At 39.8% G+C, this 57671-nt stretch carries 62 protein-coding genes (1 of these 62 running past the window's edge); 27 read left to right on the top strand and 35 right to left on the bottom strand.

Annotation, left to right across the window (positions count from 1 at the left end; all coding sequences use genetic code 11):
- From flgE to ACLKML_RS08215, 9 genes are all read right to left on the bottom strand, one after another.
- On the bottom strand, positions 1-1004 hold the 5' portion of the coding sequence (gene flgE / locus ACLKML_RS08175) for a flagellar hook protein FlgE (RefSeq protein WP_413284907.1). The gene continues 301 nt to the left of window position 1, outside the view; 1004 of the gene's 1305 nt are visible here — the first part of the coding sequence; its start codon is at positions 1002-1004; its stop codon lies off the left edge, out of view.
- Between the two features lie 29 nt (positions 1005-1033).
- Positions 1034-1738, bottom strand: a complete 705-nt coding sequence (locus ACLKML_RS08180) for a flagellar hook assembly protein FlgD (protein WP_413284908.1) — start codon at positions 1736-1738, stop codon at positions 1034-1036.
- A 12-nt stretch (positions 1739-1750) separates the two neighbouring features.
- Positions 1751-2167, bottom strand: coding sequence for a flagellar basal body rod protein FlgC (gene flgC, locus ACLKML_RS08185; protein ID WP_317715506.1), 417 nt, complete (start codon positions 2165-2167; stop codon positions 1751-1753).
- Positions 2168-2171: 4 nt separating this feature from the next.
- Positions 2172-2567 (bottom strand): flagellar basal body rod protein FlgB, encoded by a 396-nt coding sequence (flgB, locus tag ACLKML_RS08190; RefSeq protein WP_413284909.1) that lies wholly within the window; start codon positions 2565-2567, stop codon positions 2172-2174.
- Between the two features lie 300 nt (positions 2568-2867).
- Positions 2868-3419 carry a phosphodiesterase gene (gene yfcE, locus ACLKML_RS08195; protein ID WP_413284910.1) on the bottom strand — a complete coding sequence of 184 codons (552 nt, stop codon included), beginning with the start codon at positions 3417-3419 and terminating at the stop codon, positions 2868-2870.
- A gap of 125 nt (positions 3420-3544) precedes the next feature.
- Positions 3545-3949, bottom strand: coding sequence for a CBS domain-containing protein (locus ACLKML_RS08200; protein WP_413284911.1), 405 nt, complete (start codon positions 3947-3949; stop codon positions 3545-3547).
- Positions 3946-4296, bottom strand: a complete 351-nt coding sequence (locus ACLKML_RS08205; protein ID WP_413284912.1) for a P-II family nitrogen regulator — start codon at positions 4294-4296, stop codon at positions 3946-3948. Before ACLKML_RS08205 ends, ACLKML_RS08200 begins: the two co-directional genes overlap by 4 nt.
- 11 nt (positions 4297-4307) lie before the next feature.
- Positions 4308-5081, bottom strand: coding sequence for a DUF1538 domain-containing protein (locus ACLKML_RS08210; protein ID WP_413284913.1), 774 nt, complete (start codon positions 5079-5081; stop codon positions 4308-4310).
- On the bottom strand, positions 5078-5812 hold the full coding sequence (locus tag ACLKML_RS08215; protein WP_413284914.1) for a DUF1538 family protein: 735 nt from the start codon (positions 5810-5812) through the stop codon (positions 5078-5080). Before ACLKML_RS08215 ends, ACLKML_RS08210 begins: the two co-directional genes overlap by 4 nt.
- 154 nt (positions 5813-5966) lie before the next feature.
- Here ACLKML_RS08215 and ACLKML_RS08220 point away from each other — a divergent pair, with 154 nt between their 5' ends.
- The 5 genes from ACLKML_RS08220 (at position 5967) to ACLKML_RS08240 (ending at position 10842) form a co-directional block, all read left to right on the top strand.
- The gene (locus ACLKML_RS08220; RefSeq protein ID WP_413284915.1) at positions 5967-6875 is read left to right on the top strand and encodes a TIGR01777 family oxidoreductase; all 909 of its coding nucleotides are present in this window, start codon (positions 5967-5969) and stop codon (positions 6873-6875) included.
- A 69-nt stretch (positions 6876-6944) separates the two neighbouring features.
- Complete coding sequence (locus ACLKML_RS08225; protein ID WP_413284916.1) at positions 6945-7772, top strand: SDR family oxidoreductase; 828 nt, start codon at positions 6945-6947, stop codon at positions 7770-7772.
- Between the two features lie 353 nt (positions 7773-8125).
- Positions 8126-8980, top strand: coding sequence for a tetratricopeptide repeat protein (locus ACLKML_RS08230; RefSeq protein ID WP_413284917.1), 855 nt, complete (start codon positions 8126-8128; stop codon positions 8978-8980).
- A 479-nt stretch (positions 8981-9459) separates the two neighbouring features.
- On the top strand, positions 9460-10380 hold the full coding sequence (locus ACLKML_RS08235; RefSeq protein WP_413284918.1) for an SPFH domain-containing protein: 921 nt from the start codon (positions 9460-9462) through the stop codon (positions 10378-10380).
- Positions 10381-10389: 9 nt separating this feature from the next.
- Positions 10390-10842 (top strand): NfeD family protein, encoded by a 453-nt coding sequence (locus ACLKML_RS08240; RefSeq protein ID WP_413284919.1) that lies wholly within the window; start codon positions 10390-10392, stop codon positions 10840-10842.
- Positions 10843-10847: 5 nt separating this feature from the next.
- Here ACLKML_RS08240 and cueR read toward each other — a convergent pair whose 3' ends face one another.
- The 3 genes from cueR to zipA all read right to left on the bottom strand — a co-directional run bounded on the left by cueR (position 10848) and on the right by zipA (position 14504).
- Complete coding sequence (cueR, locus tag ACLKML_RS08245; protein ID WP_413284920.1) at positions 10848-11234, bottom strand: Cu(I)-responsive transcriptional regulator; 387 nt, start codon at positions 11232-11234, stop codon at positions 10848-10850.
- Between the two features lie 153 nt (positions 11235-11387).
- Complete coding sequence (gene ligA, locus ACLKML_RS08250; RefSeq protein WP_413284921.1) at positions 11388-13400, bottom strand: NAD-dependent DNA ligase LigA; 2013 nt, start codon at positions 13398-13400, stop codon at positions 11388-11390.
- A gap of 72 nt (positions 13401-13472) precedes the next feature.
- Positions 13473-14504 carry a cell division protein ZipA gene (gene zipA, locus ACLKML_RS08255; RefSeq protein WP_413284922.1) on the bottom strand — a complete coding sequence of 344 codons (1032 nt, stop codon included), beginning with the start codon at positions 14502-14504 and terminating at the stop codon, positions 13473-13475.
- A gap of 214 nt (positions 14505-14718) precedes the next feature.
- On the opposite strand from zipA, the gene cysZ reads away from it, so the two are divergent.
- From cysZ to crr, 5 genes are all read left to right on the top strand, one after another.
- Positions 14719-15447, top strand: coding sequence for a sulfate transporter CysZ (cysZ, locus tag ACLKML_RS08260; RefSeq protein WP_413284923.1), 729 nt, complete (start codon positions 14719-14721; stop codon positions 15445-15447).
- Between the two features lie 154 nt (positions 15448-15601).
- The gene (gene cysK, locus ACLKML_RS08265; protein ID WP_413284924.1) at positions 15602-16567 is read left to right on the top strand and encodes a cysteine synthase A; all 966 of its coding nucleotides are present in this window, start codon (positions 15602-15604) and stop codon (positions 16565-16567) included.
- 299 nt (positions 16568-16866) lie between these two features.
- On the top strand, positions 16867-17124 hold the full coding sequence (locus tag ACLKML_RS08270) for an HPr family phosphocarrier protein (protein ID WP_413284925.1): 258 nt from the start codon (positions 16867-16869) through the stop codon (positions 17122-17124).
- 150 nt (positions 17125-17274) lie between these two features.
- A complete protein-coding gene (gene ptsI / locus ACLKML_RS08275) occupies positions 17275-19002 on the top strand; it encodes a phosphoenolpyruvate-protein phosphotransferase PtsI (protein WP_413284926.1) in 1728 nt (575 codons plus the stop codon).
- A gap of 46 nt (positions 19003-19048) precedes the next feature.
- Positions 19049-19558, top strand: a complete 510-nt coding sequence (gene crr / locus ACLKML_RS08280) for a PTS glucose transporter subunit IIA (protein WP_317715521.1) — start codon at positions 19049-19051, stop codon at positions 19556-19558.
- 199 nt (positions 19559-19757) lie between these two features.
- On the opposite strand, the gene ACLKML_RS08285 is transcribed toward crr, so the two are convergent.
- The 4 genes from ACLKML_RS08285 to ACLKML_RS08300 all read right to left on the bottom strand — a co-directional run bounded on the left by ACLKML_RS08285 (position 19758) and on the right by ACLKML_RS08300 (position 24171).
- Positions 19758-20888, bottom strand: a complete 1131-nt coding sequence (locus ACLKML_RS08285; RefSeq protein ID WP_413284897.1) for a flagellin — start codon at positions 20886-20888, stop codon at positions 19758-19760.
- 385 nt (positions 20889-21273) lie between these two features.
- Positions 21274-22407 (bottom strand): flagellin, encoded by a 1134-nt coding sequence (locus ACLKML_RS08290; RefSeq protein WP_413284927.1) that lies wholly within the window; start codon positions 22405-22407, stop codon positions 21274-21276.
- A 209-nt stretch (positions 22408-22616) separates the two neighbouring features.
- Positions 22617-23516, bottom strand: coding sequence for a Dyp-type peroxidase (locus ACLKML_RS08295; RefSeq protein WP_413284928.1), 900 nt, complete (start codon positions 23514-23516; stop codon positions 22617-22619).
- 196 nt (positions 23517-23712) lie between these two features.
- A complete protein-coding gene (locus ACLKML_RS08300; RefSeq protein WP_413284929.1) occupies positions 23713-24171 on the bottom strand; it encodes a DUF2919 domain-containing protein in 459 nt (152 codons plus the stop codon).
- Positions 24172-24257: 86 nt separating this feature from the next.
- Between ACLKML_RS08300 and ACLKML_RS08305 the strand changes: the two genes are divergently transcribed.
- The gene (locus ACLKML_RS08305) at positions 24258-24605 is read left to right on the top strand and encodes a DUF2956 family protein (protein WP_413284930.1); all 348 of its coding nucleotides are present in this window, start codon (positions 24258-24260) and stop codon (positions 24603-24605) included.
- A gap of 123 nt (positions 24606-24728) precedes the next feature.
- Here the strand turns inward: ACLKML_RS08305 and ACLKML_RS08310 are convergent, their stop codons facing one another.
- Positions 24729-25013, bottom strand: coding sequence for a winged helix-turn-helix domain-containing protein (locus ACLKML_RS08310; protein WP_413284931.1), 285 nt, complete (start codon positions 25011-25013; stop codon positions 24729-24731).
- 242 nt (positions 25014-25255) lie between these two features.
- Between ACLKML_RS08310 and ACLKML_RS08315 the strand changes: the two genes are divergently transcribed.
- The 4 genes from ACLKML_RS08315 to ACLKML_RS08330 are packed head-to-tail and all read left to right on the top strand — an operon-like array spanning position 25256 to position 27633.
- Positions 25256-25603, top strand: a complete 348-nt coding sequence (locus ACLKML_RS08315) for an ArsC family reductase (RefSeq protein ID WP_413285856.1) — start codon at positions 25256-25258, stop codon at positions 25601-25603.
- A gap of 15 nt (positions 25604-25618) precedes the next feature.
- Positions 25619-26755 (top strand): succinyl-diaminopimelate desuccinylase, encoded by a 1137-nt coding sequence (gene dapE / locus ACLKML_RS08320; RefSeq protein ID WP_413284932.1) that lies wholly within the window; start codon positions 25619-25621, stop codon positions 26753-26755.
- A 4-nt stretch (positions 26756-26759) separates the two neighbouring features.
- Positions 26760-27449, top strand: a complete 690-nt coding sequence (locus tag ACLKML_RS08325; protein WP_413284933.1) for a M15 family metallopeptidase — start codon at positions 26760-26762, stop codon at positions 27447-27449.
- Positions 27445-27633, top strand: coding sequence for a DUF2897 family protein (locus ACLKML_RS08330; protein WP_413285857.1), 189 nt, complete (start codon positions 27445-27447; stop codon positions 27631-27633). Before ACLKML_RS08325 ends, ACLKML_RS08330 begins: the two co-directional genes overlap by 5 nt.
- 32 nt (positions 27634-27665) lie before the next feature.
- Here the strand turns inward: ACLKML_RS08330 and bamC are convergent, their stop codons facing one another.
- Together bamC and dapA are read right to left on the bottom strand one after the other, a co-directional pair.
- Complete coding sequence (gene bamC, locus ACLKML_RS08335; protein ID WP_413284934.1) at positions 27666-28688, bottom strand: outer membrane protein assembly factor BamC; 1023 nt, start codon at positions 28686-28688, stop codon at positions 27666-27668.
- A 57-nt stretch (positions 28689-28745) separates the two neighbouring features.
- On the bottom strand, positions 28746-29624 hold the full coding sequence (gene dapA, locus ACLKML_RS08340; RefSeq protein WP_413284935.1) for a 4-hydroxy-tetrahydrodipicolinate synthase: 879 nt from the start codon (positions 29622-29624) through the stop codon (positions 28746-28748).
- Positions 29625-29830: 206 nt separating this feature from the next.
- On the opposite strand from dapA, the gene ACLKML_RS08345 reads away from it, so the two are divergent.
- Together ACLKML_RS08345 and bcp are read left to right on the top strand one after the other, a co-directional pair.
- A complete protein-coding gene (locus ACLKML_RS08345; RefSeq protein WP_413284936.1) occupies positions 29831-30373 on the top strand; it encodes a glycine cleavage system protein R in 543 nt (180 codons plus the stop codon).
- 12 nt (positions 30374-30385) lie between these two features.
- Positions 30386-30853, top strand: a complete 468-nt coding sequence (bcp, locus tag ACLKML_RS08350; RefSeq protein ID WP_413284937.1) for a thioredoxin-dependent thiol peroxidase — start codon at positions 30386-30388, stop codon at positions 30851-30853.
- A 94-nt stretch (positions 30854-30947) separates the two neighbouring features.
- On the opposite strand, the gene ACLKML_RS08355 is transcribed toward bcp, so the two are convergent.
- Entirely contained in the window at positions 30948-32024 is a 1077-nt protein-coding gene (locus tag ACLKML_RS08355) for an AI-2E family transporter (RefSeq protein ID WP_413284938.1), read from the bottom strand.
- Complete coding sequence (locus ACLKML_RS08360) at positions 32024-32254, bottom strand: sulfurtransferase TusA family protein (RefSeq protein WP_413284939.1); 231 nt, start codon at positions 32252-32254, stop codon at positions 32024-32026. The genes ACLKML_RS08355 and ACLKML_RS08360 overlap by 1 nt, the downstream gene beginning before the upstream one ends.
- A gap of 250 nt (positions 32255-32504) precedes the next feature.
- On the opposite strand from ACLKML_RS08360, the gene ACLKML_RS08365 reads away from it, so the two are divergent.
- The 3 genes from ACLKML_RS08365 to ACLKML_RS08375 are packed head-to-tail and all read left to right on the top strand — an operon-like array spanning position 32505 to position 34788.
- A complete protein-coding gene (locus ACLKML_RS08365; protein WP_413284940.1) occupies positions 32505-33953 on the top strand; it encodes a M48 family metalloprotease in 1449 nt (482 codons plus the stop codon).
- A 24-nt stretch (positions 33954-33977) separates the two neighbouring features.
- Positions 33978-34328, top strand: a complete 351-nt coding sequence (arsC, locus tag ACLKML_RS08370; RefSeq protein ID WP_413284941.1) for an arsenate reductase (glutaredoxin) — start codon at positions 33978-33980, stop codon at positions 34326-34328.
- Between the two features lie 10 nt (positions 34329-34338).
- On the top strand, positions 34339-34788 hold the full coding sequence (locus tag ACLKML_RS08375; protein ID WP_413284942.1) for a DUF2069 domain-containing protein: 450 nt from the start codon (positions 34339-34341) through the stop codon (positions 34786-34788).
- A 70-nt stretch (positions 34789-34858) separates the two neighbouring features.
- Here the strand turns inward: ACLKML_RS08375 and ACLKML_RS08380 are convergent, their stop codons facing one another.
- Positions 34859-36100 carry a DUF2066 domain-containing protein gene (locus tag ACLKML_RS08380; RefSeq protein ID WP_413284943.1) on the bottom strand — a complete coding sequence of 414 codons (1242 nt, stop codon included), beginning with the start codon at positions 36098-36100 and terminating at the stop codon, positions 34859-34861.
- Positions 36101-36315: 215 nt separating this feature from the next.
- On the opposite strand from ACLKML_RS08380, the gene ACLKML_RS08385 reads away from it, so the two are divergent.
- A complete protein-coding gene (locus ACLKML_RS08385; protein WP_413284944.1) occupies positions 36316-37560 on the top strand; it encodes a uracil-xanthine permease family protein in 1245 nt (414 codons plus the stop codon).
- A gap of 222 nt (positions 37561-37782) precedes the next feature.
- Here ACLKML_RS08385 and trpB read toward each other — a convergent pair whose 3' ends face one another.
- Positions 37783-39003, bottom strand: a complete 1221-nt coding sequence (gene trpB, locus ACLKML_RS08390; RefSeq protein WP_413284945.1) for a tryptophan synthase subunit beta — start codon at positions 39001-39003, stop codon at positions 37783-37785.
- Positions 39004-39181: 178 nt separating this feature from the next.
- Positions 39182-39808, bottom strand: a complete 627-nt coding sequence (gene upp / locus ACLKML_RS08395) for a uracil phosphoribosyltransferase (RefSeq protein WP_413284946.1) — start codon at positions 39806-39808, stop codon at positions 39182-39184.
- A gap of 168 nt (positions 39809-39976) precedes the next feature.
- On the opposite strand from upp, the gene purM reads away from it, so the two are divergent.
- Both purM and purN read left to right on the top strand, forming a co-directional pair.
- Positions 39977-41017, top strand: a complete 1041-nt coding sequence (purM, locus tag ACLKML_RS08400) for a phosphoribosylformylglycinamidine cyclo-ligase (RefSeq protein ID WP_413284947.1) — start codon at positions 39977-39979, stop codon at positions 41015-41017.
- A gap of 17 nt (positions 41018-41034) precedes the next feature.
- Complete coding sequence (purN, locus tag ACLKML_RS08405; protein ID WP_413285858.1) at positions 41035-41673, top strand: phosphoribosylglycinamide formyltransferase; 639 nt, start codon at positions 41035-41037, stop codon at positions 41671-41673.
- Between the two features lie 46 nt (positions 41674-41719).
- Here the strand turns inward: purN and ACLKML_RS08410 are convergent, their stop codons facing one another.
- The 4 genes from ACLKML_RS08410 to dnaQ all read right to left on the bottom strand — a co-directional run bounded on the left by ACLKML_RS08410 (position 41720) and on the right by dnaQ (position 45429).
- Positions 41720-42538 (bottom strand): class II glutamine amidotransferase, encoded by an 819-nt coding sequence (locus ACLKML_RS08410; protein ID WP_413284948.1) that lies wholly within the window; start codon positions 42536-42538, stop codon positions 41720-41722.
- Between the two features lie 112 nt (positions 42539-42650).
- Positions 42651-43229 (bottom strand): D-sedoheptulose 7-phosphate isomerase, encoded by a 579-nt coding sequence (gene lpcA, locus ACLKML_RS08415; protein ID WP_413284949.1) that lies wholly within the window; start codon positions 43227-43229, stop codon positions 42651-42653.
- A 197-nt stretch (positions 43230-43426) separates the two neighbouring features.
- A complete protein-coding gene (locus ACLKML_RS08420; RefSeq protein ID WP_413284950.1) occupies positions 43427-44680 on the bottom strand; it encodes a TIGR03503 family protein in 1254 nt (417 codons plus the stop codon).
- An 8-nt stretch (positions 44681-44688) separates the two neighbouring features.
- Positions 44689-45429 carry a DNA polymerase III subunit epsilon gene (gene dnaQ, locus ACLKML_RS08425; protein WP_413284951.1) on the bottom strand — a complete coding sequence of 247 codons (741 nt, stop codon included), beginning with the start codon at positions 45427-45429 and terminating at the stop codon, positions 44689-44691.
- A 63-nt stretch (positions 45430-45492) separates the two neighbouring features.
- Here dnaQ and rnhA point away from each other — a divergent pair, with 63 nt between their 5' ends.
- Positions 45493-45981, top strand: coding sequence for a ribonuclease HI (rnhA, locus tag ACLKML_RS08430; RefSeq protein WP_413284952.1), 489 nt, complete (start codon positions 45493-45495; stop codon positions 45979-45981).
- A 72-nt stretch (positions 45982-46053) separates the two neighbouring features.
- Here the strand turns inward: rnhA and ACLKML_RS08435 are convergent, their stop codons facing one another.
- Positions 46054-46794 carry a class I SAM-dependent methyltransferase gene (locus ACLKML_RS08435; RefSeq protein ID WP_413284953.1) on the bottom strand — a complete coding sequence of 247 codons (741 nt, stop codon included), beginning with the start codon at positions 46792-46794 and terminating at the stop codon, positions 46054-46056.
- Positions 46795-46832: 38 nt separating this feature from the next.
- Here ACLKML_RS08435 and gloB point away from each other — a divergent pair, with 38 nt between their 5' ends.
- From gloB to ACLKML_RS08450, 3 genes are all read left to right on the top strand, one after another.
- Positions 46833-47591, top strand: coding sequence for a hydroxyacylglutathione hydrolase (gene gloB / locus ACLKML_RS08440; RefSeq protein ID WP_413284954.1), 759 nt, complete (start codon positions 46833-46835; stop codon positions 47589-47591).
- 71 nt (positions 47592-47662) lie between these two features.
- A complete protein-coding gene (locus tag ACLKML_RS08445; RefSeq protein WP_413284955.1) occupies positions 47663-49258 on the top strand; it encodes a LysM peptidoglycan-binding domain-containing protein in 1596 nt (531 codons plus the stop codon).
- Complete coding sequence (locus ACLKML_RS08450; protein WP_413285859.1) at positions 49258-49944, top strand: YIP1 family protein; 687 nt, start codon at positions 49258-49260, stop codon at positions 49942-49944. The genes ACLKML_RS08445 and ACLKML_RS08450 overlap by 1 nt, the downstream gene beginning before the upstream one ends.
- 8 nt (positions 49945-49952) lie before the next feature.
- On the opposite strand, the gene ACLKML_RS08455 is transcribed toward ACLKML_RS08450, so the two are convergent.
- The 6 genes from ACLKML_RS08455 to dnaE all read right to left on the bottom strand — a co-directional run bounded on the left by ACLKML_RS08455 (position 49953) and on the right by dnaE (position 57668).
- A complete protein-coding gene (locus ACLKML_RS08455) occupies positions 49953-50807 on the bottom strand; it encodes an endonuclease/exonuclease/phosphatase family protein (RefSeq protein WP_413284956.1) in 855 nt (284 codons plus the stop codon).
- A gap of 71 nt (positions 50808-50878) precedes the next feature.
- The gene (glnB, locus tag ACLKML_RS08460) at positions 50879-51217 is read right to left on the bottom strand and encodes a nitrogen regulatory protein P-II (RefSeq protein ID WP_413284957.1); all 339 of its coding nucleotides are present in this window, start codon (positions 51215-51217) and stop codon (positions 50879-50881) included.
- Positions 51218-51296: 79 nt separating this feature from the next.
- Entirely contained in the window at positions 51297-51608 is a 312-nt protein-coding gene (locus ACLKML_RS08465) for a c-type cytochrome (RefSeq protein ID WP_413284958.1), read from the bottom strand.
- A gap of 47 nt (positions 51609-51655) precedes the next feature.
- On the bottom strand, positions 51656-52969 hold the full coding sequence (gene tilS, locus ACLKML_RS08470; protein WP_413284959.1) for a tRNA lysidine(34) synthetase TilS: 1314 nt from the start codon (positions 52967-52969) through the stop codon (positions 51656-51658).
- Between the two features lie 110 nt (positions 52970-53079).
- The gene (gene accA / locus ACLKML_RS08475; RefSeq protein ID WP_413285860.1) at positions 53080-54039 is read right to left on the bottom strand and encodes an acetyl-CoA carboxylase carboxyl transferase subunit alpha; all 960 of its coding nucleotides are present in this window, start codon (positions 54037-54039) and stop codon (positions 53080-53082) included.
- 149 nt (positions 54040-54188) lie between these two features.
- Complete coding sequence (gene dnaE / locus ACLKML_RS08480) at positions 54189-57668, bottom strand: DNA polymerase III subunit alpha (protein WP_413284960.1); 3480 nt, start codon at positions 57666-57668, stop codon at positions 54189-54191.
- Positions 57669-57671: the final 3 nt, after the last annotated feature.

Genomic DNA, 57671 nt, shown 5'->3' on the forward strand with positions numbered 1-57671 from the left:
TACGTGCCTAAAATTGTGCCATTTTCATCAAAATCAAGCTTGGTAAGGAAACCGGTTGTTGCCCCATCTTCATCAAACTTCGTCAATTCAAACGGAGCAGCAAACTGGGTTGCGCCGTCCACTTTAAATGACATCAACTGCGTTGTATCCGCACCATTTAAATCAATAGCGTTTGGACCAACACCAAGTTGTTCGGTTACTATGTTGTTACCACTATTAATACTTGAAAGCGTACCATCGGTATTAAATTTCATAGTATGCCCAACATGGCCAGTCGCATTGGTTGCGTCACCACCGGTAATATTTAACGGTTTTTCGCCGTTTTTATCGGTAACGGTGTAGTAAGTCTGCCATGTATTCGGTTGAGTCATGTCTTTTAAATAGTAAGTCGACATTTTATACGACTGACCCATAGAATCATAAATAGTAGAAGAAGTTGAACGGTTAAATGTTTCTTTATCGGTAAAATCAAACAGAGCTGGATCTTTTAAGTCACCATTTGCCGGTAGATTAACGCCTACTTCTACATTTGCTGTCTGCTTAGGCTTACCAAACTCAGGCGGAACTTGCAGTGGCGTAGGTTCGTATGAGAGTACATCACCGCTATCTGGATCGACCTGATAACCTAATAAAAACTCTTCATTTGAGCTAACCATGTAGTTATCTTTATTTAAATGAAACGCGCCGTTTCTGGTCATTTCATTTTGTTGCGGCACCATGCGATCTTTTGATACTGCAAAAAAGCCTGTACCACCAATACGTAGATCCATCGGGTTGTTAGTATAAACACTCGATCCTTCATGGAATTGCTGGGCAACTTTACTGGGTTGAACCCCGCCACCAGGTGTGGTCTTAGAATTAGTAAATACTGAACTTGAATATACATCGCCAAATTCCGCTCGTGATTCTTTAAAACCGAACGTGTTGGCGTTAGCAATATTATTACTCGTTGTATTTAGATCTAATTGTGCAGCGGATAAACCGCTTAAAGCTACATATGACATTTCAATTTCCTCTTATCTAGCTAGCGCTGTTACGCTTTGCCAACTTCTAATACTTCAGCAAGTTTAACTGGCGATTCAAAGCCAGCCAGATTAAGCAGTACATTCCCATCACCTTTACCGAGAAGAACACTGTTCACGTTTGCATAAGTTGATACTTCAAACTCTGTACTTTGTCCATCCAATAGGCCGCCCGCTTTTACATTGTATTTGCCGGCCGGCATAGGAACGCCGTTTTCATCTTTACCGTCCCACTCAACACGACTATCACCGGCAGGTTTGGCACCCACATCTAATGTTCGTACTAATTGACCGAGCTCGTTTTCTACTCTGACAAATAAATTATCTACCGAGGCAGGAAGCTTGACCATTGCTGCCATGCCAGCGTTGTCCGCTTTAATGCCTGCGGCACCAGGAACCAACACATCTCGCCCAACTAATGTCGATGCTTGTAGTGCTTGATTGGAGGTCATTGATGAATTTAGGTTTTCGAACTGTCCATTCATCTGATTAATACCATCAACGGTCGCAAATGAAGCCATTTGCGCTATCATCTGGTCATTACTTACCGGCTTAAACGGATCTTGTTGAGCAAGTTGCTTAGTGAGTAAGGATAAGAAATCCTCTTGCTTGAGGTCTTGCTTACCGGTTGTCTCAGTTGGCTTATTTTGCTCTTGAAGGCTTTTAAGCTGGTCTACATAGGACAAGCCGGTCTGACCAACGTTGTTGATTGCCATTACGCTTTCTCCTTATTGACCCATCTGCAGCGTACGCAGCAGCATTTGTTTACTTGCATCTGCTACCTGAACATTCGTTTGATATGAACGAGATGCAGAAATCATGTTCGCCATTTCTTCCATAACGTTAACGTTAGGTTTATAAATATAACCTTCGTCGTTAGCTAATGGATGCTCTGGGTTGTATTCCGCTTGAAGAGGCTTATCACTCTCTACAATTCCTAAAACTTTAACTGGAACCGTATGGTCACGGTTATAACTCGCCTTGCTTAACTCGGCACCAAACACTGCATGACGTGCTTTATAGGTTTCTTTAGCAGAACCACTAATGCTATCTGCGTTAGCCAGGTTACTTGAGGTCGTATTTAGACGAACAGATTCAGCACTCATGGCAGAACCAGTTACATTGAATACATTAAATAAGCTCATCTAATTATTCCCCTTTGATTGCTTTAGTTAAGTTCTTAAACTTGCCGCCTAAGAAATCGAGTGACGCTTGGTGTCTGATTTGATTCTGCATAAATAAATTACGCTCCAAATCAACATCTACAGTGTTGCCATCACCGGTATCTGGCTGAGTAGGAATTCGGTATTTTACATCCCCATTAATGTTAGTAGAGGCAGCTATATGCCGCTCATTAGTACGATTAAGACCAAAGTTTGCCCCTGACGTTGCCGCCTGAAGTGCTTTTTGAAAGTCCATTCCTTTTGCTTTATAGCCAGGCGTGTTCGCTTGAGCAATGTTTGTAGAGATAATCTCTGCATTGCGCTCCCGAGTACCAACGGTGTGTTGGTGAATGCCTAACGCATCATTAAAAGAAATAGTCATACCGTACCTCTACTATCAAAAATGACTTACGATTATATAAAAGCAATCATCGTGCCAAAAAACTAAAACTATTTATTATTAAGTCCATTGACCGCTGGAACCGTTTTTTAGCCAGACCTAGCGTATAAATTGATTCAACATTTTGCATAAATTGATCCAACACTCGCATAAATTGATCTAACACTAGGCATAAATTGCTCCAACACTTGGATTTTGTTTTACTTGATACTCGAACAAAAAACGCCATTACTCAACATAGAGAATGACGTTGTTATTTTTATCCAAAGTTTAATAATCAATTTAACTTGGTAAAATCATCGTTTTTAAAATTTCATCTGAAAATGACAACACGTTAAAAACACCATTGCTATATAAACCGTAGCTTGCAACATAGTCACCTTTAGGAAAGGTGGCGGAACCCGGATTAAAAATAAATTGGTCGCCGTTTTTTTCTGCCACCGGAATATGGCTGTGTCCATGTGCGATAACATCACCGACTTTTAATGCTAGGCGGTTGTCACTATTATAATGATGCCCATGCGTAAGAAATATTCGTACTCCACTTTCTAATATCACCCATGCATAAGACTCCATCATCGGAAAATCTAATAGCATTTGATCCACTTCGCTGTCGCAATTACCTCGCACGGCTATTATTTCGCTCTTGTAGGCATTGAGTTGTATTGCCACTTCTGCTGGTTGATAACCGTCAGGAACCGGGTTTCTTGGCCCATGATTGAGTATATCCCCTAATAGAATGAGAAAATCACAACCGGACGCTTGATATTTTTCTAGTACCGCCTCTGTGGCGGGCAATGAACCATGCAAATCAGATGCAAAAAACAGTTTCATTTGGTCTCTCTATTCTTTTCTGTCATTCAACCCAACATATTTTAACTTTCAATCAGCGTTATCATTTTACGCATTTCATCATTTAAATAAATGTCATTGCACACATGTCACGCCGTTGTGCTTTATTAAACATCTAATGCCATCCCATTAACCACAATATTGTTGTAGCTAACCATGCCTATTACAACCCCATTCTCAATTACCGGAGCTCGACTAATACCAAAACGCTCAAATAGACGAGCGCAATATTTAACGTTCATATCAGGACTCACTGACAGAGCGGGTTTAGTCATTATTTCATATATATTGGTCCGATTGACTGAACGGTTTTGCGCAAGAACTTTTTTGGCTACGTCATTCATGAGCACAATACCATACTCATCATCTTCATGACGTTTATCCACCACAAGCGCTTTCACTACATGCTTTCTAGCCAATTGTATTCCTTCTTTGACCGTAGTAACGCCGTCGACCAAAACATAAGAATTAGCCATTACATCTCTAACTTTAACTGCCTTATGCTGATTCATAATTCGTCCTCAACGACCTTCGTTAATGTTTCAACCTGATGCGCAACCCCAACTGCGTCTTCAATATCAATTTGAATCGCAATACCTTGACCCGGCTCATCATCAAATTCGCCGACTGTGCTGATGCGTTCAAGTATTTGCCTAGATAAATGCTCTTCTACTACAAATAGCACAACATCTTTTTGTACTTCTAAGGTGAGACCAAAAAAAGTTGTTTTTTGATTTAGTCCTTCACCTCTCGCATTGTTGATAACTGTCGCACCTGTTGCACCAGCAGATCGAGCTGCATCTAACACCGCATCAGTTTTTGTATCTTCTACAAAAGCGAGTATCAATTTAAAGCGCATAAATATTCTCCTTAAAAAGCGGATCTTGCATTTAACCATTGCGTTATTTGGGCATATGCCATGACAGTAATAATGGGAAACAAACTTGCAAATGCAATTAAACCAAACCCATCTATAACCGGATTTCTACCCGGTACTGTTGAGGCTAATCCTAATCCCAGCGCTGTAATTAGAGGAACCGTCACTGTTGACGTGGTGACGCCACCTGAATCATAAGCTAATGGCACAATCATTTTGGGTGCAAAATGAGTCTGTATGATCACCATCACATAGCCGACCATGATGTAATAATGGATAGGATCACCAACAACAATTCGATAACTACCTAATGAAATACCAATGGCTACGCCTAGTGCCACTGCAATGCGCAAACCGTTAACACTGATGGTGCCACCCGATACTTGGTTAGCTTTAATTGCTACTGCAATCAATGATGGCTCGGCAATAGTGGTGCTAAAACCAATAGAAAAAGCGAATAAATAAACCCAATGATAATCAAGCCAACTTAGGCTAGCGACGATATTATCTTTATAGGAATGTAAAAACTCTGGTGCCGTCAATTGTGCAGCCATCGTTTCACCTAAAGGAAATAATGCCAACTCTAGACCTAATAAGAATAATGACAAACCTAAAATCACATAAAAAAAACCGAGAATAACTTTAGCTAAATTGGCGACAGGCTTTCTTAATACCGCTATTTTAAATCCAAAAATAATAGTGGCGATAGGGATCACATCGAGTACAGTTCCAATAAAAGTGTCGACAAATTGAGAGACACTGATCATGTCAAAATCATCCCATAAGCCATAACAAAAATCATAGGTAATAATGAGGCAAATGCTATCAAACCAAATCCATCTAACATCGGATTTCGGCCTTTAATCGAAGAGGCTAAACCGACCCCTAAAGCAGTAACTAAAGGCACTGTTATGGTTGATGTGGTGACGCCTCCAGAATCGTATGCAATACCAATGATAGTTTCAGGTGCAAACCAAGTAAGAATAATGACACACGCATATCCAGCAGAAATCATTATGTGAATTGGCCACCCTTTTAAGATTCGCATTACCCCTATAACGATGGCTAACCCAACAGAAAGAGCTACGGTGATTCTCAACCCGTTGGCATAATTATCCATAGCATCTAACGTGTGGGCTATTACTCCTCCCTCAGCGGCAACTTTCGCCGCTTCACGCGTAACCGCTGTCAAAGCAGGTTCGGCAATAGTGGTTCCAAAACCCAAACTAAACGAAAATAAGATCAGCCAAAAAAGACTGCCTTTGCGGGCAAAAGATTGAGCCATACTTTCCCCAATAGGGAATAAACTCATGTTCAAACCAAAGATAAAAAATGTCAGCCCAAGTACAATAAAAAGTAAACCAACAAGAATAGAAGGTAAATTAGGTAGAGGACCTTGCAGAACCACAAGTTGAAAGAAGGCAATCACGACAATAATTGGAAGGAGATCACGCAAGCTTCCAAGCATAGCTTTAAATAAAGCGATCAGTGCTTCCATGCTTCCTCCCGTTAGAATATTAACTTATTCTTATGTTGGGCAAAGAATAAAAACTCGTCCACAATTATCTCTTTTTTTTTACCAAAATGAGATATTTAGTCCGAATGGTGGGTAGCGTCTATAATAAAAACATACATTACTATGAGGGGGATACATGCGTATATTGCTAACTGGCGGTACCGGTTTTATTGGTTCAGAATTAATTAAGCACCTTTCTACACATCAAATAGTACTCTTAACTCGAGATCTCGTCAGTGCAAGAAACAAATTAAAGCATGCGGACGTGGGCAATATTACCTACATTGATAGCTTAGATGGCTACACTAATTTTAACCAAATTGACGCCATTATCAATTTGGCTGGTGAACCGATTGCAGGTAAACGATGGAGTGAGAAACAAAAAAAATCTATTTGTGACAGTCGCTGGTCCATCACCGAACAACTGGTCGAGCGCATTCATGCAAGCACGACACCACCCACTACATTTATCAGTGGTTCTGCGGTTGGCTATTATGGCGATCAACAGCACCATCCGTTCGATGAATCTTTGCATGTATATCACCAAGGGTTTACACATTATGTATGCGACACTTGGGAATCAATCGCTCAAAAAGCCCAATCAGAATCCACACGTGTTTGTATCGTTCGAACAGGGTTAGTTTTAGGGTTAGACGGCGGCGCACTTCCTATGATGTTGCCACCATTTAAACTTGGATTGGGAAGCCGTTTAGGACAAGGCATGCAATACATGCCATGGATACACCTGCACGATATGGTTAGAGCACTGGTATTTCTATTAACCACACCACATGCAAGTGGCTGTTTTAATTTCAGTGCCCCTCACCCTGTAACAAATCGAGAGTTTAGCCAAACGTTAGCTTCTTCGCTGCATCGACCGATGTTACTCGCCACCCCTAAATGGGTTCTAAAATTAGTGATGGGTGAGGCCAGTTGTCTTTTATTTGATAGTATTCGAGCTAAGCCCAAACACTTAACAGAGCTGGGTTTTAATTTTACTTACCCCAGATTAGAACCGGCCCTAAAATCTATTTTGCAACATTAATTTAAACAATTTAGCCAGTAAGCTGTTAACTTATAGGTCATTATTGCAATAAAGCGAACCCACACTATTATGTCAAAAACTATCCTTATTACTGGCTGTTCTACAGGTATCGGGTATGTTTGTGCCCATGCGCTAAACCAACAAGGCTTCAACGTGATAGCCTCATGTCGACAACCGCAAGATGTTGCACGACTACAGGAAGAAGGATTAACCTGCATACAATTGGATCTAAATGATCCCGCCAGTATATCCAAAGCGGTTACTGAGACCATGCTGTTATGTAATAACAACTTATACGCGCTTTTTAACAATGGCGCTTATGGCCAACCAGGTGCACTCGAAGATTTGCCAGTTCAGGCTCTTAAAGAACAATTTCAAAGTAACTTTTTTGGTTGGCATCAGCTTGTATGCGAAATATTGCCTTATATGCGGAAAAACGGCTACGGACGAATTATTCAAAATAGTTCCGTATTAGGATTTGCCGCAATGCAATATCGAGGCGCTTATAATGCATCAAAATTTGCCATAGAAGGATGGAGTGACACTTTACGTTTAGAATTACACGATACCGATATTAAGCTCAGCATTATCCAACCTGGACCAATCGAAACTCAGTTCAGGGCCAATGGATTACTAAAGCTTAAACAATGGATAGATGTCAATAATAGTGAGCACAAGCAAGCGTATCGTATTCAGTTAGATCGACTGGCTGATGCCTCTTCTAAAAATAAATTCGTATTACCAGCAGAATCTATCATTGCACCGCTACTACATGCTCTCAATTCGCCCAAACCTAGACTAAGGTATCGAGTGACGACACCAACCAAAGTATTTTCGGTTTTAAAACGTATCTTACCTTCGCGCTGGCTCGACTCACTGCTGATAAAATCGACTTAATGGAGGATAAACCCTCTATAAGCGTCAATATTCACACAATATCGTTTAATTTACTCGCTTTTTGATAGAACTGTCACATAGCTGTAATACAATGTATATACCATAGCTGTATTAGATCGTTCGTTCTATGTTTTTTAAGCGTTGCATTCGGTGAATATGATGACATTAAACCAACTCAATTGGATTGGTGTGGGTGTTGCGCTACTGTTTATATTTATTCTGTAGCTCTCGCAAAAGTTCAAACAAAAAACGCCTTTATTTGGCGTTTTTTTGTTTGATGCCACCGAACACTCTTGATATTAGTCGTACATACCCATATTTAAGAAGAAAGCATCATTAAATAAGGGAAAACCATGCAACCTGAGTATATAGTTGAATTAAATGAACAGAATTTTCGTCAAATTCTAGAGCAATCCGTTCAGCGCCCTGTTCTTATTCATTTCTGGGCATCAATGAGCCCTGAAAGCTCAGAAATCATACCTCAACTACAGACTCTCGCTCAGCAATACAAAGGTGCATTTACTCTCGCGTTGCTTAATTGCGAGCAGCAACAAGCGATTGCTGGTCAATTTGGTGTTCAAGCTTTGCCAACCATCGCACTGTTTGTCAATGGCCAACCAGTCGACGGTTTAGGTGGACCTCAATCTATTGAGGCAATCTCAGAGATGTTAAGTAAGCACTTGCCAAGTCAAGACGAACTCACTCTGCAAGAAGCGCAAGAAAAAATGCAGGCTGGTGAACACGATAATGCCTTGACCTTACTAAATTCTTTGGATGAAGAACTGAAAAATAAAGGAAATGTAAAACTGTTAACCGCAGATTGCTATCTACAAACCAACCAATTTGATTTGGCTAAACAGCTTCTTAGCCATATTCCACTAGAATACCAAGACAACTACTACAAAGGGCTGATCGCTAAATTAGAACTGCATGAACAAGCTGCAGATAGCCCAGAAATTCAATCTTTAGAAGAGAAACTAAAACAGGATCCAAATGCCGCTGAAGTTGCAATGGAACTGGCTTTGCAGTACCACGAAGTATCGCGTTCAGAAGAAGCGTTGCAATTGCTGTGGTCATTTTTAGTCAAAGACTTGAATACGTCAGATGGAGAAATGAAAAAGTCCTTTATGGATATATTAGCGGCATTAGGTCAAAGCAATAGTATTGCCGCTAAGTATCGCCGACAACTTTATTCATTACTTTACTAATAACCGTACTTTACTAACGACCGTAGTTCTGGCAATCATACTAGCTGATCGCCACATACCATTCACAGTCGACACTTTATTCATGTTCAATGTTTACACGCTGTCGACTGTAGGTTCTATCCTTATAGGTTCTATTTTTATACTTTCTATCTTTATAATTGCTAATGTTAGCGCTAAATACAGCATTGTAAAATAGCCGCTCTACCCTTGCTTTTCGCTCATTTAGACATTGTCACTAAAACAACAAAAATGAAGATTTTTAAAATCGAGTTAATTAACAAGCTATTCATCTCAGTTAATATAATTTGATATTCAGACAAAACATTGACAATAAACCCAATATTTCTTCAGGAACAATTTAAACTAAGTCTATTGGCTTTTTGATTCTCTTGATTGGTGCACCATCGTTCAATATTTCACTGCATCACGATAGCAAGTTACGCCAACACCATAAAAATAAACCTAGAAAAGGATATACCATGACTTTAGATGTACTTATTACAATAGGAATATTAATTGTTACCACGATTGTTTTTATTGCTGCTGGGGTAAAAACGGTTCCTCAAGGTAATAACTGGACCGTTGAACGTTTTGGCCGTTACACACAAACTCTCAAACCGGGCTTAAATTTAATTATTCCTTTTGTTGACAGTGTTGGCTCAAAAATAAGCATGATGGAGCGTGTATTAGACATTCCAGCTCAAGAAGTTATTTCTAAAGACAATGCCAGCGTTAATATCGATGCAGTCTGCTTTGTTCAGGTTATTGATGCGTCCAAAGCCGCTTACGAAGTTAACGATTTAGAGCACGCGATCCGCAACTTAACCTTAACCAATATTCGTACTGTGCTAGGTTCAATGGAACTTGACGAAATGCTCAGTCAACGAGATATGATTAACCTAAAACTTCTTTCAGTGGTCGATGAAGCCACTAACCCATGGGGAGTAAAAGTAACTCGGATTGAAATTAAAGATGTTCAACCTCCAGCCGATTTGACAGCAGCCATGAACGCCCAAATGAAAGCCGAGCGTAATAAACGAGCCGATGTGCTTGAAGCAGAAGGGATTCGTCAAGCCGAAATTCTTAAAGCCGAAGGTCATAAGCAATCGGCTATTCTGCGCGCGGAAGGAGAAAAACAAGCCGCTATCTTACAGGCTGAAGCGCGTGAGCGAGCAGCAGAAGCGGAAGCACAAGCCACCACTATGGTATCTGAAGCTATTACCAATGGTGATATGCAAGCGGTTAATTACTTTATTGCTCAAGGTTATACCGATGCAATTAAGTCCATCGGACAAGCAGAAAATGGTAAGATCATCATGTTGCCTTTAGAAGCAACCGGATTAATGGGCTCTGTGGCGGGTATCGCTGAGATGTTTAAACTTCAAAAAGATGACAAGTAAGGAGCCATTTTGCTAGAACTACTCAATCAAGTTAATCATTGGCATTGGTTAGCTTTGGGGCTCTTGTTGCTCTCTGGAGAATTACTCGGTACCGCTGGGTATTTTTTATGGTTAGGCTTATCCGCTATCCTTGTCGGCATAGTGTTATCTCTTCTGCCAATCAGCTGGCAATTACAGTGGATCTGCTTTGCGAGCTTTTCGTTGATAACGACATGGATTTGGTGGCGATACCAATACAAAAAAGATCTCCACGCTGAAAGCACGGGCTCGTTAAACCAAAAAGACAAGCAACTGCTTGGTAAAGTCACCAAACTTGAAGAAGATGTTATAAAGGGTAACTGTCGTATTAGGCTTGGTGACACGACTTGGTCAGCACGTAGTCAACAAGACATTAGTGCTGGAACATTAGTTAAAATTGTTGAAGTAGACGGTATTATTTTAACCATAGAGCCAACGGAATAATCCAGTTAGGATTTTAACCCATCGATTATTGGGCATACATTCCCTTCATCTCCAGGACATGCCTCAACCCAACGTTCGAGTTGATTTTTAATTTCAGTCAGCTCGATCAATTTTTGCTCTACTTCTTGCAGCTTTTGTTGGGTTTTCTGCTTAACTTCTGCGCTAGTAGCCTTGGGGTTCAGCGCTAAGCCGACTAACTCTTTACATTCATCCAAAGTAAAGCCGACTCTTTTCGCTCTGGCAATGATCTGTAACTCGTCGATATGAGATTGATTATATTGACGATAGCCATTATCAGCACGAAGAGGCGGAGAGATTAGCCCCTTTTGTTCATATAACCTGATTGACTTTGCAGATAAATTAGTAAGTTTACCGACCTGATTAATATGCATAAATGTTCACTATAAGTCTGAATAAAACAATAGAAACCAACAAGGGGGACCGCTCGTCATATCCCCCCTGTTCTTTTACCGTATACCAACTTGCCAGCTAGAACCAACGGTTCGCTTTACCGCCAACATTTAACCAATTAACTCTCGCCAATATTAAGCAAGAATATTCACCAGAGCTTGCTCATCAAGAATCTCAATACCTAATTCTTGTGCTTTAGTCAGTTTTGAACCCGCCGCTTCACCAGCAAATAGAATATCAGTTTTTTTCGAGACACTGCCGGTTACTTTAGCACCTAAAGCTTGTAAAGCGGCCTTAGCATCATTTCTATTCAATTGAGAAAATGAGCCAGTGATGACAACTACCTTACCAGCTAAAGGTTGAGGTACATCGTCAGATGCCTCTTCTATTTGGGGCCAATGAATTCCTTGTGCTAGTAGCTCGTTAATCACTCGTTCATTCTTCTGTTGTTCAAAGAAATGCACAATATGATTAGCAACAATATTACCAACATCAGATACTTCAATTAACTGCTCTAATGAAGCCGCCTGGATAGCAGGTAAGGATTTAAAATGAGTGGCTAAATTAGCGGCAGTCGCTTCACCAACTTCTCTTATACCGAGGGAATAGAGGAATCGAGCCAACGTCGTTTTCTTAGATTTTTCCAGTGCGTTGACCGCATTTTGCGCCGATTTAGGTCCCATTCTTTCCAGAACCGTTAACACGCCAGCAGATAATTTAAATAGATCAGCCGGTGAATCAACCATTTCTTTATCAACCAACTGCTCGATCACTTTATCTCCTAGACCATCCACATCGAGTGCCTTGCGTGAAACAAAATGCTTTAACGCTTCTTTACGTTGCGCTCGACAAACCAAACCTCCAGTACAACGAGCTACTGCCTCTCCTTCCACTCTTTCAATAGTAGAATTACAAACAGGACATGCATCCGGAAATACGATTTTCACTGCATTTTCAGGTCTTTTTTCTAAAACTACATTAGTAATTTGAGGGATAACGTCCCCTGCACGACGGATAATAACGGTATCACCAACCCTAACTCCAAGGCGTTCGATTTCGTCAGCATTATGCAACGTCGCGTTGCTAACCGTCACTCCACCAACAAACACTGGTTCCAATTTTGCGACCGGCGTAATGGCGCCTGTGCGTCCAACTTGAAACTCAACGGAATTGAGTTTAGTCAGCTCTTCTTGCGCTGGAAATTTATAAGCAATAGCCCACCTTGGCGCACGAGCCACAAAGCCGAGTTGTTGTTGAATAGCGATGCTATCTACTTTAATTACTACGCCATCAATCTCATAACCGAGTTCATCTCTACGCTGTAATATGGAACGATAATACGCTTTAACCGCCATCATATCGTCCAGCTTAGCGGTTTCTGGGCACATCGGTAGCCCCCATTTTTTCAATTGCAAAAAGCGTTGATAGTGGCTAACTGGAAGTTCACCGCCTTCAATTACACCAACGCTATACGCATAGAAACTCAATGAACGCTTAGCAGTAACACGCGAATCCAGTTGCCTTAAACTACCGGCAGCCGCATTTCTTGGATTAACAAAAGGTTTGGTGCCAAATTTTAGAGCATGCTGATTAAATTTTTCAAAGCTCGCTTTAGGCATAAACACTTCGCCGCGAACCTCAATTCTTGATGGCCAACCTTTGCCTTGAAGCACTAATGGAATTGCCGTGATTGTACGTACGTTTTCGGTAATATTTTCGCCAGTATTGCCATCTCCGCGCGTCGCAGCCTGAATCAATATGCCATTTTCATACAGTAAGCTAACGGCTAAACCATCTAGTTTAGGCTCACAACAAAATGCATCAATTTTGTCGCTAGTGACTCGATCATCCATTCTCTTCTTAAAGGCATCTAGCTCTTCATCACTAAAAGCATTATCAAGAGATAGCATCGGGATTTCGTGACTGACTTGAGAAAAACCATCTAATGGAATACCTCCCACTCGTTGACTCGGAGAATCTATAGAAACAAATTCAGGATGCTTTTCTTCCAGTTCTAACAGTTCTCGCATAAGACGATCATATTCGGCATCAGGCACCTGAGGATCATCCTCTACATAATATTTTACACCGTGAAAATGCAGTTCTTTTTTAAGTTGATTAAGTCTATCTTCGACCGACTGAGACATTTTTCCTGATCCCGTTTTATTTTTTAATACGATAAAAAAGGGCTCCATTCGGAGCCCTTTAAATTGTTTACTCTAGAGTTGGGCTGTGCGCGCTTTGAACGCTCTAATTTGATTTTTAAAACTGAGTAACTTATCTGGCGTCATCAAGTTACGTTGTTCATCTAACACATTCCCACCCATATCATCGGCTATTTGTTGCGCCGTTCTTAACATTAGTTTGAAATTTTGATCGACGTCGCCAAAGCCAGGTAACGTCATAAATAAAGAAATCCCCTTAGTAGAGAACGTTGCGGGATCATCGTGTTTTAACGTTCCAGGGTCCATCATATTCGCCACACTAAATAAGACCTTGCCGGTACCTGACATATCATTATGACGATGAAAAATATCCATATCACCGTAAAACAAACCGTTCTGCCGCATGCTATCAAATAATTTTGTACCAACAAATGGTTCATCACCTGAGCAGTGAACATTGATAACAATCACTTTCATCGCATCATCTTGCTCTTCAATGGGCGCGTCGATTTCATCAGAGGCTAATGTTGAATCAGAGGCTAATGTTGAATCAGGAGATAATGCTGCATCAGGAGATAATGTTGAATCACTGGTTAACGGCATATCCGTCGTTAATGAAGAATCAGTGGTTAATGAAGAATCTGCAATTACTGAAGCGTTTTTTGAAGTAACTCTAGGTGACTTCAAAATAATCTCCTCATCGCCATCTGAAAATATGACTTTATCCTTGGGAGAAGTATCAATATCATCATATAAAGTCACGTGCGGCAGATCACCCTCACTATCCTCTTGATTATTCAAGCGACCAAAAGTATCACCTTCATTATCAAGAGGGTCATCAACACCCAACGGATCATGAGAAAAATCTCTATTCACGCCAAAGCCTGGATCTTTTTTCTCTTTTTTAATAACAGTGACGTCATCACTAGAAACCGTTAATGATGCAGCCACATCATCACTACTCGTCATTGATTTTTCAGCAAACTTGCTTTTGCCTTCTTTTTTACTTGTCCAAAGCCCATGAATTAGTAGTGCCGCTATAGCTAGCGCACCCACTATAATGAGTACTAATCGCAATTCCTGCATGGTCTACTCTCTACTGTATCTAATGAAATACCCAACATCAGAAGTAAAATCTATCGGATAATCTCACTACTTTACCAAAAGTGTATGAAGTTTTTGAATAAATTAATATAGCTAGTGTAAACCAGCTTGTGATAACTAACACGCTTTTCTCATTTTGAAAGTTTTACAACCCTAGGTACAATACCTTTCTATCACTTCAGAAAGAGAAATAGAAATGAAACAAAGCGGCTTCGGTTATTTTTTCCAAGGAATTCAACTCGCATTAACTCCAGGTATTCGTCGATTTGTTATTTTACCACTCCTGACCAACATTATATTAGTCGGTGGGGCACTATTTTATTTATTCTCTCACCTTAATGATTGGATAACGGGCTGGATGTCTTACGTACCTGATTGGTTATCTTGGCTCTCTTATCTTTTATGGCCAATACTGACTATTACAATTCTTGGTACTTTTTCTTATTTATTTAGTACATTAGCCAACTTAATTGCTTCTCCATTTAATGGATTACTAGCCGAAAAGGTAGAAGAAAAACTAAGCGGTAAGCTTGATAGTGACCAAAATTTAGTAAGCATAATAAAAGATGCACCAAGAATTATTGCTAGAGAACTGCAAAAAATCGTTTATTTTGCGCCAAAAGCACTAGGTCTCTTCATCCTATTGCTCATTCCTGCTTTAGGACAAACGGTTGCACCCATTCTTTGGTTTATTTTCTCTGCTTGGGTTATGGCCATTCAGTATTGTGACTACCCGTTCGATAACCATAAAATTCCTTTTCACACCATGCGTCAAGATCTAAAGCAAAACCAAACTAAAGCATATGGCTTTGGTTTCTGCGTTGCGTTTTTTACCGCTATTCCTATTTTAAATCTTATTGTTATGCCAGTAGCAGTATGCGGTGCTACTGCTATTTGGGTAAACGAATTTAAACAAAAACACTGAATATAGAAACGAATAAACGCTTTGAAAAACAAACAGAAAATAGCGTTCTTTAATATGATATAACTTTTGGGTCTTTTTGCTTTTTTCAATAAGCATTATTATGCTCATCAACGACACAAAATATGTCATCGCGTGTAGAAAAGGACAATACAAAATGAGCAAAATTTTTGAAGATAACTCTCTAACTATCGGTAATACTCCCCTTGTTCGCCTAAATAAAGTAAGCGGTGGCAAAGTGTTAGCGAAAGTTGAATCTCGTAACCCAAGCTTCAGTGTTAAAGACCGTATCGGCGCTAACATGATCTGGGAAGCAGAAAAATCAGGTAAGCTAAAGCCAGGTATTGAGCTTGTTGAACCAACAAGTGGTAACACAGGGATCGCACTTGCCTTTGTTGCTGCTGCTCGTGGTTACAAGTTAACGCTAACTATGCCTGAATCTATGAGCCTTGAGCGTCGTAAACTTCTTAAAGCTCTAGGCGCAAACCTAGAATTAACTGAAGCTGCAAAAGGTATGAAAGGCGCGATTGCTAAAGCAGAAGAAATTGTTGCAAGCGATCCGGCAAAATATTTATTACTACAACAATTCAACAACCCAGCAAACCCAGCGGTTCACGAACAAACAACTGGTCCAGAACTTTGGGATGCAACCGATGGCGAAATCGATGTATTCGTTGCTGGTGTTGGTACTGGTGGCACAATCACTGGTACAGCTCGTTACCTGAAAGGCGAAAAAGGCAAAGCAATCACGGCGGTTGCTGTAGAACCAGCTGAATCACCAGTTATTGCGCAAGCATTAGCTGGAGACGCAATTCAACCCGCACCGCATAAGATCCAAGGTATAGGTGCAGGATTTATTCCTGAGAACCTTGATCTAACGCTACTAGACCGCGTAGAAGCCGTTACTTCAGACGAAGCAATTGAAATGGCGCGTCGCTTAATGGAAGAAGAAGGTATTCTAGCGGGTATCTCATCAGGCGCAGCAATTGTTGCAGCTAACCGTATTGCAGCGTTACCCGAGTTTGAAGGTAAAACCATTGTGGCGGTACTACCAAGCTCAGGTGAACGTTATTTAAGTACGGCTTTATTTGCAGGACTGTTTACTGAGAAAGAAAACGGTTAACATTTTTGTAAAAAAAGTGTGCTTAAATCAAAATTTTCACTAAAAAAGCCCCTTTCTGGGGCTTTTTTGTTGATCCTTACTATTCGTTTGGTACTATCAGGACATGTTTTATTTTGAAGCTAGAAATAAAACAATAAATACAGAAAATTAAGCAACGAGATAACATTTAATAACAAATATCTCGCTTTACTGGTCAACAATTTATAGCACGCTAATTATGTTCTATATTTTACAAGGCGACTAATAAGTCAAATTAAGCCAGTACTTAAACAATAAATAAATCGATTGGGGTATATCACATGTATCAAAAGCAAGTAGAAATCACAGCAGAAAATGGTCTTCACACTCGTCCAGCTGCACAATTCGTTAAAGAAGCAAAATCATTTGACGCAGACATCACAGTGACTTCTAACGGTAAAAGCGCTAGTGCAAAAAGTTTGTTCAAGCTACAAACTCTAGGCCTAGTAAAAGGTACGGTAGTTACTATCTCCGCTGAAGGTGCACAAGCTCAAGCAGCAGTAGACCACCTAGTAGCATTGATGGACAAGCTAGATTAATCGTCTCAAATTCTAAAAATCAAAGCCATTTTGCCTCTAAGTCCAACAAAGCAAAATGGCTTTGTTGGACTTAGAGGCAAAATTCTACTAAACATACAATAGTTACTCTTCTTTTACTCTCTATACTGTTGACCAATTTAAGGTAAAGCTATGATTTCAGGCATTTTAGCATCTCCAGGTATTGCTTTTGGTAAAGCACTACTACTTCAAGAAGATGAAATTGTTTTAAACACACACACAATTTCTGATGATCAAGTTGAAAGCGAAGTAAAACGTTTTTACGAAGCACGTGACAAATCTGCTCATCAACTTGGTATTGTCAAACAAAAAGCTCTAGAAACATTTGGCGAAGAAAAAGAAGCAATCTTCGAAGGCCATATCATGTTACTTGAAGATGAAGAGCTAGAAGAAGAAATCTTAACACTAGTTAAAAAAGATAAGATGCCTGTTGATAACGCAATTCATACCGTTATTGAAGAGCAAGCTACAGCACTTGAATCTTTAGATGATGAGTACCTTAAAGAGCGCGCAACTGATATTCGAGATATCGGTACTCGATTCGTTAAAAACGCACTTGGTATCAACATTGTTTCTCTTGCCGATATTGATGAAGAAGTTATTTTGGTTGCATACGATTTAACGCCATCTGAAACTGCACAAATCAACCTTGATTATGTACTTGGTTTTGCTTGTGATATTGGTGGTCGTACTTCGCATACTTCTATTATGGCTCGTTCACTGGAACTTCCAGCGATTGTTGGAACTAACGATGTGACCGCTAAAGTAAAAAATGGCGACATGTTAATCCTTGATGCGATTAATAACAAAATCATTGTTAATCCTTCAGAAGCAGAACTCGCTGAAGCTCAAACATTCCGCGATGCTTTTTTTGCTGAAAAAGAAGAACTGGCTAAATTAAAAGATTTACCAGCGATCACCACTGACGGCCACAGAGTGGAAGTGTGCGGTAATATCGGAACAGTAAAAGACTGCGCTGGTATTTTACGTAACGGTGGTGAAGGCGTTGGCTTGTACCGTACTGAATTTTTATTTATGGATCGTAGCTCTCTTCCAACGGAAGAAGAACAATATCACGCCTATAAAGAAGTGGCGGAGTCAATGCAAGGTGAGTCCGTTATCATTCGTACTATGGATATCGGCGGTGACAAAGATCTCCCTTACTTAGATCTTCCTCAAGAGATGAACCCGTTTCTAGGCTGGCGTGCTATTCGAATCAGCTTAGATCGCCGTGAAATCCTTCGAGATCAACTTCGCGGTATATTACGTGCTTCTGCTCACGGTAAGCTGCGTATTATGTTCCCTATGATTATTTCTGTTGAAGAAATTCGTGAACTTAAACAAGCAATTGAAACATATCAAGCAGAACTTCGTGCAGAAAATCTAGCATTTGATGAAGAAATTGAGATTGGCGTAATGGTTGAAACACCAGCCGCAGCGGCAATTGCACACCACTTAGCCAAAGAAGTTTCTTTCTTTAGTATTGGTACAAACGACTTAACTCAGTATACTCTAGCTGTAGACCGTGGTAATGAGCTAATTTCTCACTTATATAATCCACTATCACCTGCGGTATTAACCGTTATTAAACAGGTAATCGATGCTTCTCATAAAGAAGGCAAATGGACAGGTATGTGTGGTGAGTTAGCTGGTGATGAACGCGCAACTCTACTTCTTCTAGGTATGGGCCTAGACGAATTCAGTATGAGTGGCATTTCAATTCCAAGCGTTAAGAAAATAATCCGAAATGCAGATTATGCAGAAGTGAAAGCTATGGCTGATCAAGCTTTAGAAATGGCTACTGCAGCAGAAATTGAAGCTCATGTTGAAAAATTTATCGCAGAAAAATCCAACTGCTAATATAATTCGATAGAATAGAAAAAAATTAAACGTTTAGGAGCACAACATGGGTCTGTTTGACAAGCTTAAGAAGCTAGTATCTGATGATAGCGCTGATGCGGGGGCAATCGAAATCATCGCACCAATTTCTGGCGAAATAGTAAACATCGAAGATGTACCAGATGTAGTATTTGCAGAAAAAATTGTTGGCGACGGTATCGCTATCAAACCTTCTGGCGACAAGATGGTAGCACCAGTAAACGGGACAATTGGTAAAATTTTTGAAACTAACCATGCGTTCTCTATTGAATCTGATGACGGTGTTGAGCTATTTGTTCACTTCGGTATCGATACAGTAGAACTGAAAGGTCAAGGTTTTACCCGTATAGCAGAAGAAGGCCAAGCGGTTAAAGCTGGCGATACAGTGATTGAATTTGATTTAGCATTCTTAGAAGAAAAAGCAAAATCAACTCTAACACCTGTGGTTATTTCTAATATGGACGAAATCAAAGAGTTAAATAAACTTTCTGGTGCCGTGACTGTTGGTGAAAGCCCTGTGCTACGCGTAACTAAGTAAGCGACTAGTTTAAAGAAGCTACAGCTTAAACTGTTAAAAAAACCGCAGATTTTATCTGCGGTTTTTTTTTATCTATTCTTCGATATCTATTGCCAGAAAATACTATTTGCCTTTACCTAAAACAAAAAGCCCAGCCATTTCTGGCTGGGCTTTCATTGATTAATTACCTAATGGACTTCAGTTACCTTAGTAAACTGTCTTATCCTAATAAACTCAGCGCTGTGTTTGGTGCTTGTTTAGCTTGTGCAAGTATCGACGTTGAAGCTTGTTGTAAAATCTGAGACTTAGTCATCGCTGTGGTTTCTTTCGCGAAATCTGTGTCTTTAATTCGACTGTTCGATGCATTCACGTTTTCATTTATGTTATCTAAGTTATTTATCGCATGGTCAAAACGGTTTTGGAAGGCTCCCAACTCACTACGGTGACTGTCCACGTATTTCATCGCCGCGTCCACCACTGCTACCGCGTTTTGTGCTCCACCTACGCTAGTCACATCAATTGTATCAACCGTGACCGCCGTTGGACCACTCATACCAAGTTCGCTCGCTAGGCTACCACTAAAAGAAACCTCTCCGTCTACGCTATTGTTTCCCGCAAACACTTGCAAACGACCTTCTTCATCTACTGATGCACTTACATCGTCTTGCTGACCATTGATATACGTGGCTAGCTCTTCAATATCATCGCCCGCTTTTGCGTTGATAACATACTCTTGCGCATCACCAAACTTATCCGTCAAGCTGATTGTCATGCTCGCATCTTGAGCTACACTCCAATCTTTACCTTGACCGTTTTCAGCTTTGTATTCGCTACCGCCCATCATGGCATTGTCTGAACGCATGTCTTTTAGGTTCAGCATCACCGCCTCACCATTGTCCGCTCCTATTTGGAAGGATTTCGTTCCATGCGTACCGTTCAACAACTTATTTCCACCAAAAGAGGTCGTTTCTGCTATACGGTTTAATTCGTCGTTTAACGCCGTCACTTCTTCTTGAATCGCTACTCGCTCTTGCTTTGAGTTCGAGCCATTCGCCGATTGCAAAGACAAATCACGGACACGTTGCAGGATATTTGAGGTCTCTTTCATTGCCCCTTCTGCTGTTTGCGCAATTGAAATGCCGTCGTTGGCATTTCGTACCGCTACGTCTAAACCACGACTCTGGGCATTCAAACGATTCGAAATTTGTAAACCTGCAGCGTCGTCTTTTGCATTGTTAATTTTGAAACCAGATGATAAGCGTTCCATTGACGTATTTAGGTCGCTTGCTGCGCTAGATAAATGACGTTGTGCTGTCATTGCTGCTACGTTTGTATTTACATTAACTGCCATGGTAATTCTCCAATTGATTTTCCGTTTAAAGCGGTTTCCGACGTCTCGGAAAACCAAGTAGTTCTCTCAAAGTTACTTTTTATAACGGCACTATTTCGGATATCTTTAGAAAAAAATGCACAAAATTAATAAAAAAATTAATAACTAATCTAAATATGAGCAATAACAAAAATTATTAGCTTAATAATCAATAAAAACTCAAGTATTTATCCCGACAGTCGATATACGCAAATTAATTTTCACTTTAGTGCTTTTCATTTTTATTCAAGTAAGACGAAACAGCTTGGTAAAACGAAGTAACCCGGTGACAAAAAAAGTGAGAAGACGAAATAGTGTGGCAAGGTGAAAAAGAGGTAAACTAAAAAGTGATAACGCTGAAAAAAGGTTAACCGAGTAACGTTAAAGCTAAATTAGGAGCTTGCTTTGCTTGAGCCAAAATCGTAGTGCTCACCTGTTGCAAAATTTGTTGCTTAATCATCTTAGTGGTCTCTTTAGCAAAGTCGGTATCTTTAATACGACTATTGGAACTGGCTAAATTTTCATGAATATTGTCTAAATTACTTATCGCATAACCAAATCTATTTTGGTAAGCACCCAGTTCGGCTCTATGGCCGTCAACAAACTTCATCGCGTTATCAATAATAGCCACTGCTCGCTGAGAGCCACCGACAGTCGTCAGATCGAGATCATCGACGGTTTCTATTATTGGCCCAGAAAGATCGAGCTCATTCGCTAAGCTACCACTAAAATTAACTGATCCAGATAATTGATTCGTTGCAATAACGACTTGCAATTGGCCATCTTCATTAACAGAAGCAGATACAGCATCAGTTTGGCCATTAATATAAGTCGCTAGCTCTTCAATATCATCCCCCTGTTTGGCCTTTATATGAATCGTCTCTTCGCCGCCTTTATCATTGATGTAGTTCATCACCAATTGATTTTGACCTTGTTTAACCTGCCAATTTTGATCTGCCATGCCATTCGCTACATAACTAACCGCACCCATATTAACAGTATCAGACCGCATATTCTGCAAACTAACTTGAACCGCTTCTCCAGATGAGGCGCCAATTTGAAATGACGAACTAGCAAAGCTGCCATTCAACAATTTTTTTCCAGCAAATGATGTGGTTTCTGCAATTCTATTTAATTCATCATTAAGGGCAATCACTTCTTCTTGAATAGCAATTCGTTCAGATTTGCTGTTGGAACCATTAGATGATTGTAACGACAGGTCTCGCATTCTTTGCAAAATATTGGTGGTTTCTTTCATCGCACCTTCAGCGGTTTGCATAATAGAAATACCGTCATTCGCATTCCGAACCGCCACATCTAAACCTCGCATTTGAGATTCAAGTCGGTTTGATATTTGCAGTCCAGCCGCGTCATCTTTTGCACTATTGATACGGCTTCCTGAAGACAAACGTTCTAAAGACTGATTCAACATATCAGTTGATAGACTTAAGTTCTTTTGTGCAATCAATGCTGAAACATTGGTATTAACAGTAACGGCCATATAACCTTCTCAGATCGGAGTATCAGCAAGTTAACGGCAAACACTTTGATAACTTTAGCGACAAAAAATAAAAACCAATGCAACAAAAAGTAAAAACGAACGTAATAAAAGCAAAAAAGAGAGCCATATGCTCTCTTTTCATTGTTGTTACTTGTTTATTTCAAGCTTTTATTTGGAGACTGCTCTATATAGCAATGAAACAACCGCTATTATACGTCTAATGCCTGTAACATTTCGCTCGATGGCGCAAAGAAATAAGCCCCAGTGACTGCTTTAGTAAAACGTAACATTTGATCAGTTTTGCCATCTGTAACGCCATACATACTGTCTAACATAACTTTAATATTATGTAGTTGATTACAATAACTAATAAAAAACAGGCCATGCTCACCCGTTACAGAGCCATAAGGTAAGCTTTGCCTAACGATTTTAAGCCCTTTACCTTGTTCTTTAATATCAACGCGACCAACATGAGAAGCAGCCGGTACATCGTCAAGCTCTATAGAATCCGGTTTAGTACGGCCAATGATTTTTTCTTGAGCAGAAATGGATAAACGATTCCATGCAGGTAAATTATGCACAAACCGTTGTGCCATGACATAACTACCACCAGCAAAGTCACCATCAGGAATTATCGTTACTTGCTCTCGATCTGCGCCTTGTGGATTTTCTGTTCCATCAATAAAATCGGTCATATCTCGGGCATCTAAGTAACGATAGCCGTACGTTTCATCAACAACATCAACGCTATCTTGTATTTCTGCCATCAATTTTCTAAACAGATAAAAATGGAGATCGTGACGATTAGAGTGACAGTGAATCAAAACATCCACATCGGTTGCTGGGGCAGTAATATCGCCTTCTCCAAGTTGAGAAAAATCAATCAATTGCTCTGGCATAGGTTGATTGGTCTGCGCCCAAAAACCACGACTAAAAGCCAAAGAACAGGTTAAAGCCGCACCAGATTGACTCTGGTTCAACTCTTCTACCAATTTAGGTAGGGCTTTAAGTTGGGCAATAACTTGCTTTGCCTGTGAATTTATTTTTAATTGGACATAAAGTGCAAATGGTCCAGTAACTGGAACAATAGCCGATTGATATGACGCCATAGCGTTGTCTCCACATACATATTGTAAAATTCTATCTCCCAACAACTTGGAAGTGCAGATAAACGGCGACATCCAATCGAGGGAATTACATACCTAACAAGTTCAAACTTGCCTTCAATACTAATCTTGTATCACACTCGAATCCATGAGTAAAAACCAACGGCCACTGTTAGCCATTAAATAAGTTTTCCATAATTTATGTCAATAATGGCGAACGAAAACAATCACGAACTCGCCGACTTTTTACAACATAAATAAGCAACCACAATAAACTCACTAAGGTGATAGCATTGGGCCAGCTAAACTGAACATCATCTAAATAAATTTGATAGCTGACTAAAATCAACTGAATTGACACAGTAAAAATAGTGTAGCTCTTGCCATGCGTTAACAAGCGGCAAATCAGCTTTCGTTCTGTTTTGCGCAAACCAAGTAACCACATAAGTGTAATGGCAGGAAAACCAGCTACCAAGCCGATATACAAGGTTGAATGCACTGGATAGATAATTTCCAGTAATGTCGCCCCTACATTTCGACTGGCACCCGCCACCACAAAAACGATCCACGCCTTAGCTAAAAGTAGCCAACCTAGCCACAACCATATTGGTGCTTTTAGAAATCCATCACTATTATATTCTTCAATTGTGTAACGCACTGATCACATTATTCATCAAGTTATTTATCTAAGAAGATATATCATATAATCTAGCTAGGTTACTCATTTTTCTGTAAGATTTTTTTATGACCCCAACAAAACAAACGATTTCAACCGAATCTCAAGCTGAAGCAATCAAAATTGCTAAGGCGACACAAAAACAGGGCCAAAGCAAAGAACAAACAAAACTCATTGCGCAAGGCATTGAAAAAGGTATTTCGTTGTATAAGAAGCAACAAAAAGAAAAAAAACGCCAAGCTGATAAAACACGAAAGAAAAACCAAAAACTCAAACAACAACAGGCAAGTAGCCCAACTGAAAGCACATCAGAGCACGTTGAAACAAACACATCGAATAGCCAGACAAAAAAACAGCCGTGGCTATTACTACTGCTAAGTTGGTTAGGGTTTTCAGCCTATTTGTTTTTGCAGTAAATACTGTATTTGTAAATAGATATTATTTTGACAACAAAAAAGTGCAACGTTCAAAGTTGCACTTTTTGTTGGTTTGATTAGATAAGCTTAACGCCGTTGATTAAATTAGCACACTCGGTGCTATTAACGGTCAAGCAACGCAGACGCAATTTCTCCCCGCCGCTCTAACACCCATTGACTATCGAATGGTCCCCAATCTGAAAGCTGATAATAACCATCGTTATGCCTTCTGCCATCTTGCACAAAAATAAGCTCAATACCAATACCCGGTAATGCTTTTAACACATCTTGAATGGTTCTGCGTGGCCAGCCCGTTTTTTCAATTAATTTAGGTACGTTTGGTCTTTCTAATTTTTCTACTAAAAGAGCTAAATATAACCTTCTCGCAAAAACAGGACTCAAATCCATTGCTCTCTCCAATACAGCGTTAAGTCAACGACTCATCATTTCAGGAATTTAAATTCACAGTACCCCGTATTATTTCTTTTTCGCAGTGATTGTTTTTGCGTTCGATCAATAAGAACACATTATTCATCAGGATTAAGATAATTTGTTTAATAGATTACATTTGATCGTTAAGCTGAGTTACTTTGTCTGTAAGCCATGTTCCTGATAGGATTCAAGCTAGAGTTCAAACATAAGGAAAAATAATAATGATTACCATGTATGGTATTCCAAATTGCGACACGATAAAAAAAGCAAAGAAGTGGCTGCAAGAGGCTGATATCAATTTTGATTTTCATGATTATCGCAAACAAGGTATTGATTCAGATTTAGTCGAATTATTTTGCCAAAAACTGGGTTGGGAACAAGTTTTAAACAAAAGAGGCACGACCTACCGCCAATTATCTTCAGAACAGAAAGAAGCATTAAATGAACAATCAGCGGTTGCTCTTTTAGTTGAGTTCCCAGCGATGATTAAGCGGCCGATATTAAAAGTAGATGACCAATTTTATGTTGGTTTTAAAGCACCAATGTATACAGACATATTCAAATAAAAGGATTTTTCTAAAATGAGCAACAGCCCTGTACTAGCACTAGCAAAAGATTTAATTAGCCGCCAATCTGTCACTCCTGAAGACGCAGGTTGCCAAGTGGTAATGATGGAACGACTGAAAGCGCTAGGATTTGAAATCGAAGTGATGGTATTTGACGACACCACCAACTTTTGGGCTAGACGTGGTACTCAAGCCCCTCTTTTCGCTTTTGCTGGCCACACAGATGTTGTGCCATCTGGTCCCGTTGACCAATGGCATACACCTCCGTTTGAACCAACCATTATTGATGGACACTTACATGGGCGCGGAGCTGCCGATATGAAGGGTTCGTTAGCCTGCATGGTAGTTGCAGTAGAACGATTTATAGCAGAAAACCCCAATCACACAGGATCAATAGGCTTTCTGATCACGTCTGATGAAGAAGGACCTTTTATCAACGGTACCGTTAAAGTTGTTGAAGCTTTGATGGAACGTGGTGAAAATATTGATATGTGTATTGTAGGTGAGCCTTCTAGTACTCATTTCACTGGTGATATTATTAAAAATGGCCGTCGAGGGTCTATCACTGGCGATATAAAGGTAAAAGGGGTACAAGGTCATGTTGCCTATCCGCATTTAGCCAACAACCCTATTCATCAAGCTCTGCCCGCCCTTGCTGAACTGGTTAACACAAAATGGGACGACGGTAATGAGTACTTTCCTCCAACCAGTTTCCAAATCCCAAACCTTCAATCCGGCACAGGTGCTTCGAATGTGATCCCAGGTGAGTTTAACGTTCAGTTTAATATGCGCTTTAGCACCGAATTAAATAACCAAGAGATAATGCGTCGAGTTCATTCAACATTAGACTCTTTTGGTTTAGATTATGAATTGGACTGGACCTTTAATGGCGACCCTTTCTTAACGGATCGTGGTGCACTTCTCGATGCGGTAGTAGAAGCCGTTGAAGAGATAAATCATACCAAGCCGCAATTGTTAACCACTGGAGGAACCTCCGATGGACGCTTTATTGCTCGAATGGATTGTCAGGTAATAGAACTTGGTCCTATAAACGCTACCATTCATAAAGTTAATGAATGTGTCAGTATTGCTGATCTTGAGAAGCTGACCGACATGTATGAAAAAACACTGCAAAAGTTATTTGGTCAATAAACTGATGAATCAGCAGCAATTAATAGGATTAACGGAATCTCATCTGAACCTCGCTCAGACAAAATTCCAAACAGTAAAAATCAACACTCTTATTCAAGGGGATTTACTTCATCTTATTGATGCTGCTGATAAAGCTGGCTTTCAGCTTGAAGTGGCAAGTGGTTTTCGAAATTTCGAGCGGCAAAAACAGATCTGGAATAATAAGTTTTCGGGTAAAACGGCGATTTTGGATTCAGCAAGTCAAGCGTTAGATCACGACTCTCTCACAGATAGAGAGCGTTTATTTGCTATTTTACGTTGGTCAGCTATTCCCGGAACCAGTCGACACCACTGGGGAACAGACCTCGATATTTATGCTAAAAACTTACTGCCTACAAATTGTCGTTTACAGTTAGAACCATGGGAATATTTAACCGGACATCAAGCCCCTTTTTACCACTGGCTTACACAAAACTTAACCCAGTTCGGCTTTTTCTTTCCCTATAAGATCGATCTAGGAGGGATTGCTCCTGAACCTTGGCATATTAGTCATTTTACAACCAGTGAATCGTCTCTAGAAAACTTATCTAAATCGTTGATTCTCGAAACACTAGAACAGCAGAATGTATTTGGTTTTCCAGTGATTTATGAGAGTTTTGAACAAATATATACTCACTATATAACCAACATCTGCCGGAGCACGTCGTATGATTGAATTTCTTTTAAACCCTTGGGTCATTAGTATTATTATTGTTAGTGTGGTTGTGGGTAACATTGCCGCATTAAAATATACCGCCAACATGAAGTTTGGCCAGAACAAAGAAAAAAGCGATTTAGATAAACTGAACGAATTAGATAAACAACGACAAACACAACACAAAAAAAAGGACACTAAATAGCGCCCTCTTTTCTTACATTAAGCAATAAAAAGCTATTCTTGATTCTCTATCACCGCAGTCAATACTGGAACAATAGACTGAAGAACTTCTTCTGTTACTGGTTTACCTGAGCTATCAGTAATGTTTACCGAGGTACGGTTGCCTAAATCGCCAAGAAGGAAAGTATAAGTTTTACTTTCAAGTTGTAACGGCTTAGTTCCTATCGAAGTCCAAAACTCATCGTCAGGAGACGAATATTTTGCCTTTATTAAGCCCTGAGATTGATTCCGTTCCTCTAAATCAAATCCAACTAAAGGCAATATATTAGTAGTTCTTTGCCAGAATACGTTGTAAGGCGAACGAGCAATGATAACCGGTAAGCCACTTCTATCTTTACCCATACTGATCGGTATTTGCTTAACCAACTCAAGCGCTTTAAGTTCCGCTTCTGCTCTTAAGTTTTGATCATAAGTAGAAGTAATGACGTTGGTCATAAAAGTATTGTATCGTTCTTTGTTGGTGATACTCACCTCTTTCTCTGTACCGTTTTCTTTCCAATCAATTAGTGTTGCTTTAAAACCATGTCGATTATTAGCAACAAATTGTTCAAACAAATAACGTGCTTCTATTAGGTTTTCTTCATCTTCAGACTGCCAAGATATCCAATCGGTCTCAATATGTTTATCACTATCGTCGACTAATTGAATATTTCTATCACTGATCAATTGGCGTAAAGTATTCCATACTTTATCTAACTCTGTTTCTTGAAGTAACCAGAGTGTGACTACCCCATCTTTAACTTCAGATCGAGCACCGGGTATTAATTCTAAGACTTGTTGTGGTGGTCGAATATCAACCTCTGAACCTATCGGACCTTGATATTCACCAGACGGAATATCATAGTTCGGGTAGAACTCTCCAATCGCGTCTTCTTGAACCGTCCATGAATCAAAAGCAACCGTGTCTAGATATTCAAAATCATCTTTAGCTTGGCGTCTTTGTTCTGGGCTGCTCGCGCATGCACTTAAAACAAGAACAGCCAGTGAACCAATCACTAGCTGATGAGAAAACTTCATCTGTACTCCTAATAAAATTCGAGATGAACATAAAGTTATCCCGAATTTAATATCGACTTATAATATTCCGGTGTCTTTAAGCGTTTTCAATACAACAGGTTGAGCTTCTTCAGAAAGCACAGTTAGTGGCAAACGTAAACTGCCGTCACTAATTAGCCCCATTTGATGTACTGCCCATTTAACCGGAATTGGACTCGCTTCAACAAATAAATTTTTATGTAATGCTGCTAGGTTTTTATCAATTTCTGCTGCTTCTTCAAACTTACCTTGTTGAGTGAGTTTGAACTGTGTCGCCATTTCTTTAGCAGCCACATTATTCGTAACAGAGATAAAACCTTGACCGCCTAATCGAATAAATTCTAGGCTAGTTGCATCATCACCACTAAGTAAGACGAAATCTTCGCCACAAAGTTCACGATGAATTGCAACTCTTTTCAAATCGCCTGTCGCGTCTTTAATAGCAACGATTTTATCTAGTTTAGATAAACGAGCAACGGTTTCTGGAAGAAGGTCGACCGCGGTGCGTCCCGGCACATTATAAAGAATCACTGGAACTTCACTTACATCGTTAATCGCTTTGTAATGTTGATACAACCCTTCTTGCGTCGGTTTATTGTAGTAAGGCGTTACACTAAGAACACCATCAATGCCAGAATCATTTAGCAAACGGCTAAAAGTTACAGCTTCGTGAGTTGCGTTGGCACCTGTGCCTGCAATAACCGAAATTCGACCATCGGCACACTCTACTATTTTGTTTACAACCTTAACATGCTCTTCAATAGTCAACGTAGCTGATTCACCTGTTGTACCTACTGCTACGATACCATCAGTACCCGATTCAACATGGAAATTTACTAATTTCTCAAGGCCATCGTAATCTACTTCACCGTCACTTTTAAATGGTGTAACTAACGCTACTATACTTCCTGAAAACATGTCTCTCTCCCTTTAATTTAACTACCTGCATAGTAATGCATGAAACTGAGAAAACACAAGGGATTATAGTGTGATGCTTTACACTAAATACGCCAATAATTACCCTTTTATTCATTTATTCAACAAAAAGCCACAAACTGGTTTGTTATTTACCCAAATATCAATTGTGCTAGTATTGATTTATAACTTAAAAAAAAGCGACATTTATGCCTCAACATTTAGTCATTACTGCAGTAGGTACTGATCGACCAGGAATATGCAATCAAATTGTTAGACTGGTTACTCAGTCTGGTTGTAATATTGTTGACAGTCGAATAGCATTATTTGGCAGCGAATTTACCCTATTAATGCTGATATCTGGTGACACGAATACGATTACCCGTGTTGAAACAATGCTCCCAACTCTAGGGCAAGAACATGGCTTGATTACCATGATGAAGCGCACCTCTCCTCACCAAGAATTAAATCAAAATTATACTGTCGAAATATACGTAGAATCAGATGATAAAAAAGGGTTAACAGAGCAGTTTACTCAGTTTTTTGCTGAGAAAAATATAGAATTATCCTCTCTAAGTGCAAAAACTATAGATAAACACAAGTTGAGCAGAGACAATAATTTGTTTCAAATCGCCATTACAGCTGCAGTAAACGCAGAATATAACTTGATGCAATTACAAGAAGATTTTAACCAGCTTTGTACCCAATTATCGGTGCAAGGTTCTCTCAATTTCATAAAAAATAGCCAATAAAGGAAACCTGCAATGGAAACATTAACGGCCGGAACACCAGCACCTGATGTGACTTTACTCGACCAAAATGGTAACGAAGTGACTATTTCCGATTTCAAAGGAAAGAAAGTGCTTTTCTATTTTTATCCAAAAGCAATGACTCCCGGTTGTACAGTACAAGCACAAGGCCTTAGAGATATAAAAAAACAACTTGATGACCTAAATGTGGTGGTTCTTGGTGTCAGTATTGATCCAGTAAAACGTCTAGGTAAATTTATTGAACGAGATGAATTAAATTTCACGCTACTTTCAGATGAAGACCATTCAGCAGCAGAAAAATTTGGTGTATGGGGCGAGAAGAAGTTCATGGGGAAAGTTTATGACGGCTTTCACAGAATATCTTTTTTAATTAATGAAGATGGCATCATTGAGCATGTATTTAATAAATTCAAAACTAAAACACACCATGAAGTTGTGTTGGATTATTTGACCGAAAAATAATCTCGTTCAAGCTGATCTTTAAAACTGTCGATGTCCCCCTTCCCCCGACCCATTATGATTTGGGGGATTTTTTATTCTGTATCTTGGCACTTATTTAGTCTGTGATAGTTAACGCTTCGGATGTTTCTTGGTTTTTAATCGCATTCCATACCGCTTTGACTAGTGTGGCAAGTGGAATGGCAAAAAACACCCCCCAGAAACCCCATAAACCGCCGAACACTAATACTGCACATATTATCGCAACAGGATGAAGATTAACGGCTTCAGAAAACAGCACTGGAACTAATACATTGCCATCTAAAGTTTGAATAATACCGTACGCGGCAAGTAACCAATAAAACTCTGGAGTCAACCCCCATTGGAACAAACCAACAATAGCCACAGGCACAGTAACAGCCGCCGCACCAATATAAGGAATCAGTACAGATAACCCAACAGCAACAGCAAGCAAAGCGGAATAACGAAGGTCTAGTAGCGCAAAAGTAATATAGCTCGATGATCCTACGATTAAGATTTCAACCACTTTACCGCGAATATAATTGGCGATCTGTAGATTCATCTCTTTCCACACTTTTGTTGCTAAACGGCGGTTTTGAGGAAGAAGACCGCTGAATATTGCTAACATTTCTTCTTTGTCTTTTAATAAAAAGAAAATCAATAGCGGAACTAAGATCATGTAAACAGCTAAAGCTGCTAAGTTTATCAACGAAGCAAGCGAGCCTTTAACCACCGTTTCACCCAAACCTAGAACCTGAGTTTTGGTATTTTCCAATACTGACTCAACGATTTGTAGATTCGCTAGTTCCGGATATTGCTCTGGGATCGTCTTCAAAAACTCCTGAAAACCGTTATACATAGTTGGTATATCGTTAATTAAATTGCCGACCTGTTTCCAAATAGTTGGTACCAACCCAAATACGGCAAGTATCATTATCCCTACAAATATAATCAGTACCAATATAACCGAAACGACTCTAGGCGTGCCCAAACGCACCATATGAACCACGGGCCATTCCAACAAATAGGCAAGCACGATAGCCACTAGTAAAGGCGCTAATAAGTGCCCAAAAAAATAAATGGTAATAAATCCAACGAGGAGAATAGCAACTAAACTCGCGGCATGAGGATCTGAAAAACGTCGCTTATACCAACGACTGATCATATCAAACATTAAAATGAGCTCTCTAATTTATGAACAACTAACTCGAAATGGTGTTTTGTTTGCTCAACTTGCACCGAAAAATTCTGTTTATGTAAATACCGTACAATATCATCCTTAGAGCTAACATCTCTAATTTGAACAATTAATTTATCATTCTCTAGGTTACTGCATGCTCTTTTTACGATTAAGAGCGCCATAGGGCAACCTTGTTCACGTAAATCAAGGATATAAGGTTTCATTCTATTGTTCGATGTTTATTATAAAGAGAATATTGTAATGGGTTTTGCTATCAAGGGCTTGTTTTATCATCTTACCCTTGATGATAATAAAAATAAACTTAGTAAATCTCGAGCTTTATGTGACTATTTTTGTTACAACAGAGAGAAATAATTTGCTGTAAAAGAGATAATGATTTACTGCAATAAACCGAAACAAATCCGTTATTTTGCGGTCTTAACTGGAAATAAACTCGGAGTTTATACGACAACAATGCTGAAAAGAACCCGCTCTCTCATCGCTTTAATCCTATCCGCTTATATGGCTATGCCTGTGAGTGCAGCCAATAACGACCTGCCCGATATTGGCACAGCTGCTGCAGGCACCTTAACCATAGATCAAGAGCTGATTTATGGTGATGCTTACATGAGAATGCTTCGAGCCAGTAAACCGATTGTGAATGACCCGGTTATAAACGAATACATTACCAACCTTGGCCACAAGCTCGTTGCCAATTCGGATGATGTAAAAACCCCTTTTAAATTTTTCATGATCAGAGATCGTGATATTAACGCTTTCGCCTTTTTTGGTGGTTACGTGGCGCTGCATTCTGGTTTATTTCTACATGCCAGTACCGAAAGTGAACTCGCATCGGTCGTTGCCCATGAGATTGCTCATGTAACCCAACGCCACTTAGCCAGAAGTATGGAAGAACAAGCTAGGCGATCTCCTGCAACAATAGCCGCACTGGCTGGATCGTTATTACTCGCTATAGCCGCACCAGAAGCAGGCATTGCTGCGTTTACTGCCACCACTGCTGGTAATATACAAAGTCAGATCAACTATACTCGTAGCAATGAAAAAGAAGCAGATCGATTTGGCATCAGTACACTAGCCAAAGCTGGCTTCGACGTAAACGCTATGCCGACCTTTTTTAGCCGATTAGCAGACCAATACCGCTATGCAAGTACACCTCCTGCTATGTTGCTCACTCACCCATTACCACAAGATCGGATTACCGACTCTAGAGCTAGAGCACAAAATTATTCTCCAATAAAATTAGGCCCATCTATCGAGTATCATTTAGCAAAAGCAAGAATTATAGCGAGACATGTCAGTATTGAACCTGATGCAGCTTTAGACTGGTTTGAAAGAAGATTAAAGAAAAATAACGCTGCATTAAACATCACTTATAATTATGGTAAAGCGCTCGTGTATCTAGATAGCAAAAAATTAGATGAAGCAGAACCCATATTGACATCGTTACTCAAACAAGATGCTTTAAATGACTTTTATCTTGATGCGTTAACGGATTTATATATTTATCAAAATAAACCGAAAAAAGCGGTACAGATGCTTGAAAACGCCTTAAATAAGAAGCCCAATAATCCAGTATTACTGATTAATTACGCTAACGCACTAATTGAAAGTAGCAACTACTCGGAAGCAGTAAGCCTGTTGCAACGATACACTCACGATAATCCTACTGATACGATTGGTTGGCAACTCCTTGCAAGCGCTTACGGACAACAAGGAAAAACAGACCAAAACCTTGCCGCTCTTGGTGAAATTTTTGCTCTAAAAGCAAATTGGAATAAAGCAATACAGAACTTTACTCAAGCAGGACAAATAGCTGAATTAGGTAGCTTAAATCAAGCTCGATATGATGCTAGAATCGACCAACTGTTAGTTCAGCGTGATAGATTTTTATCACTACAATAATTCTAATAAACAAGGAGAAGATTCATGACCGTCTTGATTTACCATAATCCAAGGTGTTCTAAAAGCAGACAAACCCTACAACTTCTGCAAGATAATGGGATTGAACCTGAAGTCATTCCATATTTAACCGATGTGCCGTCTGTCGATACTTTGAAAGCACTTTATTCGCAACTCGGTTGTACTAAAGTGCGTGATATGATGAGAACAAAAGAGGCCATCTACAAAGAATTAAATCTTTCCGATCAAAGTTTATCGGACGATCAATTATTTCAAGCGATGTCTGAAAACCCAAAATTGATTGAACGACCTATTGTTGTCGCTAATGGCAAAGCTAGACACGGCCGACCACCTGAACAAGTATTAGACATAATTTAGAGAGTTGGCAATGGCAAAAGAACAAGCTCTACCAAATACTCAACGCTATCGATATATTGCCCTTACAGGGTATCTGTCACTGTTGAGTTGGGTTGCTTTATGGCAAATATTTGTTTCGCCTCATCCCCATATAAATTCGATAACTCTGGCAATTGCTTGGTGTATTCCATTATTACTACCGCTAAGAGGTATTCTGTCAGGAAAAGCTTATACCCATGCTTGGGCGAATTTTATTTTAATGCTGTATTTTTTACATTCATTAACGATTTTGTATGTCGACCAAGGTGAAAGATGGCTTGCAGCAATTGAGTTACTATTAACCTGTGTGGCTTTTATTGGTAATGTGATGTACGCAAGGAATCGAGGTAGAGAATTAGGGTTAAAATTACCTCGACTTTCTGAAGTTGAAAAACAAGAGAAAGCTAAATTTAATCATTCTAGTAACCGCACCAAAAAGTAATCCAAAACAACAAAGTCACCAATAAAGGTGGCTTTGTTTGATCACGATAATACGATTCAGTAGTGCATAGTTAATTGATCCATTCAAAGGTCAGTACATCGGCCTTTTCTACAACTGGTAACTCTAATTGCACTGAATCCATTGGGTTATTATTGTTGGTTGAATCTGTTCGCTCTGAAACAGAATCAACTTCAGGTAACTGAACTGGACGAATATCATCATTAGTATTGGTATGCATATCACTTACTGGTAGTTCTGAGCTTTCATCTACTTGAGGCGAAGTAACAGATTGCTCTACTTGGCTTGATCTATCTAACCTACCAATATTAGGTAATTGACTCGCTTCGGTTGAAAAGTCTTCTTCAGAACTAAGCAAGTGAATGTTAAACATCACTTGATTGCCTACAATTTTATCCACATCCACACCTGCGACCGAGTTTAAGCCTTTCAATGTTTTTTCTAGACTAAAAAAACGCGTAGCTGAGGTGATGCCTGTAAAATTTGCCAGTACGGTATTTTCTGACTTACCACTGAATTTAATTGCACTTTTTTGCGCATAATATTGACTAATTTCATCAATAATATCTCGTAACGCAACATTCGCATTACCACTTGCCGTTCCTACTATCGGTTCGCGTTTTGAGTCGATAATAAATTGTGCTTTTTCATCATATAGTGTCCAACGAATATACTCTCCATTGGAAGCTTGTTGTATTTTTATCACTAATATCGCATCAGAAGTATAACGTTGACTTGCTGTACTAATTGGTGAGGTAAACCCTCCCCATAACTCCGAAGCAGTAATGTTACTGACATCTTCAATATCCCCTACTGGGATAAGAATAGGCAGGCCTAGCGAGCTGGAAAAAGTTTTTATATTGCTTAAAGATTCATCCTCATCGTGTTCCCAAAGAACTTGACGACCAAACTCTCCATCTTTAATCACCCAAACTAACAAGTTTGCGCGAGAACGTGACCAATATGGTAAACCCGCTTGATTTAGAAGTAATTGGATTTGTGCTGGATTAAAACCAATTTGGAGTGTTTTCTGCCCATTTATCTCTCCATAACCTAATTGAGACAAATAAGAACTGGTTCTATTCAATGCCTTCTTAATTACAGAATTGTTAATTGCGCCGCTATCACCCGAAGCTTTAACCACTACTTGCTTCATCGCTTCTGTTTTCGCAAGACTTTCAGAATCGGCTTGATTGCTATCCAGAACAACTTCGTAATTAAATACATCTACATTGACAGAAGCCTGAACTGGCAAAACAAATAACCCAATAAACAAAACAACTAAATAGTGCATGTTAATCCTAATTAAAATGAGGAATGAATAAACAAAACGTTTTAAGTTTTCTATTATAACGAGAAAAAGCCGCTCTACCAAATTAACCAGAAAGCAGAGCAATTATATACATTTTTTGATCTAAACCCCGAGGCAAACGTTTGCATTAGTGGTAGAATCCTGCGAATTTTATTTTAACTAACTCATTTTATTTTAACTAACTATGGATAGGAATCATGACTAACGTACTTCAGGGAGCACAAATGCTTTTCGTGGCATTTGGTGCGCTTGTACTCGTCCCTTTATTAACAGGGCTCGATCCGAACGTAGCGCTGTTCGGTGCGGGTATAGGAACGCTTATATTTCAAGTGGTAACAAAACGCTCTGTTCCAATTTTCTTAGCTTCGTCTTTTGCTTTTATCGCTCCTATTATGTATGGCGTACAAACATGGGGTATTGCTGGAACAATGAGTGGTCTTATGGCTGCGGGACTTATGTACGTTGTTCTTGGCGGAATTATCAAGACTAAAGGCGTCGAGATTGTTCACAAACTTCTGCCTCCAGTCGTTGTTGGTCCTGTTATTATGGTTATTGGCTTAGGGTTGGCTCCAGTAGCGGTTAACATGGCATTAGGTAGAACTGGCGATGGAACTCAGTTGGTTGATGCAACAGCATCACTATGGATTTCTAGTCTATCGCTTATCTCAGTTATTGCCATTAGCGTTTTTGCTAAAGGTTTTATGAAGTTGTTGCCTATTTTTGGTGGTATCTTTGTTGGTTATGCCGTTAGCCTGATGTTTGGCGTGGTAGACTTTACTCCAGTTAGCCAAGCGGCTTGGCTTTCCATCCCTAACTTTGTTGCGCCTGAATTTAACATCAACGCTATTTTATTTATGATCCCGGTTGCAATTGCCCCCGCAGTTGAGCATGTCGGTGACATGTTGGCGATATCCAATGTGACAGGTAAAGACTATCTTAAAAAACCAGGGTTACATCGCACCATTACTGGTGATGGACTTGCAACGATGGCGGCCTCTATGCTCGGTGCACCACCAAATACTACATATAGTGAAGTAACAGGTGCGGTTATGTTAACTAAGGCATACAACCCTGCCATTATGACTTGGGCTGCGGTTACTGCTATCGTTCTGGCATTAGTCGGTAAACTCGGTGCAATATTACAAACTATTCCTATGCCGGTCATGGGCGGCATTATGATCCTTCTGTTTGGTTCAATTGCAACCGTTGGCCTTAACACGTTAATTAAAAACAACGTTGATTTACATAAATCGCGTAACCTTGCCATTGTTGCTGTTACGCTTGTTTTTGGTATTGGTGGCATGGCATTCGGTATTGGCGAATTTAGCCTTCAAGGTGTGAGCCTATGTGGTATTGTTGCGATTATACTCAACCTAGTACTGCCTCACGATTTAGGTAGCAACCATGTAGTAGATAATGCGCAAATAGAAGATGATGCTTAAGTCTATAGTGTCGACGTCTAACGCATAAAACTAAATCTTGCTCGTCAAATTAGTTTTTATTTTTCAAACAAGTTCTTACTCTTCACAGGACAACTAAAGAGGGTGACTTATATAGTCACCCTCTTTAGTTGTCTGCAATTATGCACGGTTCAATATCAATACCGTATTATTGAAAGTATATTATTGAAACAGTATTTATCTGCTTATCGCCTCAGTCCATTATCAAGCCGAGCCAATTCCATACTGTTGCCCATAGTTTTCAACCACAAAATCGATATCTTTATCTCCTCGGCCAGATAGGTTAATTAGCACGCTACCTTTTAGCCCTTGCTCAACCAATTTAAAAACATAAGCAACCGCATGAGAGGATTCAATAGCAGGAATAATGCCTTCCAAACGAGACAATTCAAAAAAGGCATCAATAGCTTCTTTATCACCAATCGAACCATATTGTACTCGACCAATATCTTTCAAATAACTGTGTTGAGGACCGACCGACGGATAGTCTAATCCACTCGCAACCGAATACACTTCTTGTGGTTCACCTTGAGCATCTTTAAGCATGTAAGATTTAAACCCGTGCATCACTCCAGGTTCTCCCAAGGTTAGAGTTGCGGCATGTTCTCCCTCAACGTCTAATCCTTTCCCTGAAGGTTCCACTCCATGCATAGCAACATTTTCATCATCTAGAAAAGCACTAAATAAGCCCATCGCATTAGAACCACCGCCCACACAGGCAACCAGATGATCAGGTTGTTTACCGGTCATTTCTTTAAACTGAACTTTGGCTTCATTACCAACAATCGATTGAAAATCACGCACCATCATAGGAAATGGATGCGGACCAACCACAGAACCAATGGCATAAAGTTGACTGATTGGATCTTGTAGATACGCTTCGAACGCTGCATCCACTGCCTCTTTTAACGTTTTTCTTCCGTGAGAAACAGGTATAACCGTCGCTCCTAGTATATGCATTCTCACCACGTTAGGGTGTTCTTTAGCAATATCAACTTCACCCATGTAAATATCGCATTCTAAACCGACTAATGCTGCGGCGGTGGCTAATGCTACGCCATGTTGCCCTGCTCCTGTTTCGGCAATAATTTTTTTCTTACCCATTTTTTTAGCTAGTAATGCTTCACCAAGACAATGATTTATTTTGTGGGCACCAGTATGGTTTAAATCTTCTCTCTTTAAATAAATATCGACGCCATATTTTTCCGACAAATTTTGAGCATGGAAAATAGGACTTGGGCGTCCAACAAAATGTTTATAAAGTCTTGCTAGCTCGGCTTGAAATTGTGGGTCTTGTCGACAAGTTTGGTAAGCATCATTGATTTCTTTCATAATAACGTCTAACTGTGGTGGGATAAAACTTCCACCGTATTCACCAAAGTAGCCATCTTGATTAGGCAATTCATGCTCAAAACTATTTTTCATTATTATCATCCTTTACTGTCGTTGTATTGTTGCTAATAACCATGCTACACCAAACAAAAGATGGCATTAAGCGATTTAGTCACATCATGGTACCGTTATCGCAAACTAGTACGCAATAGCAAAAAAAAAGGGCTATTGCAAACGCAACAACCCTTGTAAATCATCTTAAATAGAACGTTTATTTTGTTCCGAAAATTTTGTCGCCTGCATCACCAAGCCCCGGTACGATGTAACCTTTATCATTCAGTTTTTCATCGATTGCAGCGGTGTACAATTCAACATCTGGGTGTGCTTTTTCTAGAGCAGCAATGCCTTCTGGAGCAGCGACCAAAACTAACACTTTAATATATTTGCAGCCTTTGTCTTTCAGTAGATCGATTGTCGCTATCATTGAGCCACCAGTCGCCAACATAGGGTCAACAACTAACGCAATACGCTCGTCAATATGTGATGCCAACTTGTTGAAGTAAGGAATTGGCTCTAACGTTTCTTCATCACGATAAATACCGACCACACTAATTCGAGCACTTGGAACATGTTCTAGTACGCCGTCCATCATTCCTAACCCTGCTCGCAGAATTGGTACAACGGTGACTTTTTTACCTTTAATTTGATCCACTTCTACCGGACCATCCCAACCTTCGATAGTCACTTTTTCTGTCTCGAAATCTGCGGTCGCTTCGTATGTTAACAGGCTACCAACTTCAGTAGCTAACTCACGAAAACGCTTGGTGCTGATATCCCCTTCACGTAATAAACCAACTTTGTGTTTAACTAAAGGGTGTTTTACTTCAACAACTTTCATTTCCATCTCCGACAATATTTGAATAAACTTACTAATTATACATGTTTTTTGTCTTTTCCCCGAGAGAATATAAGCAAAACTTTCTCACGCAAACGTTTTCCTTATTGGCTCAACTCAGTTAGAATAACGCCGATTTTCACATCCAAACTATCATGACGAGGACTTCCCGTGAGTGGCAATAAGACTTCTCTTAGCTATAAAGACGCTGGTGTAGATATTGATGCAGGTAATGCTCTAGTAGATCGAATTAAAGGGGTCGTTAAACGCACCCGTCGCCCAGAGGTTATGGGTGGTATTGGTGGCTTCGGTGCCCTTTGCGAACTACCGACTAAATATAAACAACCTTTACTTGTTTCAGGTACAGATGGTGTAGGTACTAAACTTCGTCTCGCTTTGGATATGAATAAGCATGACACTATTGGGATCGACCTTGTTGCAATGTGCGTTAATGATTTAATTGTTCAAGGTGCTGAACCGCTATTTTTCTTAGATTACTACGCGACAGGTAAACTTGATATTGATACTGCAGCGAATGTCGTTTCTGGTATTGGTGAAGGTTGTATCCAAGCTGGCTGTGCATTAATCGGTGGTGAAACTGCTGAAATGCCAGGTATGTATGAAGGCGAAGATTACGATGTGGCGGGTTTCTGTGTTGGTGTGGTAGAAAAAGCCGATGTAATCGATGGTACAAAGGTTGCCGCTGGTGATGCACTTATCGCAGTAGGATCAAGTGGCCCTCATTCAAATGGTTATTCTTTAATTCGTAAGATTATTGAAGTATCAAACGCTGACTTAACCGAGCAACTAAACGGTAAAACCATCGGTGAGCAACTATTAGAGCCAACCAAAATTTACATTAAATCCGCTCTTAAGATGATTGCAGAACACGACATTCATGCAATTTCTCATATTACTGGTGGTGGATTCTGGGAAAATATTCCTCGTGTTCTACCTGAAGGCACTAAAGCCGTTATTGATGGTAACAGCTGGCAATGGCCTGCCGTTTTCAATTGGTTACAAGAAAAAGGCAATGTTGATAGCTTCGAAATGTACAGAACATTCAACTGTGGCGTTGGCTTAGTGGTCGCTCTACCTAAAGAGCAAGCAGCTTCAGCCGTTGAACTGCTGAAATCTGAAGGCGAAAACGCTTGGGTAATAGGTGAAATAGCTAACGCAGCCGAAGGCGAAGAGCAGGTCGAAATTAACTAAGGAATAGTTCAAACATGATGAAAAGGATCGTAATACTCCTTTCCGGAAATGGCAGTAATATGCAGGCAATATCCGATGCTTGTGGATCACAGATACCCAATACGGAAGTGGTCGCTGTTTTTTCTAATAAGGCTAATGTATACGGGCTTGAAAGAGCCAAAGTTGCAGGTATAGACGCTCATTTTGTCGATCCTAGTATGTTTGACTCTAGGCAATTATTTGACGCAGAACTTATGCGTCAAATAGACACCTACCAGCCTGACCTTATTGTTCTGGCTGGTTATATGCGCATACTAAGCAGTGAATTTGTAAATCATTACCTCGGTAGAATGCTTAATATACACCCATCTTTGTTGCCTAAATACCCAGGTCTAAACACTCATCAGCGTGCGATTGACGCGGGTGATAGCCAACACGGTACCAGCGTGCATTTTGTTACCGAAGAGTTAGATGGTGGACCGGTAATTTTGCAAGCAAAAGTACCAGTATTTGAAGGTGACAGCGCGGAAATACTGAGTCAAAGAGTACAGAAACAAGAATACGATATCTATCCACTGACTATAAAATGGTTTGTCGAATCACGGCTTAAAATGATCGATAACCAAGCCGTCCTTGATGGTTGTGTTCTGGGTAGTTCAGGCTACGCAGCAGAGTAATTAATACCTGAGGATACCCATCTAATAGTGAGTTATCCTCATGTTATTAATCTTGTTTTGGTGGCGCGAAAGCAACATCTTTTAAAGACTCGGTATTGCTACTGATCCGTTCCCCAAAATGGAACAGATTAAACTCGCCCGGCTTCATTCTGATCCAAGCTTCATTATCGGTTAGAGGTTGAGTAGCAACAACTGAAACCACATCATTTGGTGTGGTTTCTTCTTGAAAGTTGATCGTTATATCTTCATCGATCAAACTTGCCTTACCAAATGGAGCACGACGCGTGATCCAGTAAAGGTGATTAGTGCAATAAGTCATCACATAATCGCCATCACTTAAAATCATATTAAAAACACCTAGCTGCTTTAACTTATCACAACACTCTGCAATAAAGTTGAACATGATCTGCATGCTTTCTGGTGGCTGTGGGTATTTAGATTCTAATTTATTCAGTAACCAACAAAATGCCAATTCACTATCGGTTTTTCCTACCGGCCTAATTCGGCCAGTATCAAGCGATTCATAATTAGACAATTGACCATTGTGAGCAAAAGTCCAATAACGTCCCCACAACTCTCGTGTAAAGGGATGTGTGTTTTCTAAATTAACACCACCACGATTAGCTTGCCTAATGTGACTGATAACCGCGAGGCTTTTAATGGGATACTGCTGAACCAATTCTGCTATTTTAGAGTTATAACTAGGATTTGGGTCTTTAAAGGTTCTAAAACCTTTTCCTTCATAAAAAGTAATCCCCCATCCATCGCTATGAGGCCCTGTTTTTCCACCTCTTTGCATTAATCCAGAAAAACTAAAACAGATATCTGTTGGCACATTAGCGCTCATTCCGAGCAATTCACACATTGATACAACCTTTATTAGTACTTTATTCAATTACCGATAATTCACAATTCGCTTAAAAAGCATTCAAATCAGCTAGAACAAAAAATCAAACAGCATGAGTAAAAAATTAACCTTAATCTTCCATCTCTTTTTCAATCAACTGGATAACGATATGGATAATTTTGATATGAATCTCTTGTATTCGGTCTGCGTAACCAAAATGAGGCACTCGTATTTCGATATCAGCACAACCCGCCATTTTACCGCCATCTTTACCGGTTAAAGCGATAGTCTTCATTCCTTTTGCTTTAGCTGCTTCAATAGCACGCAAGATATTACTTGAGTTGCCAGAGGTTGAAAGCCCCCACAATACGTCACCTTTTGCCCCTACAGCTTCAACATAACGAGAAAAAACATGGTCATAACCAAAATCGTTACTAACACAAGAAATATGACTCGGATCCGAGATGGCGATTCCTGCATAACCAGGACGATTTTCACGATAACGGCCGGTTAACTCTTCAGCGAAATGCATCGCATCACAATGAGAGCCTCCGTTACCACAAGAAAGCACTTTCCCTCCTTGCTTAAAAGAGTCTGCTATCATTTTTGCTGCATTTTCAATCTGTTGAATATTATGATCATCACTTAAAAACTTATTAAGTACGTCTGCGGCTTCCGTTAATTCAGAGCGAATAAGATTTTGATACATAATGACTCTCACTAGTTTGGGGAGGAAATAAAAATATGGCTAGAGTTTACCTAGAATATAATTCGGCTGTCGAGTAAATAAATAAAAGATTCCCATTTAGATTAAAAAAAGAGAAGAGCCTTTATTTGACTCTTCTCTTTTTATACATCATTGCCAAAAGATACTATCAATAACCCTATTTTCTGATAGTTAATTAACTAACTCTTGGGTGGCGCGTCCAATTGCATTGTTGGGGCAGAAGCCTTACGTACCGTTAATTTGCGAATAATAAACCAAATAAGCAAACCGAGCACAATTACAACAAGATTACCAACCAGAATTGTTAACATCCCCGTCATTCTGGCTTCTTCTCTATCACGCTTAATTCTCTCTATTTCTAGTAACCGACGCTTCTCTTCTTGAATACGTTGATACTCCTTGGTGGATTGCTCTATATCCAGTTTAGCCATAACACTAAAAGCGCGCTGCTTAATCTGTAACACTAGCTCTCTTCTAGCTGCACCTTCGGTTGCATAAACGGTTCCTTTCCAAGTATGTTTACCTGCTTGGCGGTCATTAGGCATAGAAAGCTCTGTCGTCAATTCATCCATCTCCACACTATTTTGCGTGATAATGGTTCGTTTATCTGGTGTGGTTTGTTCTAAATTCACGGCCAGTGTACCGGGTAAGATCATCCCAGCTTCACCAACAACGGTGACAATATGCGGTTCTGTTTCTTCTTTAGCTTGGATAAAATTGACGGTAATAGGCGATGGATAAATAAGTACAGTTTGCTCAACCGCTCTTAAAAACACACCGTTTTCGGAAGTAATTCGCGCTCGATATTTTCCAGGAGAAACCGAAATAGGCAAATCAACAGTAAATACGCCGTCTCCAGAGACTTCATCTAAGTTTTTGCCATCATCTTCAAAAGTCCCTAAATTAATCGCTTCAGGTTGTGCGTTCAATTCTGGGTTATCTTCATCTTCTATATATTTTATAAGCTTGACACTTAATTTCACTCTGTCGAGAAAATCTTTCAGGACTAATGGCTTTCCTTCTTGAGTTAATCTCGCGGTAAATTTCAATTTTTCGTTTTGGTACAATCTGCTAGGGAAGCTATCTACATGTAATTTTAAATTAGATAATAATGTAATGTTATTTTTAGGCGTAACTTTTCCTACTGCTTGCCAAGGCCCGGGCATTGGCGTTTCAATAGAAACGATATCCATACCATTTTCTTCGTACCATGATACGGACTCTGGGTGCTCCCAAGCATAATATTTTTCACCATCGGGACGAACCAGTACTACAGAACGAGATGGACTCTCACGATAAATAACAAACGATATCTGTTTTATGGTCGGATCAACTCTAAATCGGTTATCCAACAAAGACTGTGATGTTGCTGTTTCTGCCCAGCTTGACGAACTCGCCAAAAGATAAATAAAAAAAAGTACAACCCTGAACATAATAACCTCTATTGTCGCCAGAGACAGATCCCGCCTTTCTCTGCTACGATATCCAAACGTTTTTGGTGCGCTTCTACTTCATCGGCAGATGCACTTAAAACCTTAAGAGCTTTTCGCTCGGCAATGGGGCGTGTTATAGATTGGTCACGATTATTGTTTTGCTCTCCTGCATTAAATTCTAAGGTCGTCTGCCCTCCTGTCATCAGCAGGAAAACATCCGCTAGAATCTCAGCATCGAGTAACGCCCCATGTAAGGTTCGATGAGAGTTGTCGATACCATATCGGTCACATAGAATATCTAAATTATTCCTTTTACCCGGGAATAATTTTTTTGCCATAGCCAGCGTATCGGTAATGTTACAAAACCGTTCTACTTTACCAATAGCTGGATTAAGAGTTTCAAATTCTTGATTAATAAAGCCCACATCAAAGGGAGCATTATGAGCCACCAACTCCGCGCCTGTTATGAAATCTAAAAACTCTTGATGAACGTCACTATAAAGTGGCTTATCTGTTAGAAACTCGTCGGTAATACCGTGAACATCAATCGCTTCTTCTTGAATAAGTCGATCCGGCTTTATGTATACGTGAAAATGTTTGCCTGTTAACTTTCTATCTATAATTTCTACCGCACCAATTTCTATAATTCTATGTCCAAGGTAGGTAGGGCCACCTTCCCGATTCATACCGGTGGTTTCGGTATCGAGAACGACTATTCTTTGTTGTTTTGAAATGTTATTGGTATTCATAATGATATATATGTCAGACTAGAGTCATACTGAAAAGAGCGAATAGAGTAATAATATCAAATCATGGCGAAACAAGTTGAAGTTTTCACAGATGGTTCATGTTTAGGCAATCCGGGGCCCGGTGGCTATGGTATCGTGCTTAGATATAAGAAAACCGAAAAACAACTGGCGCAAGGTTATCAATTAACCACTAACAATAGAATGGAAATGTTAGCGGCTATTGTTGCACTGCAAGCGTTAAAAGAACCGTGTAATGTGATCCTAACGACCGACAGCCAATATGTACGTCAAGGGATCACTAAATGGATACACAATTGGAAAAAAAGAGAATGGCAAACCTCGAATAAACAACCAGTAAAAAATGCCGATCTGTGGAAAGCATTAGACCAACAAGCCGCTCGTCACATAATAGAATGGCGCTGGGTTAAAGGCCATGCAGGACATAGAGAGAATGAAATATGTGATGAAATTGCAAGAGCTGCGGCTGAAAATCCATCCAACGTAGACGAAGGCTACATTAACGCGCAAAATATTAGCGCGAAAAACACCTAAAGGACAAAAACAGAACTTAGCAGTATATGCTGTATTAGTGGTATCTACTGAGAATAAAGACAATGATTGTTTTTATTTATCAACCGACTCAGAACGACATCCTGCTTTTAAGTTGACACCAACGGGAGATAGCCGACTTTTTAGATGCCAATGCGGCTTAATCAATTTAAGTGGATAAGTTCTTTTTCTCGCTACGATAAAATATAGGCTGCCGCAAGGTAGTAACCAATCACCAATAATGTTTTCTAACCATGTCCAGAATGGATGCTTCATAGGAAAAACTGCGTATTGGTCTACATGCACCACTTCATAATTCAACAGGCTAAGCCAATCTTTTATCCGTCTTGGCGTAAACATGCGACCACTCCATGGTAGGTTGTTCTTCCTCCATGGCATTAAACTTGATAATCCGGTGAAACTTATAGGATTAAAACCAGTAATAATTAAATAGCCATCATCCACCATCACTCTATCAACTTCACGTAGTAAACGATGAGGATCTGGCGAATAATCCAACTGATGTGCAAGCAACACAACGTCAATGCTTTTCTCTAAAAAAGGCAAATCAAACAGATCCGCAATCAAAGTATGATTTGGATTCTCAATATCGAGGTTGACTTGATGCTGAATATTACACATCCTACTCATTATCTCACAACTGAGTCCACCCAGTTTGAGCATATGGTAACCAAACAGTTTAGGGCACCATTCATCAAGCCGCATTTGAACGGATTCGGAAACCCAATCACCGTTTTTCAGCTGTTGCCACGAATGAGGTTGTGGATTTTTTTTTGCTGTATGTGCTGCTTTCATCTATACCCTAACTTACTATTTCATTGCTGGAGAATAAAATGTTAACCATCAAGAGCATACCCGCATTCAATGATAATTACATCTGGCTGATTCAAAATAGCGATCAACGCTGTGCTATTGTTGATCCTGGTGATGCTTTACCGGTACTGGATTATTTAAAACAACATAATTTGGTTTTAGAAGCCATACTCATTACCCACCATCATCAAGACCACATTGGTGGTGTATTACCATTGCTAGAGCAATTTCCGAGTATAAAAGTCGTGGGCCCAGAAAAAGAACAAATACCTCTGGTTACTCATCAGCTCAATGCTGGCGACCAATTTGAGTTATTCGAAGAAACATTTTTGGTGTTAGAACTGCCAGGCCATACTAAGGGTCATCTGGGTTATCTTGGTGACGGCAAACTATTTTGTGGTGATGTTTTATTTTCTGCTGGTTGTGGGCGTATTTTTGAAGGAACAGCAGAACAAATGTTTGAATCATTAAATAAATTGCAAATACTGCCAAATGAAACAGAAGTGTATGCTGCACATGAATATACCAGTGCAAACATATCCTTTGCGTTATCGGTAGAACCGGATAACCAAGATTTGCATTCCTACCGAGACGAAGTATTCCAAAAACGAGCAGAAGGCATTGCTACACTTCCTACAACCATAGGTAAAGAAAAACGAATCAACCCATTTTTGCGAGTAGATCAGCCTAGTGTTATTAATTCAGTTGCCAATCGAACCAGAGAAACCTCTGAAATTGCAGTTTTTACTGCTTTAAGAGAGTGGAAAAACGCATTTTAACACTTTCTAGCTTGTCTATAAATTAGAGCGCAAGTATTATCATCAGTCAATTTTTTACTAGGTGATATTAAATGAGAATCTTTTTTAGTTGGGTCGTCGTGTTTTTATTGGCGGGGTGCCAAATGACCCAACAAATTGAGTCTGCCTCTGAGACAAACCCAACCAATAATAATGTCAATCAGACATCAAGTTCTTCTGATACCAGCCAATCATCGAATATTAGCTATACTCCATCCAGTACGAACAAAGATAATGATATTGAGGCTCCGAAAATAACACCTCAAAATAGTTCGGATGTATGGCAACGTATAGCAATGCAGTTATCGTTAGATATCCCAGAACATACTACCGTTGATCATTATCGAAACTGGTACATTTCTCATCCAAATCATTTAGCTATTGTCTCCAAGCGAGCAGAACCATTTCTTTACCTTATTGTAGAAAAAATAGAACAACGTGAGTTACCTATGGAACTTGCACTGCTACCAATAGTAGAAAGTTCCTTTGACCCCTTTGCTTATTCACATGGCAGCGCTGCAGGCTTGTGGCAATTTGTTCCTGGTACCGGAAAGATGTATGGTTTGGAACAAAACTATTGGTACGATGGCAGACGTGATGTGGCTGCAGCAACCGATGCCGCGTTAGATTATTTAACCGTTCTAAGCAAGCGATTTGATGGAAATTGGAGCCATGCTATTGCCGCTTACAATAGTGGCGGAGGACGAGTTTCTCGTGCAATTACTAAAAATAACAAAGCCAATAAACCCATCGATTTTTTTTCGTTAGATTTACCTAAAGAGACCAGTAGCTATGTACCTAAATTACTTGCATTAGCGGATGTGGTGTCACACCAGAAAAAATACGGCATAACTATCCCTGCTATTGAAAATAAACCCGTTTTACAAACCGTTGATCCAAACGAGCAATTAGATTTAGCCATCGCCGCCAACTATGCAGGACTTTCGGTCACTGAATTACAAAGCTACAACCCTGCGTACAACCAATGGGCGACACCACCAGAAGGACCTTTCCATTTTCTATTACCACTTAATACTATCGATAAATTCAATCAGTCAGTAAAAGAAAATAAAGGAAAAGGCGTAAAATTAGTACGTTACGAAGTGAAGTCTGGTGATACGTTAAGTGTTATCGCAAGGGATCACGACACTACGAGTAAGATTATTAGAACAACAAATAACTTATCCAGTAATATGATTCGTGTTGGACAACATCTAATGGTTCCAATGTCGAGCAAAAATAACGCCACCTACGCATTGAGTGCTACCAATCGATTAGCAAGCATTCAATCCCAAGCTCAAGGAAAGTTCAAAGTAAGTCATACCGTCTCTAGAGGTGAGAGCTTGTGGACCATTGCAAAAGCGAACAAGGTAAGTTATCAATCATTAGCGAAATGGAATGGTATGGGGCCGAAAGATACACTGAAAATTGGTCAAAAATTGGTGATATGGAAAAACAGTAGTGAGGGTGGCATTATGCGCACCGTGCATTATAAGGTACGTTCAGGAGACACGATTAGTGCTATTGCCAATAAATTCAAAGTCAAAACTTCCGATATTGTAAAATGGAATAATCTCTCCAAGCAAAAATACATCAACCCGGGCCAAAGCCTTAAACTGTATGTTGATGTAACCAAGGTGAATGTATGATCATTCCTTCCAGAAACCCGTTAATCATGCTGTTCGATATCTTTCGAGCCCCAAGTAGCTGCTTCGCTGCATTATATGAAAAAGGTGTATGGGGGTGGTTACCTTTCGTTACGTTGCTACTTAGCCCTTTTCTATTTTGGGGTTACTATTTTGATACGGTTGATTTTGAATGGTTAAAGTCGAATTTAGTCGATCAAATTGCCTCTTCCGAACCAGAACAAATCGCGCTCATTGAAGCCAATACTTTAATGGCCAGCGAGATAATAAAGGCGATGGTTAATAGGACCATAACCATAGGGTTATTAGCATTCTGGTTTTTGCTGGCGGCGAAACCTAGCCGTTATCAACACGGATATTGGAAATGGTTTGCGGCTTCTAGTGTGGTGATGTTTCCTGCAGTTTTAGGCGATCTTGCAAGTTATATTAGTCTACTGATGAACCACGGAAATGTGCTTTATTATGCGGCAGATCTTAATAGTTTAAATGGACTAATTAAACTTCCTTTAACTGATCAATGGTGTGGGTTCACGCGTGCGTTTCCGCTTTTATTACCTTGGTATATCATTCTTGGTTACGCTGCAATTGGTGCATGGACTGAATTTACTAAAAAACAAGCGGTAATGATTTCTGTATTGCCATGGTTGGGTTACTACTTTATTTGGGCTACATACCTAATCATTTTTTGATTTTTAAGCTACTTATTTAGTGCAAAGCTAACCAATAGCGGATTATGGTCCGAAGCGTCGGTAACAGGCGCTTCTGCACTGATAAGAGTGAGTCTTTTATAAAAAACATGGTCAAGAGGCATACCATTCAAAAAGCGTTTTCGATTATCAGGTATGAAGTTTACTTCTGTTAACTGCAATACATCCAGTTGTTGGCGTAAACTGACCAACCTATCTTCACTCCAAGTATTAAAATCTCCTGCAACAATGATCGGGCCAGAATGTAACAGCAGATTTTGCTTCAAAGCTTGGATTTGTTGTTGATAGTCTTTGGTACCTAAAGTGAAATTAATTGCATGAATGTTGACTACAGCAAGTGATTGCCCATTAGATAACAGATATTCAGCGTACAGCCCCGACTTAGGTAGTTGAAGCCAAGGTTCCATCGCGCTATAACCACAAGCGGTGCTTGGAAATTGGTTGGCTAAGTTAACCACTCCAGCACTGGTATCAAAAGCAGAAAATGCCTGAAGATAATTACTATCCCATGCTTGTTTTTTTATCCAAGATTTGAACTCATCCGATAGACTGGCTTCTTGAAGTAACAACAGTTGGGCTTTTTGGCTAAAGGCGTCTAGCGCTTCATTCCAGTTACTTCTATTTTGTTTATATATATTCCAAACTAATAGATTCAATTGGCCATTGTTGTCAACGGGTACCGGTGAAGCATTGTGATAACAAAGTGGGGCCACACTATCTTGATTACTGCCTATAACAAATTGCTGAGGCTGCTGAGGCACATCAAATATGAGTTTAAACAGTAATAAACCTAGTACTGCTAGCAAAAAATAAACGGTGAGAAGCTTTTTTATGAATGGTTTCATTACTAAATAGACAAGTAGATAAACAAAGACCGACAAAAAAAGGAGCCTTGGCTCCTTTCTAATTATATAATTTAGATGGCGTCTTCATCTTCTTCGCCAGTACGAATACGCACCACACGTTCAACATTAGTAACAAAAATCTTTCCGTCGCCAATTTTTCCTGTTTGCGATGTTTGGATAATCGTGTCAATACATTGATCGGCAACATCAGCATTAACCACGATTTCAAGTTTTACTTTAGGTAGAAAATCAACAACGTATTCAGCGCCACGATATAATTCAGTATGCCCTTTTTGACGTCCAAACCCTTTAACTTCAGATACCGTCATACCTGTAATGCCGACTTCAGCTAAAGCTTCTCTAACATCATCTAACTTAAATGGTTTAATGATCGCTTCAATCTTTTTCATGTTAATCCTTTAATCTACTTATACGACAATACTGCTAATTGTACTGATAAAAACGAATAAAGCTAATGAGTTAATCGGCTTACTTCATCTGTGAATAATAAGCGGCTAAGTTCTCAATATCTTGATCATTCAAAATAGCCGCTTGTGGTTGCATTATCGCAGCATTTCCACCCGTTCTTTGCTTAGAGCGGTAAGCTTTAATTGAAGAAATGATATACTTCTCATTCTGTCCTGCTAAGTTAGGGTAGCCATCAATAACCGATTTACCATCCATACCATGACAAGCTGCACATATCATAGACTTAGCTTTACCTGCTTCTGGATCGCCAGCGAATACTGACCCACTCAATAAGGCTGTTACTATAACTAACCCTGCGACAATTTTACTCATAATGCTTCCTTATACTTAAGAATTTTTTTATTTTTTATCTTATGCTTTTATACTTTATCCCATTGAATTTCACAATCATCACCATGAAAATCTTTGCACACAAAGAGGTTTACTAGCATGGCGACCTCATTCTCATACATAATTATCGGCGTTCTGGTTCTTAACCAACTTGGAACGTTATATTCTTGAAAGAGTTTTTTCAGTTTTCGACTATGCCCTCTGTCAGAGGGATGAGCAACTAAACCTGTCGGATTAAAATGTACACGAACCTGTTCATGTTGTTTTGGTTCACGCAATGATAAGGTGCCAGCGCTGGATTTTCTCGTTAAACAAATTTGTCCCAATGAATCTGGCAAGCGTATCTTTTTATCAATAAACAGAGCAGAAGACCACCAAGTCACATCTGAAGACTTTTGGACACAGTACAGCCTATTTCTGAAACGACGAACTTGTCCCGAAGTAATATTAATGGTTGGATTGGCATCGTCTTTGGCCAAAGCGGCTTGCTGCCAAATTAATTGTAATTGCACTAACGAAGGCATTATACAATTTTGCTTGGCAAGCCAGAGTCTCAACAGTTGGTTTCTGGCTAGTTCACTTTGCGTTTGAAGTTGAGCAATACACAAGCCACCATCATTATCGGTATATTGTGTTAGTCGCTCTATAAGTAGTTCACTAATTAGTGCTTCTTGATCAGCACAAAGTTGGCTACTACGTAATACTGACTTGGCAATAGTTGGCCAACGCTTTTTTAATTTAGGAATGATGTCATTTCGTAAAAAATTACGATCGAACTTAGTATCTTGATTACTTTCATCTTCTATCCATTGTAATTTTTTTTGTTGCGCATAATTTACAATGTCTGCACGATATACATTTAACAGCGGCCGAAGTAACCAACCATCTGAAAACTCCGTAATCTTCGGCATTGCTGACAGCCCTTTGGGACCACTGCCTCTTTTTAACGCCAGTAAAAAAGTTTCCAGTTGGTCATCACAATGTTGGCCAGTGAGTAGTAAATCATTTTTATTAATATGCTTTGCTAGAGCTTGATAACGTTTATTTCTAGCTTCTTGCTCAAGGCTAACTTGTCCACTTAAATTGAGTTCAACTCTCTCAGTAACTAACGGTAACTGATATTCATCACACCATTTTTGGCAACATTCAACCCAGTCATCTGCGTTGTCACTTAAGCCGTGATGAATATGGATAGCAAAACAAGTCACTGATTGATTTTGTGCTTGATACTGAGCCAACAGATCGAGTAAGACTGTAGAATCAACACCACCACTTAACGCAAGAATGACTCGACTGGTCGGTTGACGATACTTTTCAATGGATGAGATAACCGAATCTAACAAAGTGTAACCTCTATTTGTCGATGTAAAAAACGGACTTAAAAGTCCGTTTTATTCTACCGTATTACGCTACTTCGCGCGCTATTATTAGCCGCCGTAGACAATCAATACTATTAACAATAGCCATAGCTCATCAAACGTTGGTAACGACGTTCTAGCAGATCATCATTTTCCATTTCGACCAACTCATCTAATTGCTTAATCAGTGTGGCCTTTATATTTTCAGCCATTTGAATTGGATCACGATGCGCACCACCTAGTGGCTCTTCAATGATTTCATCGATGAGCTCTAGTTCTTTCAAACGCGGAGCGACAAGTCCCATCGCTTCAGCAGCTTGTGGGGCTTTATCCGAATCACGCCATAAAATAGAGGCGCACCCTTCCGGAGAAATTACCGAGTAAGTGGAATATTGAAGCATATTAACATAGTCACCAACACCAATAGCTAATGCACCACCACTACCACCTTCACCAACGACATTACAAATCACAGGCACTTTTAAACCAGACATAACCTTTAAATTTCTTGCTATCGCTTCTGACTGACCTCGCTCTTCTGCACCCACACCAGGATACGCGCCCGCAGTATCAATAAAGGTAATGACTGGCATATTAAAACGCTCAGCCATTTGCATTAAACGTAAGGCTTTACGATATCCTTCTGGTTTCGGCATGCCAAAGTTACGCAGTACTTTTTCTTTAGTTTCACGTCCTTTTTGATGACCGATAACCATTACTGGTCGACCATCTAAACGTGCCATGCCACCAATAATCGCTTTGTCATCACCATAAGCTCGATCACCTGCCAAGGCTTCAAACTCAGTAAAGACGGTTTCGACATAATCTAATGTATATGGGCGTTTTGGATGACGAGCAAGTTGAGCAACTTGCCATGCACCTAAGTCGTTAAAAATTTTGTTTTTTAACTCTAAACTTTTTTCTTCTAATTGAGAAATCTCTTTATCAAGATCCACCGATATATCGCCACCATGACGCGATACATCTCTAAGTGCTTCGATCTTTGCTTCTAGTTCAGCAATAGGCTTTTCAAATTCTAGAAAGTTCAGGCTCATCATGAATCCTTTGTTATTCAGCCGCTAATAACCCTTTATATTGATAGAATTAACGATATATCAATATAATTAACTTTATATCAATATAGCTAACTTTGAACAATATTGTTAACTTTAAACTAATATAGTTAAGGTTATCGCATCTGGATTTAGTTAAATTCGAGTTCTACTTGGTTCTTTCCAAGTAATTGTTTTAATTCGTCTATTAGATCGTCATTCGGCGTTACACGCCATTCTGTTCCTAATGCCAGTTTCGCTCTAGCATCTTTCCTTTGATAGTAGACATTAACCGGAACGGTTCCCGCTTTATGTGGTTCTAATATGCTACTAAACCGTTCAAAGAACTGGTTATTAATCTGTGATTCCATAATAGAAATAGATAAACCTCGAGTAAATTTTTCACGAGCCTCTCCAATATCCATCACTTCACGAGCAGACAGTTTAAGGCCACCATTGAAGTCATCAAAGCTGACCTGTCCAGAAATGACCAATATTTTATCTTTTTGTAACAATTCTGCATACCGATCGAGAGCATCTGAATAGAGCATCACTTCTATTCGCCCAGAACGGTCATCTAGTGTCATCAATCCAATTCGCGATCCACGCTTGGTCGTCATCACTCTTGCGGCAATAACTAATCCCGCTAAAGTAAGACTTTGATCTCTTCTAGTCGGTGTCGCATCTTTTAATCGACAGCTGGTGTAGCGAGCAAGTTCCTTTAAATAAGCATTTATGGGATGCCCGGTCAAATACAATCCTAATGTTTCACGTTCACCTTCTAGCCAAACTTTTTCTGGCCATGCTGGCACTTGAGCGTACGCTTGCTCGACCGCTTCAGGTGCGTCCGTTAATACTCCGAACATATCTGACTGACCAAAAGCTTCTGCTTGATGGTACTGACCTGCTGCTTTTACTGCAGCTTCAACCGACGCCATCATGGCAGCCCGATGTGGGCCCAATCTATCTAATGCACCTGCTTGAATCAACTTTTCTATTACTCGTTTATTGACTTTTTTAAGGTCGATACGAGCACAAAAATCGAAAAGATCTTTAAAATGACCATCACGATTTCTGGCTTCAATAATATTTTCTATCGGTCCTTCACCAACCCCTTTAATTGCACCAATACCGTATACCACGGCTCCAGTATCATCAACATTAAAACGGTACACACCCGCATTAATATCAGGCGGTAAAACCGTTAGTTTCATGCGGATACATTCATCAACCAAACCGACTACTTTTTCGGTGTTATCCATATCAGCAGTCATTACCGCTGCCATAAATTCAGCCGGATAATGTGTTTTTAACCAAAGTGTTTGATACGACACTAATGCGTAGGCGGCGGAGTGTGATTTATTGAAACCATAACCGGCAAATTTTTCTACAAGATCGAAAATTTTCATCGACAAGGTGCCATCAACACCGTTATCTATGGCACCTTGTTTAAATACAGAACGTTGCTTTGCCATCTCTTCTGGTTTTTTCTTACCCATAGCACGGCGCAACATATCGGCACCGCCTAAGGTATATCCAGCAAGAATCTGGGCTATTTGCATAACTTGTTCTTGATACAAGATGATGCCATAAGTGGGTTCTAAGGTTTCTTTTAATGACTCATGTTGCCATGTTTCATCCGGATATGAGACAGCTTCTCGACCGTGTTTACGATCGATAAAGTTATCTACCATGCCCGATTGCAAGGGACCAGGACGGAATAAGGCCACTAATGCAATAATATCTTCAAAACAGTCTGGCTGAAGCCGCTTAATCAGCTCTTTCATTCCACGTGATTCAAGTTGGAATACTGCGGTTGTTTCAGAGTTTTGCAACACTTTAAATGAACGAGGATCATCTAAAGGAATCGATTCAATACGAACTGGTGGCTTACCTTCGTTTTCTAAACGAGGATTAATTAAGCCCAGAGCCCAATCAATGATAGTTAACGTACGTAGACCGAGGAAGTCAAACTTAACTAAGCCAGCAGTTTCAACATCGTTTTTATCAAACTGGGTAACGGGGAAATTACCCTCAGCATCACAATAAATAGGAGCAAAGTCGGTAATTGTGGTTGGTGAAATGACCACGCCTCCAGCGTGTTTACCGGCATTACGTGTGACCCCTTCTAATATCCTACATTTATCAATGAGTTCTTTAACGTCTTCATCGGCAGCATAGATTTCAGGTAGTTGCGGTTCGGCTTTAAAGGCTTTTTCTAACGTCATTCCTGGATCAGGTGGAACAAGTTTAGAGATACGGTCAACAAAACCATAAGGATGACCAAGAACTCGTCCTACATCTCGGATAACCGCTTTGGCAGCCATAGTACCAAAAGTGATGATTTGAGATACCGCATCACGACCATACATTTCAGCAACGTGTTCTATTACTTTATCGCGTTTGTCCATACAGAAATCAACGTCGAAATCCGGCATAGAAACACGTTCAGGGTTAAGAAAACGCTCAAATAGCAGATCATATTCAAGGGGATCTAAATCGGTAATACTCAGCGCATAGGCAACTAATGAACCTGCACCGGAACCACGACCGGGACCAACAGGAACAAGATTATCTTTTGACCACTGAATAAACTCCATCACTATCAAGAAGTAACCAGGGAATCCCATTTGGTTAATAACATCTAATTCAATTTGTAACCGTTCATCATAAGGGGGCCGCTTCTCTAACCTCACCTGTTCATCAGGAAACAAAAATGCCAAGCGTTGTTCTAAACCTTCTTGGGATTTTTTAACCAAATAGTCTTCTATCTTCATCCCTTCTGTTGGGAAGTTAGGTAAGAATATTTCTCCTAAACGAACCGTTACATTACAACGTTTGGCAATTTCAACACTATTCGCTAATGCCTCAGGTATGTCAGCAAACAAGGTGCACATTTCTTGTTCTGTGCGTAAATACTGTTCAGCGCTGTAATTTTTAGGTCGACGAGGATCAACTAAGGTGTAACCATCATGAATAGCAACGCGTATTTCATGCGCGTCAAACTGCTCTTCATTCAAGAAAACCACTTCGTTAGTTGCTACAACGGGTAACTCGGTGTTTTCCGCTAGCTCAATGGCGAAATGAAGATAACTCTCTTCATCCGCTCTACCTGTCCTTGTTAGCTCGAGATAGAAGTGCTCAGGAAAATAAGTCTCATAAAAATTAACGCATTTATTAACGAGAGTTTGATTGCCTTTAAGCAGTGCTTTACCGATTTCGCCGGTTTTCCCACCGGAAAGTACAATCAACCCTTCTTTGTGATTGACTAACCACGCTTTATCAATCACTGGTCTATGCTGAATATGGCCCCGTTGATAAGCTTCAGAGATGAGTAAAGTAAGATTATTGTAGCCTTTATTATCTTTAGCTAGAACGGTTAAAGTAGTGAGTTCATCGCCAAACTCATCTGACTGCATAACAAAATCAGCACCAATAATGGGCTTAACACCACAGCCATGTGCGGTAAAATAAAACTTAACTAAGCCACACAAGTTAGTGAAATCAGTTAATGCCATCGCTGGCATGCCTAATTCTGCTACTTTTTTAACTAACGGCGGAACTTTAGATATTCCATCGATCATGGAATAGTCACTATGAACACGTAGGTGTATAAATTTAGGTTCTGACATTAT

Origin of the sequence: Vibrio sp. MA40-2 (assembly GCF_047302445.1) — a bacterium.
Taxonomy (GTDB): domain Bacteria; phylum Pseudomonadota; class Gammaproteobacteria; order Enterobacterales; family Vibrionaceae; genus Vibrio.

What these genes read in the sequence shown, in the direction of transcription:
- ACLKML_RS08180 (WP_413284908.1), bottom strand. Translation starts at nt 1,738, where the DNA reads ATGGCAATCAACAACGTTGGTCAGACCGGCTTGTCCTATGTAGACCAG.
- flgC (WP_317715506.1), bottom strand. Translation starts at nt 2,167, where the DNA reads ATGAGCTTATTTAATGTATTCAATGTAACTGGTTCTGCCATGAGTGCT.
- flgB (WP_413284909.1), bottom strand. Translation starts at nt 2,567, where the DNA reads ATGACTATTTCTTTTAATGATGCGTTAGGCATTCACCAACACACCGTT.
- yfcE (WP_413284910.1), bottom strand. Translation starts at nt 3,419, where the DNA reads ATGAAACTGTTTTTTGCATCTGATTTGCATGGTTCATTGCCCGCCACA.
- ACLKML_RS08200 (WP_413284911.1), bottom strand. Translation starts at nt 3,949, where the DNA reads ATGAATCAGCATAAGGCAGTTAAAGTTAGAGATGTAATGGCTAATTCT.
- ACLKML_RS08205 (WP_413284912.1), bottom strand. Translation starts at nt 4,296, where the DNA reads ATGCGCTTTAAATTGATACTCGCTTTTGTAGAAGATACAAAAACTGAT.
- ACLKML_RS08210 (WP_413284913.1), bottom strand. Translation starts at nt 5,081, where the DNA reads ATGATCAGTGTCTCTCAATTTGTCGACACTTTTATTGGAACTGTACTC.
- ACLKML_RS08215 (WP_413284914.1), bottom strand. Translation starts at nt 5,812, where the DNA reads ATGGAAGCACTGATCGCTTTATTTAAAGCTATGCTTGGAAGCTTGCGT.
- ACLKML_RS08220 (WP_413284915.1), top strand. Translation starts at nt 5,967, where the DNA reads ATGCGTATATTGCTAACTGGCGGTACCGGTTTTATTGGTTCAGAATTA.
- ACLKML_RS08225 (WP_413284916.1), top strand. Translation starts at nt 6,945, where the DNA reads ATGTCAAAAACTATCCTTATTACTGGCTGTTCTACAGGTATCGGGTAT.
- ACLKML_RS08230 (WP_413284917.1), top strand. Translation starts at nt 8,126, where the DNA reads ATGCAACCTGAGTATATAGTTGAATTAAATGAACAGAATTTTCGTCAA.
- ACLKML_RS08235 (WP_413284918.1), top strand. Translation starts at nt 9,460, where the DNA reads ATGACTTTAGATGTACTTATTACAATAGGAATATTAATTGTTACCACG.
- cueR (WP_413284920.1), bottom strand. Translation starts at nt 11,234, where the DNA reads ATGCATATTAATCAGGTCGGTAAACTTACTAATTTATCTGCAAAGTCA.
- ligA (WP_413284921.1), bottom strand. Translation starts at nt 13,400, where the DNA reads ATGTCTCAGTCGGTCGAAGATAGACTTAATCAACTTAAAAAAGAACTG.
- zipA (WP_413284922.1), bottom strand. Translation starts at nt 14,504, where the DNA reads ATGCAGGAATTGCGATTAGTACTCATTATAGTGGGTGCGCTAGCTATA.
- cysZ (WP_413284923.1), top strand. Translation starts at nt 14,719, where the DNA reads ATGAAACAAAGCGGCTTCGGTTATTTTTTCCAAGGAATTCAACTCGCA.
- cysK (WP_413284924.1), top strand. Translation starts at nt 15,602, where the DNA reads ATGAGCAAAATTTTTGAAGATAACTCTCTAACTATCGGTAATACTCCC.
- ACLKML_RS08270 (WP_413284925.1), top strand. Translation starts at nt 16,867, where the DNA reads ATGTATCAAAAGCAAGTAGAAATCACAGCAGAAAATGGTCTTCACACT.
- ptsI (WP_413284926.1), top strand. Translation starts at nt 17,275, where the DNA reads ATGATTTCAGGCATTTTAGCATCTCCAGGTATTGCTTTTGGTAAAGCA.
- crr (WP_317715521.1), top strand. Translation starts at nt 19,049, where the DNA reads ATGGGTCTGTTTGACAAGCTTAAGAAGCTAGTATCTGATGATAGCGCT.
- ACLKML_RS08285 (WP_413284897.1), bottom strand. Translation starts at nt 20,888, where the DNA reads ATGGCAGTTAATGTAAATACAAACGTAGCAGCAATGACAGCACAACGT.
- ACLKML_RS08290 (WP_413284927.1), bottom strand. Translation starts at nt 22,407, where the DNA reads ATGGCCGTTACTGTTAATACCAATGTTTCAGCATTGATTGCACAAAAG.
- ACLKML_RS08295 (WP_413284928.1), bottom strand. Translation starts at nt 23,516, where the DNA reads ATGGCGTCATATCAATCGGCTATTGTTCCAGTTACTGGACCATTTGCA.
- ACLKML_RS08305 (WP_413284930.1), top strand. Translation starts at nt 24,258, where the DNA reads ATGACCCCAACAAAACAAACGATTTCAACCGAATCTCAAGCTGAAGCA.
- ACLKML_RS08310 (WP_413284931.1), bottom strand. Translation starts at nt 25,013, where the DNA reads ATGGATTTGAGTCCTGTTTTTGCGAGAAGGTTATATTTAGCTCTTTTA.
- dapE (WP_413284932.1), top strand. Translation starts at nt 25,619, where the DNA reads ATGAGCAACAGCCCTGTACTAGCACTAGCAAAAGATTTAATTAGCCGC.
- ACLKML_RS08325 (WP_413284933.1), top strand. Translation starts at nt 26,760, where the DNA reads ATGAATCAGCAGCAATTAATAGGATTAACGGAATCTCATCTGAACCTC.
- bamC (WP_413284934.1), bottom strand. Translation starts at nt 28,688, where the DNA reads ATGAAGTTTTCTCATCAGCTAGTGATTGGTTCACTGGCTGTTCTTGTT.
- dapA (WP_413284935.1), bottom strand. Translation starts at nt 29,624, where the DNA reads ATGTTTTCAGGAAGTATAGTAGCGTTAGTTACACCATTTAAAAGTGAC.
- ACLKML_RS08345 (WP_413284936.1), top strand. Translation starts at nt 29,831, where the DNA reads ATGCCTCAACATTTAGTCATTACTGCAGTAGGTACTGATCGACCAGGA.
- bcp (WP_413284937.1), top strand. Translation starts at nt 30,386, where the DNA reads ATGGAAACATTAACGGCCGGAACACCAGCACCTGATGTGACTTTACTC.
- ACLKML_RS08355 (WP_413284938.1), bottom strand. Translation starts at nt 32,024, where the DNA reads ATGTTTGATATGATCAGTCGTTGGTATAAGCGACGTTTTTCAGATCCT.
- ACLKML_RS08360 (WP_413284939.1), bottom strand. Translation starts at nt 32,254, where the DNA reads ATGAAACCTTATATCCTTGATTTACGTGAACAAGGTTGCCCTATGGCG.
- ACLKML_RS08365 (WP_413284940.1), top strand. Translation starts at nt 32,505, where the DNA reads ATGCTGAAAAGAACCCGCTCTCTCATCGCTTTAATCCTATCCGCTTAT.
- arsC (WP_413284941.1), top strand. Translation starts at nt 33,978, where the DNA reads ATGACCGTCTTGATTTACCATAATCCAAGGTGTTCTAAAAGCAGACAA.
- ACLKML_RS08375 (WP_413284942.1), top strand. Translation starts at nt 34,339, where the DNA reads ATGGCAAAAGAACAAGCTCTACCAAATACTCAACGCTATCGATATATT.
- ACLKML_RS08380 (WP_413284943.1), bottom strand. Translation starts at nt 36,100, where the DNA reads ATGCACTATTTAGTTGTTTTGTTTATTGGGTTATTTGTTTTGCCAGTT.
- ACLKML_RS08385 (WP_413284944.1), top strand. Translation starts at nt 36,316, where the DNA reads ATGACTAACGTACTTCAGGGAGCACAAATGCTTTTCGTGGCATTTGGT.
- trpB (WP_413284945.1), bottom strand. Translation starts at nt 39,003, where the DNA reads ATGAAAAATAGTTTTGAGCATGAATTGCCTAATCAAGATGGCTACTTT.
- upp (WP_413284946.1), bottom strand. Translation starts at nt 39,808, where the DNA reads ATGAAAGTTGTTGAAGTAAAACACCCTTTAGTTAAACACAAAGTTGGT.
- purN (WP_413285858.1), top strand. Translation starts at nt 41,035, where the DNA reads ATGAAAAGGATCGTAATACTCCTTTCCGGAAATGGCAGTAATATGCAG.
- ACLKML_RS08410 (WP_413284948.1), bottom strand. Translation starts at nt 42,538, where the DNA reads ATGTGTGAATTGCTCGGAATGAGCGCTAATGTGCCAACAGATATCTGT.
- lpcA (WP_413284949.1), bottom strand. Translation starts at nt 43,229, where the DNA reads ATGTATCAAAATCTTATTCGCTCTGAATTAACGGAAGCCGCAGACGTA.
- ACLKML_RS08420 (WP_413284950.1), bottom strand. Translation starts at nt 44,680, where the DNA reads ATGTTCAGGGTTGTACTTTTTTTTATTTATCTTTTGGCGAGTTCGTCA.
- dnaQ (WP_413284951.1), bottom strand. Translation starts at nt 45,429, where the DNA reads ATGAATACCAATAACATTTCAAAACAACAAAGAATAGTCGTTCTCGAT.
- rnhA (WP_413284952.1), top strand. Translation starts at nt 45,493, where the DNA reads ATGGCGAAACAAGTTGAAGTTTTCACAGATGGTTCATGTTTAGGCAAT.
- ACLKML_RS08435 (WP_413284953.1), bottom strand. Translation starts at nt 46,794, where the DNA reads ATGAAAGCAGCACATACAGCAAAAAAAAATCCACAACCTCATTCGTGG.
- gloB (WP_413284954.1), top strand. Translation starts at nt 46,833, where the DNA reads ATGTTAACCATCAAGAGCATACCCGCATTCAATGATAATTACATCTGG.
- ACLKML_RS08445 (WP_413284955.1), top strand. Translation starts at nt 47,663, where the DNA reads ATGAGAATCTTTTTTAGTTGGGTCGTCGTGTTTTTATTGGCGGGGTGC.
- ACLKML_RS08455 (WP_413284956.1), bottom strand. Translation starts at nt 50,807, where the DNA reads ATGAAACCATTCATAAAAAAGCTTCTCACCGTTTATTTTTTGCTAGCA.
- glnB (WP_413284957.1), bottom strand. Translation starts at nt 51,217, where the DNA reads ATGAAAAAGATTGAAGCGATCATTAAACCATTTAAGTTAGATGATGTT.
- ACLKML_RS08465 (WP_413284958.1), bottom strand. Translation starts at nt 51,608, where the DNA reads ATGAGTAAAATTGTCGCAGGGTTAGTTATAGTAACAGCCTTATTGAGT.
- accA (WP_413285860.1), bottom strand. Translation starts at nt 54,039, where the DNA reads ATGAGCCTGAACTTTCTAGAATTTGAAAAGCCTATTGCTGAACTAGAA.
- dnaE (WP_413284960.1), bottom strand. Translation starts at nt 57,668, where the DNA reads ATGTCAGAACCTAAATTTATACACCTACGTGTTCATAGTGACTATTCC.